The organism is Methylobacterium gnaphalii (assembly GCF_007992215.1).
Lineage (GTDB): Bacteria > Pseudomonadota > Alphaproteobacteria > Rhizobiales > Beijerinckiaceae > Methylobacterium > Methylobacterium gnaphalii.
Map to the genome: position 1 here is coordinate 1 of NZ_BJZV01000004.1, position 56,793 is coordinate 56,793.

Genomic DNA, 56,793 nt, shown 5'->3' on the forward strand with positions numbered 1-56,793 from the left:
CAATAGCGGCCGAAGGGGCTAGGCTGTGGCTGGGCTCAGGCTTTCCACGCTGGAGAGGCGTCAGGTCCGAGCACATCTGCTCGTCGTGGCCGTCGTTGCGCTCGTTCTCGTCTCGAGCCTTCACGTGTGGCTTCGCGAAGCCCTCTTCGACGCACGCTTCAAGCTGATCACTCGCCCAGCGTCCGGTTCGCTCGCTCTGATCGAGATCGACCCGAAATCGATCGACGCCATCGGCCATTGGCCCTGGCGTCGCAGGCTGCACGCGGATCTGGTGCGCAAGCTCGATCAGGCCGGTGTGGCCGACATTGCTTTCGATGTCGATTTCAGCGCGCCGTCCACGCCCGAGGATGATGAGGCGTTCAGCACAGCCCTCCAGGAGGCGGGCGGATCCGTCATACTCCCCGCTTTCCGGCAGCATTTCGAAGCCCAGGAAGCGGGCTCGACGATCCACATCAACCGCCCTCTCCCGAAGTTTGCGGAGAATTCCTGGCCTGCCCTGGTCGACATCCGCCCCGATCACGATGGGATTGCGCGCCGCTACACGTACGGTGATCGCGTTGATGGAGCTTTCATCCCGTCGATGGGCGCTCTCATGGCGGGCCGCCAGGACGAGAATGGGCGTGCCTACCGGATCGATTATGGCATCGTGCCCTCAACCGTACCGAGGGTTTCTTTCATCGATGTCCTGCAAGGCGTGCCGTCCACGTTGGGGGCTTTGCGGGGCAAGAAGGTTATCGTTGCCGGCACGGCTGCCGAGTTGGGCGATCGGCTGAATGTCCCGAACGGGGTGATCCTTCCCGGATCGTTCGTCCTCGCCCTGGCCGCGGAGTCCGTCCTTCAAGACCGAGCGCTCATGGCCGCCTCGGATGCCGTCTCGTTTGCCCTGGTCCTCGGTGTGATGCTGCTGATGGCCGTACTCTGGCAGCGATCCCGCGCCAGTCGTCGGATCGCAGCCCTTGCTGTTCTTGGGCTCGCCACGGAGGCGGGCGCGATCGCCCTTCAAGCGACATTTCCGATCGCGCTGGATACGTCGCTCGTCCTCTGTGCTTGCCTCGCCTACGCGCTCGCGGCCACGCTCGACGAGATCGATCTGAGGGGCATCCTCCGGCTCGTCGCGGAGAAGCGCTTCCAGAGACTCACGCTGTCCCTGAGTGACGGCATGGTCTGTCTCGACGGCGGGGGACGGATCACCTTCTGGAATCCCGCGGCATCGTCGATCTTCGGCTACGCCGAGAAGGACGGGATAGGACGCCGCTTCGACCTCCTACTGCAGCCGACGAGCCCTGCCGATCGCTTCGACCTCATGGCGATCCCACTCGACGATCTCCGTCAAGGGAAGGGCTACGTCGTCGAGCTGAAAGGTCGCCGCCAATCGGGCGATGTCTTCGATCTCGAATGCTCGCTGTCGGCGTGGGACACGCCCGGAGGTATCCAGTACGGGGCCATCCTGCGCGACATCTCGCTTCGCAAGCAGCAGCGTGAGCGCATCCGCTTCCTGGCGGAATGCGACGTGCTCACCGGCCTGCCGAACCGCAACACCCTTCTCTCGAGGCTCGCGGAGGCGATGGCGGAGCCGGCGACCCTCGTGCTGGTGGGCGTCAACCAGTTTGGCCAGATCAATCATCTTCGGGGCGCCTCCTTCGCCGACGCGCTCATCGTCGCCATCGGACGCCGGTTGACCGCACTCGTCGGTCCTGCCGACTTCACGGCGCGGCTCTCGGACGGCGAGTTCGCGATCATCGTTGCGCCGGAGAGAGCCGACCTCATCGGTGCCCGGATCATCGAGGACTTCAAGAAAGCGGCAGTGGCGACCGACAAGGGCCATTACCGTATCTCGGTGAGCATCGGGGCCGCGGAGTGCGCAACCGCGAGAGACAGCGACGAATGGCTCGGAAATGCGCAGTTCGCGCTGACGGCGGCCCGTGCAGCATCGAAGACCGAACCTGTGCCGTTCACGCTTCCGATGCGCCAGGCGATCGAGGTGCGAGAGGCGCTTGAAATCGAGCTGCGCCAAGCGCTCAGGCGCGGCGAGTTCGAGCTGTTCTACCAGCCCCAGATCGACCTGCGGTCCGCCCGCGTCATCGGAGCGGAGGCGCTGATCCGCTGGCGTCACCCGGAGCGCGGCTACGTCTCACCCGGTGAATTCATGCCGGTGGTCAACACGACCTCCCTCGCAGAAGAAGTTTCGGCCTGGGTGATGGAAACAGCCTTTCTGCAGACCGCGAAATGGTTTCGCGCTGGCCATCCCATCCGCGTCGGCATCAACCTCTCGCAGTGTCAGTTCGGAACCGGCGATTTGGTCTCTCAAGTCGACCGGCTGCTCGCGCGTCATGAGGTGCCGCCCCATCTCATCGAACTTGAGGTGACCGAAGACATCATTCTCGATAATGCAAACAATCCAACTCTGACATTGTCCGAATTGAGATCGCGGTCGATCAAGCTCGCATTCGATGATTTCGGCACCGGTTACGGCAGCTTGACGTATTTGAAGAAGTTTCCTCTCGATACGATCAAGATCGATCAGACATTCGTCCGAAATCTCTCGCCCGGCTCCGACGATGCCGCGATCGTCAGGACGACGATCGATCTGGGACATGCGCTCGGATTGTCGGTCATCGCGGAAGGTATCGAGGACGAAGCGGCCTGGCACTTCCTGCGGGACCTCGGCTGTGATGAGGGCCAGGGATACTTCTTCGGCCGGCCGATCCCGTCTGAGACGTTTGAGGCCACATTCTTGGCGTCCGGGACCGAGCACGCCGCCTAAGCAGCGCGGGCGCCATTCCTTAAGCACGGAGAGACGCCCGCTGCTCGGATCATTGGGGCGATCGCTGGCTCGGTTGCCGCACAGGCGCAAACCCGAGTTTGCTGGATGATCCCGGTTGATATTGCCGGATTATCCCGCTGTAAGTTGCTGATACGCCATCAAATTGTTGCGCATGCAACACGGCCTTTGGCATTCCAAAGTGGCAGGCCGCCCGGCATCGAATAACCAAGCTGAGCCATATTGCCGGTTCCGGGGCCTGCACGCATGAATGCGGTATCGGCCGCCGCAGAACGACATAACAGCGGCGCCGGGCCCCTGGGGGAAAGATCATGCGGACGCTGCGGTACAGCCTCGTTGCCTCTGCGGCCCTGCTGCCGATGATCGCGCAGGCGCAGCAGAGCGAGACGCTCGACGAGATCAGCGTTGTCGCGACCACCCCCGTCGGGGCGAGTTCCGGCATCGGCCGGGGCGGGGTCGTCGCGGCACCCCAGGCTGGCGCCGAACAGACCGTGCCGCCTGCGCTGCCGGCCGATACCCGCCTGCGCGGTGGTGCCCAGCCGCTCTACAAGATCCCGAGCACCGTCGAGAGCGTGACGGCCTCGGCCATCGAGCAAGATACCGGCACCTTCAACGCCGTGGCGACGCTTGCCCGCGTCACGCCGGGGCTCAACCTGTCCGACGCCCAGGGCAACAACAACCGCGTCGACGTGAACTATCGCGGTTTCCAGGCCTCTCCGGTCCAGGGCGTGCCGCAGGGGCTCGCGGTCTACCAGAACGGCGTGCGCATTAACGAAGCCTTCGGTGACGTGGTCAACTTCGACCTGATTCCACCCTCGGCGATCCAGCGTATCGACATCGTGTCGTCGAACCCGATCTTCGGCCTCAACGCGTTGGGTGGTGCCGTCAACATCCAGATGAAGAACGGCTTTACCTGGCAGGGCACGGAGATCACCGCCCTCGGCGGCTCCGACGGCCGGATCGCGGGCGGCCTGCAATACGGCAAGCAGGTCGGCGACTGGTCGTTCTACTTCAACGGCGACGGCTTGAACGACCGCGGCTGGCGCTACGACAGCCCGAGCACGATCGGACGCATCTACACGGATCTCGGCTACCGCAGCCAGGATTCCGAGTTCCACGTCATCGGCCAGTTCGCGCGAACGTTCTTCGGTGCGGCCTCTGCCACGCCGGTCGACTTCACACGCGTCGATCCGCGCGCGATCTTCACCAATCCGCAGACGACGACCCAGCAGGTTGGCACGCTGCAGGTCACGGGCCGCGTCGATATCTCGCCGACCTGGGATTTGTCCGGCAACGCCTATTTCCGGCGCTACAGCAACCAGTACATCGACGGGAACGACGCCGAGTTCGAGCGCTGCGGCAACCGATGCTCAACGCCCAACGCGATCCGCCTCGACGATGACGATTTCCCGGGCTTCACGCGTGACCAGCTTCGCTTGCGCGGGGCCAACGGGCAGCTGATCCCCTTCACCGCCGGGGTACCCTACGCCACCCTCGATACCACCAAGACCGAGGCCACCGGCTACGGTGGCTCGCTGCAGGCGGCCAATCGCGACCGCGTGTTCGGGTTCGGCAATTCCTTCGTCATCGGCGGCAGCATCGACGTCGCCGACTACTCGTTCAAGTCGTCCAGCACGCTCGGCGTGATCAACCCGAACGACCTCTCTGTCGGGACGGACCCCAACAATCCCTTTTACGGTTTCGTGGCCGGGCTCGGCACGCCGTTCCTGCGCACCGACGGCGCCGTCGGCTACGCGCCGAGCGCGGTCGTTGGTTCGAACCTCTACATGGGGCTCTACGCCACTGACACGTTCGACCTGACCGACCAGCTCTCGCTGACGGCAGGCGCACGCCTGAATTTCGCGCGCATCACGACACGGGATCTCACCGGCTTCTCGCCCGACGTGAACGGCGTTCACTACTTCACGAAGATCAACCCCGTTGCCGGTCTGACCTACCGCTTCCTTCCGGGTCTCTCGCTCTACGGCAGCTACTCGGAGTCGAACCGCGCGCCGACCCCGCTCGAACTGGCTTGCGCCAATCCCCTCCGGCCTTGCCTCCTGCCGAACTCGCTGGTCGCCGACCCGCCCCTGCAACAGGTGACCTCTCAGAACTACGAGGTGGGCATCCGCGGCACGATCCCGAACTTTTACGATGGAGGCGCGCTGTCCTATAAGGTCGGCGCCTTCCGCAACGACCTGGCCAACGACATCCTGCAGCTCGCTGTCCCCGGCAACGCGGCGCGCGGCTACTACGTCAATGTGCCGGCGACCCGGCGCGAGGGCATCGAGGTGTCGGGCGAGTATGCCCGCGGCGACCTCTCGATCTACGCGAACTACGCCTTGATCAACCCGACCTTCCAGTTCAGCGGGGAACTCTCCTCGCCGAACAATCCGCTATCCGATGACGGAGCGATCTTCGTCACGCCCGGCAAGCAGGTTCCGCTGATCCCGAACCACCAGTTCAAGGTCGGCTTCGACTATCAGGTACTGCCGGGCTGGCGTGTCGGGATGAACCTGCAGGCCTTCTCCTCGGCCTACTTCCGTGGCGATGAGTCGAACATCAATCGCAAGCTGCCAGCCTACTTCGTGCTCGGTCTCAACACGAGCTATCAGGTCAACAAGAACCTGCAGCTGTTCGGTCTCGTGACCAACCTGACGAACAACCGCTACGCCACCTTCGGCACGTTCGCAGAGACCGGCGCCGTGGCTGGGAACTACGTCATCAACGACCCGCGCTCGACGACATTCGCCCAACCCCTCTCCATCTACGGTGGCGTCCGCTACACCTTCGGAGACGAGCCTGCGCCGATGCAGGAGCCCATCATCCGCAAATACTAATGCGAACCTGTCTCGCGGGATGCTTGGCGGTGTGGGCGAACCCGATCAGGATCCTGATGCCTCAGGGCGGCGCTGAAGGCGAAGACCTCAGACGGTGCCGCTAAGCACGTCCGCTTTTTGTTTCCCGATGTTTGAGCAGCCATTCCGCATCCGGCCGGTGCCAGCCGCTCAATGGTCCGAAACCGAACGCCGTCGTGCTTTGGGACCGCCCTCGACAGGCCATCGCGACCGTCAGGGTTGCCATCGGCCGCGTAGTGTTGGCTTCGTGCCGGCCCGAACCCAGGCAGGTTGAACCGCATGAGCGTCGTCCGTCGATCCTAGTCGCGAATTCCCTGGTGCGGTTGATCCGCAAGGAGCGAGGCGCTTCGAGAATCGTCGAGGGCTACTTCACGCCGAAAGGCGAACGGATATCCTTCGTTCGTGTGGCCGGTCCGGAGTGCCATCTGTTCCTCGTCGTGAGAGGCGTGGACGGCCACAGCGATGAAGAGCTGACCGCGGTTCCCCCGACGCACGGCAACGCGCTGCTGGACGTCTGCGCGGGCAAGATCACGTTCGAGAGGACGGTGGTGCCGTTGGGGGGACGCGACGTGGCGATCGATCGCTTCGTCACACCGCCCGGCCTCGACACCGCATCTTTGATCTTCGCCGACAGCGATTCCGCGCAGACTTTCGTTCCGCCGGTCTGGTTCGGGCGCGAGGTCACCGGTGAAGCGGGTTTCGAGCCTGCTGCCGTGGCAATTGGCGGTGTGCCGGCCGGTGGCGAACTGACGCTGAACAATGCCGCGCTCGACGCCGTGCTCGACCTGCTCGAACCGAGGTTCGGCCTCGGAGCGCTGCGTCGGGCCGTAGGCGAACCGGGGTAGCTTTCGGCTCGGTCTGAACTGGATCGGTCGAAACGATCAACCGACCGGAGCCTCATGCACTGTTCTCCATCGCTCTGTGTGCTGGACGACAGCCAACGGCGTGGTCCGGCCGCGATACTTCAGTCGATCTGGCGTCGACCTAGCCTTTCGTCGGTTACGAACCGAAGCACGTGACGGACGCATCGATGTCGCGAGCCAGTCTGAAGCCTCGTTCAAGGACCAGCTGGCCGGCACGATCGGCGTCTCGAGCCTCGAGTGCTGCGATGATCGCGACGTAGGCATCTCGGAGATACTGCGGTGTCATCTCCCGGCGGAAGAACACATCGTGGATGCCGCGAAGATGAAGGAGCAGGTGGTCGAGCATCGCCAGGATCTCGCCGCTCTGGGCGAGGGTCGCGACATGGCGGCAGAACCGCCAACGAGCCTCGAAGTAGATCTCGAAGCTGGCTGGACGATCGCACTCGTAGAACGCGCTGAACTCGCCTCGTAGGGCTGCGAGCTGCTCGTCCGTCGCCTTTTCGCAGGTCAACCGGACCGCCATCGCCTCGAGAGCGGCGCAGGCGTGGATCATGTCGTTGATCTCGCTCTTGGGCTTCCGCACCACGAAGATGCCGCGTCGCCGCTCGGCGCGCACGAATCCCTGGTGCTCCAGAATGGTCAGAGCTTCACGGACCGGCGTGCGGCTGACGCCCAAGCGCTTGGAGAGCTGTCTCTCGTCCAGCCGAATCTCGTCAGGACGGTCGTAGATATCCAGATCGGTGATCGCGCTCTTCAGAGCCTTGTAGGCCAACGAGCGGAGGCTCGGCTCCACCGCGATCGGAGCCAGTCCGGCTGGGCCGCCTCGTGGCGCCCCCAGACCGGGAGCTGTCTCAAGATGGTGCGTCGCCCGCCCGGTCATTCCACATCTCCGAGCTAGGATTGCCCCGACTGTGATGCTTCGGCCTGCGCGAGCCGTTCTCGAAGCGCTTTCAGCTCAGCGAACCGCACCGTGACGTCGCGCATCACCGCGACCATGCCGGTCATCTTCCCCTGGTCATCCTTGAGGGGAACGATCGTGAACTCGAGCGAGATCTGCCGTCCGTCCTTACGGATCCCCGGGACCGAGAGCAGGGCGCCTTCACCGTAGCGGCTTTGCCCCGTCGCCATCGTCTTGTGATAGCCGTCCCAATGGCGCTTGCGCAGGCGCTCCGGCGTGATGATGTCGAGTGACTGGCCGATGGCCTCATTCTGCGAGTAGCCGAAAATGCGCTCGGCCCCCGGGTTCCAGATGCGGATGATGCCCTCGCTGTCGGAGGCCACCACGGCATCCGCGGCGGCGGCGACGATCGCATCGGCAACGAGACGTGCTTGGTCCATTCAGAAGCTCCTCGAGACGAGGCGCCGCTCTTCAACCGAGCGGCGCTTTCAGATCAGGCGGCCTGCCGCGTCTCCTCGATCAACTCGTCCGCTGGTCCGAAGAATTCGAACTTGATGCGCTCGGCGGGAATGCCTTGACGCAGGAGGCCGTTCACCAGGGCCCCGAGGAACGGCTTGGGCCCGCACAGGTAGTAGGTCGCGGCGTCCTGGGGCGTCTGTTCCACCAACCATTCTGCGGTGATGAGGCCTGCTTCGTCGAAGTGGATGCCGGGCCGATCCTGCGCTTCCGGCTCGGCATAGAACGTGCGGATGCGGATGTTCTCGTTGCTGCCGACGAGAGCTCTGACACGACCGCGCATCGCATGAACACGTCCGTTCAGGGCACCGTGAACGAACCAGGTTGGTCGATCAGGCTGCTCTCGGACGATCGCTTCCAGCATGCTCATCATCGGCGTAAGGCCGACACCGCCGCTGACGAGCACGACGGGCCCGTTCGACTTCGGATCGAGGAAGAAGTCTCCCGCCGGGGGCGCCACGCGCAGAACCGTTCCGATGGCGGCGTGATCGTGGAGCCAGTTCGAGACGATCCCCGCCGGCTCGTCTGCCCGGCCCTCGCGTTTGACGGTGATGCGATATCCGAAATCGTTGGGCGCGCACGAGATCGAATAGTTGCGCTTGAGAACCCCTCGTCCTGGCAGATCGAACAGGAATCCGAGGTACTGCCCCGGCTCATGGCGTAGAACCGGCTGCCCATCGACGGGAACGAGGGCGAAGGAGCGGATCGTCTCGCTCTCCTGTGTGATGCTCTCGATGGCGAAGTCGCGCCAGCCATTCCAACCACCTGGCTTTGCGGCAAGCTCCCGATAGATCGTCGCCTCACGCCCGATCAGAAGTTCTGCCAGGAACCAGTAAGCCTCTCCCCAAGCCGCGCAGATCTCCGGCGTCGCAGCCTCGCCGAGGATATCGCCGATGGCGCCGAGCAGCGCTTCAGCCACATGCGGGTAGTGCTCGGGCAGAATGTTCAGAGCGACATGCTTCTGCGCGATGCGCTCCACCGCGCCAGCGAGCGCGCCCAAATTGTCAATGTTGCGGGCATAAGCCAGCACAGCCTGGGCCAGTGCCTTGGGCTGCGAGCCCGTCTCGCCATGGTGGGACTGATTGAAGAGGTCCCGTATCTCGGCGTTCTGAAACAGCCGCTCGTACATGCGCTGCGTGATGTCCAACCCATGCGCCTCGAGCGCCGGAACAGTCGCCTTGATGAGGGTGATGGTGGCAGGAGCGAGCGGAGCGGGCATCAACGGGCCTTAAAAGATGCATCGATAATGCATCTTCTATTGAGCTGGCTGAAAAGGTGCAAACGAAATATACCTTATAGCGAAGGAAGTTTGATGCGCCTGACCCGCTACACCGACTACGCCTTGAGAACATTGATTTATTTGGGCCTGAACGAGCCGCGGTCGAGTTCGATCGCCGAGGTCGCGCAAGCCTATGGCATCTCCGAAAACCACCTGACGAAGGTCGTCCACCAGCTCGGAAAGCTCGGGCTCATCCGGACGACGCGAGGACGGGGTGGCGGTTTGCGCCTTGGAAAGCCGGCCGAGGACATCGTGATCGGCGCCGTCGTCCGTCAAACCGAGGATGATCTCGCCCTGGTGGAGTGCTTCGCCTCCGGAGCCTGCGCCATCACGGCGCCATGTCGTCTACGGAAGGCTCTGGGTGAAGCCTTGGCGGCCTTCCTGTCCGTGCTCGACGGCTACACCCTTGCTGATCTGCTCGGCGAAGGTGCCGGGGCGGAGATTGCAAGACTGCTGAGTCTTCCTCCTACGGCTGAGGTGCGGATCTAGCTTGGCCTATCCGAGCGAATTCCTCTCCGCTTGATCGAGACAGGCGTGTCCCAGGATGGAGGAAGGTTCTTCGCTCGCGGTGAGTACGAGCCTGCCACCGGCGATGCACCGGGTTCACAGTCGATGTGCGCGCTTCGCCGACCGTTTGGCTTTCCCCATCAGCCCCAAATGGCTGACGCCGAAACCCTCGGGGTATTTGAGGCCGTATCCCAGGCCACGGTCGAAGCCGATATGGGCTGCCCAGATGAGGCCGACATTCAGGAACGAGGTCGACTGCGCCAGAACCGCCCAGGTGATGCAGGCGAGCGGCAGAACATACCAGTGAACGAGGTTGTACGACGCCGCTCCCGTTCGGCGCCCAGCAAGGTAGCCAGCCATGCTCAGGTCGGGCAGGAAGAAGAGCGCGGCGAACAGCCACCAACTCCCGCCGTACCACGCGTAGCTCACCGAACTGGCGATCAGGACGGACAGACCTTCGAGTCGTAGAAGGATCTGCGGCCACCCGCTGACGATCCCGTTTTCCGCGCCAGCAAATGAGCGCGCTCGCAACACGTTCCTTGTCAAAACGGCTCTCCATCGTTGCAAGGTCGGGATCGGCTCAGCCGTCCGGCGGCTCGGTGAACGGTGTCGAGGTTGCAGAGCAGCATGACATCCCGTGAAAGCCCAGGGAGAACCGCTTCCATCGTCGCCCATTGGGCTGGCCGGTCCCACTGCGACGGAGCCGGGTCCGCGCCGGAAACCATCATCGGCGGGTCGGTCAGGTGCAAGGATCCGGTCAAATGCAGGCGTGGTCGCGATGCACGCCGTGGGCCAAGTGCGCGACCTCTGTAATCCAGATGCCGCCGGGCGCGCCGAGGGCTGGCTCGTCGGAGTCACCGACGACGCTCGGATCCGGCGCCGCGATAGATCGAGCTTCAGGCGCGAGTGGATACGAGGCAACGGGATAAGCGGGACGTGCCGCCCGAGTGTCACGGGGCGACACCGCTCCCTCGGGCCGAGCGAATGCTTCTGCCCGTGCAAGCTGGTCAGCAATCGCCGATGGCCGGCGAAACGCCTCGCCTTCGATCGCCACGCGGCCGACGGATGGGAACGGTGGCGTCGAAGGATTAGGGTTCAGTGGGACCGATCGGGCTCGTTACCGTCCGCATCGTGGGCATGGTGGCGATCACGCTCCCCACCGCCGCCAGAAATCTTCGAGGTCTGGCCGCTTGTCGTTTCACCTTCCCTCGGCCCTCGACCCTTGGTCGGATCAGGAAGGTCAGGACGCTGGTGGCTGCTACCGGGCCCGCCATGGTGACGGTCGGCTGCTGGGGTCTTTGAGGATGTACTCATCGATCCTGCTGAAGCCCTTTGTTGGTGGTGTTCACTTTGCTGTTGCCCTGTTGTCCGGTCTTGTCGGGATTCACGGGCGACGGCTCGGAGGTGTTCTTCGAGGCAACCTCGGCACTTCCAGGGCCCTTATCGGATCGGTTGGCAGGCGGGACCGGCGGCGGCTGTGTGGACATGGCAAACCCTTTCGATCTCCATGGCCAACCCCGCCCCTCAGCATCTGTTCCTGGGTCCGAGCTGGCAGGAGGGAGGGTCAAAGTCTCCAGCCGAAGGGTCGGCTCCCGCACATCGTTCCTTCGTAGATTGTCTCTCGACTTACCTGGCACCTCGCGCTTTCTAGAGGGGCATTGTGCGCTGCAACACATGCCGAACTGACCAGCGGGAAATTTGCCGGCTGCTCACAGTTCTCCCGGCTCCTTCTCTTTCAGGATGAGCAATGTCAAAGTTCGGTTTCGCAATCGCAGCAGCCCTCGCGTTGACCACACCTTCCGTGGCGCAGACCGCAATCCCTGCGGGGCAGTCGGCCGTCGTTCCCGGCTATGCGACGTCTACCGGTGTCATCATCGCCGGACAGAACAACACAGGTGGTGATGTCGATCTGACCATCCCGCGCGGTGCCACCGGTGCCGATACATATCAGTCGGACTCAGCCGCAGCCGGCAACTCGAACCAGCCTGAGCGGGCCGTGCCGCAAGGAAGCGGTGGTGGTGGCAGCAATTCGAACTGAGCGTTCGAAGCTCCAGATGAGCCCGTCCGGTTCGCCGCGGCGGGCTTTTTCTATGGTCCGTCGAACTAACAGCGCCGGAAGGAAGTTTCGTGTGTCCAGATGCGGAGGGATGCGTGTCAGACACCAACTCGATCACAGCCTCGTTTCCAACCCTCGAAGCGGCGCGGTCCGCTCGCAAACGGCTGGCTCGCGCGGGTTTCGCCCGCAACAGTATCGATATCGAGCGGCGCCGTGACGATTTCGAGGTCAGCATCAGGACGCGAGACGAGAACCGGCGCCGGGCCGAGGCCATCCTGCATCGGCAGTCCATGCCCCTGGATGTCGGCCAGGTTGCCGACGGCGCACGGAGCTTTGTCGAACGCAATCGCGGCTTGAGCATCGGTCTCGCAGCACTGGCGGGCTTCATGCTGTTTGGTCTCACGAACCGACGCTGACGCGAGATTGGGGAGTGGAACGGCGGCTGACGCTGCTCGTGTAGGCGACCCGATGGGCCGCGTTGCGTCTCAGTTATCTGGAACCGCAATTTGCCAGCCTTGTTTTCCAACAAGGCGCGCTTTGGCGCGCCGCGACATCCAAAAAGGATCACGACCATTCGGACGATCGAACTCACCCGCTCCTGACGGGCGATCTCCAGAGGACGCCGTCGCGAGCGCAGCCCTCACGGAGGATGTGCGATGACGATGGCGACCGATTTCATCTCGAGCCATGCCCACCCGCTGCCAAGGATCCGCAGGCTCGCCCTGTCCGATCTCAAGGCTGCGTTAATGGACGGCCTCGACGATTTCCGTGCGATGCCGACCCATGCGCTCTTCGTCGTCGTGATCTACCCGATCACCGGTCTGCTGATCGGTGCCGCGACCCTCAATGCCGAGCTGATTCCGTTGCTGTTCCCGCTGGCCTCCGGCTTCGCGTTGGTCGGCCCCTTCGCCGCGCTCGGTCTCTACGAGATGAGCCGACGTCGCGAACAGGGCCTCGATCCATCCTGGATGCATGCCTATGGAGCCCTGCAAACACCGTCGGCCGGCGCGATCCTGTCGGTTGGACTTCTCCTGGCCGCGATCTTACTCGCGTGGCTCGTCAGCGCGCTGGGGCTGCATTGGGCGCTCTTCGGAGACCGCGCCCACAGTTCGGTCTCCGCCTTCGCGCAGGAAGTGCTGACGACCGAGCGCGGCTGGACCATGATCATCGTCGGCAACCTTGCCGGTTTCGCCTTCTCGCTGCTCGCATTGGCGGTGAGTGTCATCTCGCTGCCGATGCTCGTGGACCGACACGTCGATGCACTCACCGCGGTGCGCACCTCGATGGCGGTCGTCCAGAAGAATCCCGACACGATGTTGGCCTGGGGCTTTATCGTAGCGGGGCTGCTCGTCATCGGGATGCTGCCGCTCTTCGTCGGGCTCGCCGTTGTCCTGCCGATCCTCGGCCATGCAACCTGGCACCTGTACCGACGCGCGGTGACTTGAGAGCCGCCATCCGCGGGGCTGAAATTCACACGTGATCGCAACAGCTTACCGTCGTGGCGAGACGGTACGGCGGCGGCGCGTTGCCCGTCATGGTGAGAGGTCAAGAGAGCCGAAACGAGGCGTCGGGTTCGGCAGAGGGCATCAGCCAGGATGGGAATGAGCTGCATCACAACCCGAGACGGTTGTGATGGCCTGCCAAACCCTGTCCGGGGCAGATCTGGGAACCCGGCCCATCCCTCCGTTTCCGGGAAGGTTCTCCAACGCTGACGTGTTCAGACGTTCGCGAGACGGCTGAAGGTATCGCTCAGCGTGAGGGCGAACAGGATCGATGCCCAGAACAGGCCGCAGACAGCGGCGAGCCGAACCAGCGCGCTGGCTTCATTGAGGCGCATGAAGAGCACTGCGACAAGCGTCGCCTGCGCCGCTGCGATCCCGAAATTGACCGCGACGGTCCAGCCACCGAACGGCCCGTAGGCAGCGAGCCAGCTCAGGCCCAGAAGTGCGATCAAGATCGCCCAGACGACGAGGCTCCGCAGCCAGATCGCTCGAGCCGGAGATTGCCGTTGCTCGCTCATCCGGCCCGTCCGGCGAGATAGAGGGCCGGATAGAGGAAGATCCAGACCACGTCGACGAAGCCCCAATACAGCAGGGCGATTTCGACCTGCGCGTTGCCGACGAGCCATTCGTGATCGCGAAGGCCTTTCCCGATCAGCCGTCCGACCAGGCCGATGCCGATCGAGAGGTGGATCGCGTGCACGCCCGTGGAGAGCCAGTAGAAGCCGAAGAACAGCTGCGCCGGTGCCTGTGCGAGCGCGAACCGTGGCCCGGGCACGAGGTGCTTCTCGATATCCTCACGATACTCCAGCCCCTTCACCACCAGGAAGGCGAGGCCGAGGGCAGCGGTCGCTGCGAGGCACCACAGCGTCAATCGGCGCAGGCCGTCGTGCTCTGCGGCCCGCGATGCGACGGAGGCGGTGAGGCCGCTGGTGAGAAGGATCGCCGTGTTCAGCGTGCCGTAGACGATGTTGGTCTCGCGGGCGGCCGCGGCGAAGGCGTCGGCGTGCTCGATCCGCATGGCGGCGTAGAGCAGGAAGATCGCGCCGAAGAACAGCACCTCGCTGGCGATGAACACCCAGATGCCGAAGGTCGCGCCGGAGCGCTGGAGCGCGAACGCTTTGGACTCGCTGAGCCCGAGTTCGTCCCAGGGCTCGCGGATCAGCTTCCCGACGGCACTCACGTCAGAGATCCCTGAGAGGGGACACGCGGCTGATCTTTGATCGGTGGGGTGCTTTCAGGGTGGTAGTTATAGGGCTGTGCCAGCACCTCCGGATTGCCGAAGAAATTCTGCCGCGGCGGCGGCGAGGTGGTTCGCCACTCGAGCCCGGACGCGTTCCAGGGATCGTTGGGCGCGCGGCTCCCGAAGAAGACCGACCAGGTCAGGTAACCCAGCGGCATCAGATAGGCGGCGGCGAGCACGGCTGCCCCCGCGGAGGAGAGCACGTTCCAGACCTGAAACTCCGGCGGGTAGACGTGGTAGCGCCGCGGCATGCCGAGGTAGCCGGCAATGAATTGCGGGAAGAAGGTCAGGTTGAAGCCGAAGAACATCAGGATCGCGGCGAAACGCGCCCAGGCTTCCGGATACATGCGTCCGGTGATCTTCGGCCACCAGAAGTGCAGACCGGCGAAGTAGGCCGAGACCGAGGCGCCGACCATGATGTAGTGGAAATGCGCAACGACAAAGTAGGTGTCCTGCACATGCACGTCGATCGGCACCGAGGCGAGGAAAAGCCCGGTTAGGCCGCCGACCGTGAACAGCCCGAGGAAGCCGAGCGCGTAGAGCATCGGCGACTCGAAGCCGATCTGGCCGCGATAGAGCGTGGCGGTCCAGTTGAAGACCTTGATGGCCGAGGGCACGGCCACGATGAAGGACAGGAAGGAGAAGACCAGCGCGGCGTAGGGCGACATCCCCGAGGTGAACATGTGATGGCCCCAGGTGAAGAAGCCGATCATCGCGATCGCCACGAGCGCGTAGACCATGAAGGAGTAGCCGAAGATGCGCCGCCGCGCGTAGCAGGTGATCACCTCCGAGATCACACCCATGGCTGGTAGAACCATGATGTAGACGGCCGGGTGCGAGTAGAACCAGAACAGGTGTTGGAACAGGATCGGGTCGCCGCCGCGGGCCGGATCGAAGATTGGCAGGCCGAAGCTGCGCTCGGCGACGACGAGCGTCAGTGTGACTGCGAGCACCGGCGTCGCCAACACGAAGATAAGGCTCGTCGTATACATCGCCCAGACGAAGAGCGGCAGCCGGAACCAGGTCATTCCGGGCGCGCGCAGGTAATGCACCGTCGCGATGAAGTTCACGCCGGTGGCGATGGTCGAGAAGCCAGAGACGAGCACGCCGAGAACGGCGAGCGTGACGAAGCTGTTGGAAAAGGTGGTCGAGTAGGGGACGTAGAAGGTCCAGCCGGTATCGATGCCTCCGGCCAGCACGGCCGCGAGCGTCAGCAGGCCGCCGCCGAGGTTGAGGTACCAGCTGACGAGATTGAGCTTTGGGAAGGCGAGGTCGCGCGCACCGATCATCAGCGGCAGCAGGAAATTGCCCATCGTCGTCGGAATCGACGGGATAAGGAAGAACCACACCATGACGATGCCGTGGAGCGAGAACAGCTTGTTGTAGGTGTCCGACCCGACGAGGTCGGCCTGCGGTGTGAACAGCTCCAGCCGCACGAGCGTCGCGGCGATGCCGCCGACGAAGAAGAAGAACGTGATCACGACGGCGTAGAGGATCGCGATGCGCTTGTGGTCGGTCGTCGCCAGCCAGGACAGCAGTGTGCGCCCGTCCGCGAGGTAGCTGGCCGGCAGCTCCAGCGGCAGCTCTCTCGGGTTCGCGAGTGTGGTGGCATCCGCCGTCGCGCCGCTGCTCATCGGGGCATTCTCCTCCGACATTTCATGGTCGCGGCGTCTGGGCGGGCGCGCCCGGCACCATGGCGGGGCTGCGAGGGCTCGCTGAGGACTGACCCGGCGCACAGATGTTCTGCGAGGGCTCGAGGCTCAACGACTGAATCAGGTCGAGCTTGTCGGTGCCGAGCCGGATGTAGGCGACGAGGCTCTGGATCTCGCCGTCCGTCAGAAGGCCTTCGTAGCTCGGCATGATCGGCTCGTAGCCGACGACCACGTCCCGCTTCGGCTGCAGAATCGAATCGCGCAGATAAGCCTCATCCACCGTAGCGGTGCGATTGCCTTCGAGCGGCACGGCCTGTCCCCAAATGCCGGCAAGCGAGGGCGCATGCACCTTCGAGCCGGCATCGTGGCAGCCCGAGCAGCCGCGCGCGGTGAACAGGCGCTCGCCGAGTTCGGCGAGGCCGTCGCGCTCGGGTTGCGCCGAGAGCCAGCGGGCATAGTCCTGCGGTTCCATCACGATCACCCGGCCGAGCATGCGGGAATGGTCGGTGCCGCAGAATTCGGTGCAGAGCAGATGAAAGCTGCCGGTCTTGGTCGCCTGAAACCAGGTTTCAGTCTGCTGGTAGGGCAGGGCATCGCGCTTCAGGCGGAAGGCCGGGATGTAGAAGGAATGGATCACGTCCTGCGAAGTCAGGATCAGTCGCACCGGCGCGCCCACCGGGACGTGCAGCTCGTTGATCTCGCGCGCACCGCTCGCGCTCTGCGTCTTCCACATCCACTGCTTGGCGACGACGTGAACCTCCATGGCGTCCTTGGGGGCCGAATAGGCGCCGATCTCGATGGAGGTCGCCCACCAGAAGATGAAGAGGAACACGAACAGGGTCGCGGCCGTCCAGCCGATCTCGAACTCGCTTGAAACCAGGCTCGGTAACTCACCGCGGTTGGCGCGCGAGCCGCGCCGGAAACGGATCGCGAAGGTGACGACCAGTCCGATGACGAGAGCGACGATTCCCGCGGAGATCAGGGTGAGGCCGGTGAAGATCATGTCGACCTTCGCCGCCTGAACCGACGCGGATTCCGGTTTGAGGAAGGCGGGGATGAGATTTCCCATCAGTGCGCCTCCTCGCCGGCCGTTGAAGCCGGCGTCCGCACGGCGCCCGGTTGAGCGTCGGGCGAGGCCACGGTGCCGGACGCGCCGCCACGGCTGCCGAGAGCAGGCACGATCTCGGGCTGAATCGGCGCTGCATAAGCGGCCTGCCCACGCTCGGACAGCCGCCGCATCGCTTCTTCGATGGGCATGCGGGCGATGCCCTTTTCCCGGTCCAGCCAGGCATAGCCGGCAAGGCGTGCGCGCTGATCCTTGAGAAAGGCTGCGAGGTCCGCTGCGGGGCTCTGCTGCAACCGTGGCGCCGGAAAGGTCCGTGGTGCGGTGAGGAGCGGGCTCGGCACCTCACTGCGATAGTAGTAGCGGATACCGGCGAGCGTCGCCGCGGTGAAAACAACGATGAACAACCCGGTCAGCAGTACCGGGCGCAGCGCGATCGAGGGCTCTTCGGCTCCCGGCGGCGCATGGCCGACGATATCGTCGTGCACTTGCGTATGGAGTTGGCCCCGCGCGGCGTCAGGCATGGCCGACACTCCGCGGGCGCCGGCCAAGAAGGTGCAGGTACAGGACCGACAAAAGTGCCAGCACGACGATGCAGAAGAGGCCGCAGAGCGCGGCCGCGCCCGCTCCTTCGCCATAGGCGGGGAGGACGATCCAGCAGAGATGAAGCGTCAGACCCATCAGGATCAGGCATCCGACGATCCGCAGCGCCGTAGGGCTTCGCCGCACGCCAGCGAAGAGCAGCATCGCGAATGGCAGGACGCCGCCGCCGAGCAGCGCGGCGATCAGAACGCCGGTCCAAAGACCATCGCCGCGCTTGAGGTACCATCCCGCCTTGGCGGGCAGATCGCCGTACCAGGCGACGATAAACGCCATCAGCGCCATGTAGAGGACCCCCAGAAGCGCCGCGAGCATGAGGTTGGCGAGATCGCTCGCGCTGCGTGCGTCGAGATCCGCTGGGCTGCCAAGCGCCGCGAAGGCGAGCGCGGCGAGTATCTGATGCAATGCGATCTCGGCCGCAAAGGCCGAGGAGTTGAAGCCTGGCTCGACGGACAGGATCCAGTCGACCGCGACGAGGCTGATCGTCAGCCCGTAGAAACTCAGGCCGAGGCCGGCTGCAAGTCTGCCGCAACGCCCCGTCAGGCAGAGCACCGCGAGCATCGACCAGCCGAGCAGGGTCACGCCGGCGCGCAACAGGAACAGGGGCGGGTTGAGGTAGAGCCGCAGCACGTCGGGCTTGGCCGCGCCCGTTCCGGCAGCCCAGGGATAATCGGCATCGAGGCCTGCTGCGACGCCGATGAAGGCGATCGCCGCAAGCGGCACCAGGGCCGTCGCCGGCTGCAGGACCGGTGCCAAGGTCTCGCCCCAGCGGCCACCGGTGAGCACGTGGATCATAACGAGCACGAGCGCTCCGATCGGCACCATGCCCCACACGATCCAGGCGACGAGCCAGCCGCGGGCGAGCGCCTCGGTCACGGCAGTTTCTCCGCCAGCCCCGGAACGTCGGCGACGTGCGCACCCTGCGAGAGCTGCAGGGCGCGGATATAGGCGGCGATCGCCCAGCGGTCGCGCGGCTCGACACGGGCGGCGTAGGCGTACATCACCCCATAACCCTTAGTGATGACGTCGACGAAGTAGGTGGCCGGTGCCGCGCGCAGCCGGTCCTCGTGGAATGATGGCGGTGGCGGGAAGCCACGCTGCACGATCATCCCGTCGCCGTGGCCGGTGTAGCCGTGGCAGGGCGTACAGATGGCCTCGTAACGCTGCCGACCGCGCTCCAGCAGTGCGGCGTCGACGGGCGGCGGATCGGCCAGCGCGGTTTCACGGGCGAGGGCGCTCTGCGAAACGGTACCGGCTGGAGGCGTGCGCGCTTCGGCATCGTCGGGGAAAAGCCGTGCCTTGCCGTAGGTCTCGTAGCGGTTCTGCCGATGCATCGAGGGGTCGTCGCAGGCACCGAGCGATAGCAGCAGGGGAATAGCGACGAGACGCATCATGCGTGCATCTCCGCCACGAGCCGCGCGCCGGCCTCCTCCAGCGTTCGACGGAGCGGCTCCGCCTCGCCCTTCGGCGCGACGAGCAGCATGAAGCGGTCCTGGCTGGCACGCTCGAATTGCGGCATGACGAAGAGCGGGTGGTGCAGAGCCGGCAGGCCACACGACCAGAGCATGGCCGCGAAGCCTGCGATCGCCGCGATGAGCACGCCGAACTCGACCGGCACCAGCAGGAAGACCTGCCAGGAATGCAGCGGGCGGCCGCCGGAATTGAGCGGGTAAGCGATCGCCGACGAGTACCATTGAAGCACATACATCGCGGCGGCCGATCCAAACCCCGCTACCGCCATCATCGGCCGCACAAGCCTGCGCCGCGGCTCGAAAGCCTCCGTCAGCGCCTCGATCGGGAAGGGCGTGTAGGCATCGAGCGCGCGGTGCCCCTCGGCGCGCGTCTGGCGCATCGCTGCGATCAGCGCCTCGGGCGTCTCGAACTCGGCGAGGAGCGGCGTGCTCATGCCGCCGCTCCCTCACGGTGGGCGAGCTGCCGGACCTCGTGCATCGAGACGATGGGAAGGATTCGCGCAAGGACGAGAAAGCCGAGCACGAAGAGCCCAAGCGGCGCGATGAGGATCACCACGTCGTAGAGACTGACGTGATAGGTCCGCCAAAGGCTGATCGCGTAGCCGTGCGAGAGCGTGTTCCAGACGATCAGGATGCGCTCCAGCCACATCCCGAGATTGATGACGATTGCGATGGCGGCGAGCAGCCAGAGGTTCAGTCGAACGGCTCGGAACCACAGCAGCTGTGGCACGAGGCAGTTGCAGAAGAGCAGGCTGAAGTAGAGCCAGCGGTAGTCGCCCGTGAAGAAGTAGCCGATCACCGTGCGGTCGGCATGCTCGCCGCCGTACCAGGCCATGAACCACTCGGTGGCGTAGGAGAAGGTCATGACGATCGAGGCGAAGAGCATCACTTTCGCCATCGCGTCGAAATGCGCGGGTGTGATCATCGATTGGAGGCTCAGGCCCCAACGGATCACGATCGCCAGCATCACGACCATCGCGAAGCCGGAATACATCGCGCCGACCACGAAGTAGGGAGGGAAGATCGATTCCTGCCAGCCCGGCATCAGGCTCGCCGCGAAATCGAGCCCGACGATCGAGTGGACCGAGCAGACGAGCGGCACCGCTAGCGCCGCCATCGTCTTGTGAAAGGTTTCGTAGACCGCCCAGTGCCGGGCCGAGCCGCGCCAGCCGAGCGCCAGCGCGCCGTAGACTACCTGGCCGGTGCGGGTCTGGGCCCGGTCGCGCATGGTCGCGAGATCGGGCAGGAGCCCGGTGAACCAAAAGATCAGCGAGAACAGGATGTAGCTTGCGATCGCCCAGAAATCCCAGACCAGAGCCGAGCGCCATTGCGGCCACAGCTCCATGGTGTTCGGATAGGGCGCGAGCCAGTAGGCATAGAGCGGACGCCCGAGATGAATGACCGGGAAGATGCCGGCGATCGCCGCAGCGAACAGCGTCATCGCCTCGGCGAACCGGTTGATCGAAGCCCGCCAGCCCTGACGGGTGAGCAGCAGCATCGACGAGATCAGCGTTCCGGCATTGCCGATGCCGATCCACCAGACGTAGTTGGCGATCGAGAAACCCCAGACGACGGTCGTGTTCACCCCGGACAGGCCGATACCGACGGTGAGCACCGCGCCGACCGCGATGAACGTCGCCAGCACGAGCGGCAGGATGCCGAGCAGAGCGATGAACCAGGCGCGGCCGGGGCCGCCTCTCTGGATCGGATCGGAGACCGCCGCCGAGATCTCAGCGTAGCCGAGGCGCTTCGGCGCGATCCATTTGTGATGCTGGCGGGCGCTCACGAGTGGTCCTCCGTAAGGTCCGGGCTCGGGCTGCGCAGGTCGGCGAGGTAGGTCGTACGTGGCCGCGTGTTGAGTTCCTCCAGTAGCGCGTAGTGGCGCCGGTCCTGCCGCATCGCGGCGATCGGATTTCCGGGTTTGGCGAGATCGCCGAATGTGATGGCCCGGGTTGGACAGGAGGATTGGCAGGCGGTGACGACATCGCCCATCGCGCGTCCGTCGCGCTCGGCGTTCTGCCGCTCGGTGGCGATGCGCTGCACGCAGTAGGTGCACTTTTCCATCACGCCGCGGGCGCGCACCGTGACGTTCGGATTGCGTTGGGCCGTGACGGATTCCGCGCCGAGATTGGCGTAGGGCTGCCCGTCCGCGTAGCCGAAGAAGTTGAACCGGCGGACTTTGTAAGGGCAGTTCGCCTGGCAGAAGCGCGTGCCAATGCAGCGGTTGTACACCTGCACGTTCAGCCCCTCCCCGTCATGCACCGAGGCTGCAACGGGGCAGACCGGCTCGCAGGGCGCGTGCTCGCAATGCATACAGGGGACGGGTTGGAAGCCAGCCTTCGGCGCCTCCGGCGTACCGTGGTCGTAGAGGTCGATGCGCAGCCAGTGCATCATCCGGCCACGCGCGATCTCTTCCGGTCCGACCACGGGTACGTTGTTCTCGGACTGGCAGGCGACGACGCAGGCATTGCACCCGATGCACGCGTTGGTGTCGATGACCATGGCCCAGGCATGGCCGTCGGCGTCGCCGGTCCAAGGCGCGAGCAGGCTCGGCCGGTCGCTGCCGATTCCCCGCGGCTCAGTCTCGCCGAGCTTGGCGAGGTCGATCTGGCGATAGAGCTTCTCGGTCTCCCCCTCGATCTGCACGTAATTCTGCGTGCGCAGGATGTCCTGGGTTCGCCCCGTCTTCGCGAGTTCGGCGCTCGGCAGGTGCCAGGGCGACCGCGTCGTGACGAGCCGGTAGGCGTCACTGCCCAATCCCGTGCCGACAGCTCCGGCTCGCGGACGGCCGTAGCCCAATGTCATCACACCGACGCCCTCGGCGACACCGGACTCGATGACGATCGGCACTTCGATCTCGCGAGACTCCACCTTCACAGTGACGACATCACCGGCCGCGAGACCGCGCCGCCTTGCCTCGTGCCGCGAGAGTGCGAGTGCGTTGCCCCAAACCTGCTTCGAGACGGGTTTGGGACATTCTTGGAGCCAAGCGTTGTTGGCGTAGCGTCCGTCCCACTGGCATGGGTCCGGCCGCACCTCGACAGTGAGGCCATTGGCCATTGGCCATGTCGGTAGCGCCGGTAGGCGCGGCTCGCCCGGATCGACACTCGGCGCGGCGCTGTCGGGGATCAACCCTTCATGCAGGCTGCGGCGCCACAGGCTCTCGAAGTCGCCGCGCTCCTTCCAGGCCTCGCGCCATGTGGCACGCACGAGGTCGTAGCCTGATACGGCCGGCTGGTTCGCGACCAGCGCCATGATCTCGTGGATCGAGCGCGACCTGTAGAGTGGCCGGATCAGGGGTTGGACGAGGCTTGCGGTGCCATCCGTAGCGCGGAGATCCGACCAGCTTTCCAGTTCGTGCGAGAGCGGCAGATGCCACTGCGTCGCCCCTGCCGTCTCATCGCCGTGAAGGCCCGCATGCACGCTGAAACCGGCGCGGCCGATACGTCGCGCCATGTCGAGGTCGGCTGGTGCGGTCGCAACCGGGTTGCAGCCGAGGATCGCGAGACAGACGACACTGCCGTCTTCGAGCGCGGCAGCGAGACTCGCGAGATCGGCCGGGACGCGCTCGCCGATCCGATCGGGCGGTGCGATGAAGCCGATGGGTGCCTTGAGCCGCGCATTGATCCAGTGGACCAGCGCGTGGAGCTCGGGCGCCAACGTGGGGCCGGCGAGCACCAGGGATCGCTCGGCTCGCGCGTTTAGGTCGGCGGCTGCAGCCTCGGCAAAACGCCGCGCGTCGGCATCGAGATCGGGTACAGGCAGGCTGGCGCCGAGTGCGTTGGCGACCGATGCCAGCACGGCGGCGAAGTTCCGCGGATGTAGTGCCCGGCGTTCGTCGGCCTTGATGCCGGTCAGAGTGAGCGCGGATTCCGCCACGTAGAGCCGGCCGAACCGCAAGGGGTCGCGGCGACGTTCGGCGAAGGCCGAGGCCAGACGGATCTGATCCGGTCCGTGGCCGAGTGGGTCGGCACCGACACAGAGATTCGTCTCAGCTCGGTCGAGCTGCGGAAGCGCGCGGAGAGGCTTGTCAAAGGCGAGTTCCGCACCGCGCCCGGCATTCGCCTCGTCGACCGGCTCGTGCACGTGCCAGATCGCCTCGGGCATGGCCTCGAGCAAGGCCTCGATCTGTCGCGCCAGGGTGGGCGAGGTCACTCGTCCGGTCAGCAGATGCAGGCCGCGCCCTTTCGCCCCGCGCGCCCTCGCGAGTGGCTGGCTGAGGGCGCGCTCAAAACTGTCCCAGGAAGCGATACCGTTCACGCGCTCGGTCACGGCGCGCGAACGGTCGGGATCATAGAGATCGAGCAAGGAGGCTTCCGCGAACACGTCGGTCGCGCCGCGGCTTGCGGGATGAAGCGGATTACCCTCGATCTTGATCGGCCGTCCGTCGACCGCGATGGCATGGACGCCGCGACCCCAGCCGGCGAGCGACAGCGTCGTCGCATAACGTTCTGGCACGCCGGGCAGCAGTTCCTCCGGCGCCTGCACATAGGGAATGATCTGCTCTCTGGGCTTGGAGCAGCCGCCCGCCGCCAGCGTAATCCCGGCTCCGAGCGTCCGGAGCGCATCGCGTCGGCTCAGCGGTGGCATATCGAACACTCGCTGAGCCGCTGGGGCGACGCGATATGGCGCTCCTTCGCCAATCGAGCGCCGACCTCCGCCTGGTTCTCGGGCGGCTGCCAATCCACATCGAACACCGCCTCATGCGGTCGTAGGGACGGCGCCGGGTTGCGATGGCAATCGAGGCACCAGCCCATGGTGAGCGGCGCGGCCTGCCGGATCAGCTTCATGGTCTGCACCGGTCCGTGGCAGGTCGTACAGCCGACGCCTTTGGCCACATGGACCGAATGGTTGAAGTAGACGTAGCCCGGCAGGTTATGCACCCGCTGCCACTCGATCGGGCGATCCTCGGCGAGGCTGGCGCGGACGGGCGCGAGCATCGGCGCGTTGGTCCAGATCTGCGAATGACAGCTCATGCAGGTCTGGGTCGGCGGAAGGCCGGCAAAGGCGGCCTTCTCAACCGAGGTATGGCAGTAGCGGCAATCGATGCCGAGACCGCCGACATGGTGCTCGTGGCTGAATGGCACGGGTTGCTCGCGCGTCACGTCCTGCGCTGTCGCGTAGGGAGAGTGCCACAGCGAATAGGCAAAGCCGACGGCGAGCACGGGCACGGTCGGGATCGCAAAGAGAACGATACGGGCGATCGTGTCGGCGCCCGGACGAAAGATCTGCACCATCCGCGCATGCGCATTCCGCGCGCCGGATTACCGGCCCTGCCCGGACAAGCCTGACAGGGCCGCGCCGGTTCAACGATGATGGAGAAATTCTAAGTCACGCAGTGACCGGGTTGCGAGATGACCACGCCAACGCAATCGGGTCCGCCGAGGGATCGTCGTGCCCGTCCTGGTTCTCTCCGGCGATAGCCTTGTCGGCACGGCCCTCAAGCTGTCGCGGCTTCGCCTAACGGCTGATGTTGGGCGGCTCAGTCGGAGTGTTCGGTTCGAGCCCGCTGACAGGGCTGGAACAGGCCATAGCGGTCTGATCGTCGACTACGTGGCATGGATGGCGGTAGGCCCCGCCCTGATCTCGCGGAGCCTGATGATCGCGTTGGGTGGTCAGGCCACGGAAGCTTGCTGCGCCGCTGGCCAAGCCGCGAGGATCTCCGAGGTTTCGGTCAGCTCGATCTGCTCGCCGAAGCGGCTGCCGTAGAGGGTCATCATCGCATCATGCGTCTCGTCTGCGGAGGAGCACAAGCCATCCGCGGCGAGGATGACCCTGTAGCCGCGATCAACGGCACCGAGCACCGAGGCCAAGACGCAGACATCCGTTTCGCCGCCCGTGACGATCAGCGTATCGATGTTCCAGTCTGCCAGCAGCATGTCGAGGTCCGGCTCCATCCAAGGCGAGTAGACACGCTTGTCGATGATACGAGCGGGCGGAACGAGGCCGGCGAGACTTGGGCATAGCTCCGTCATCTCTTCCCCAAGCGCATTGAGGGTCATGGACGGCCATTCCTCGTAATAGCGACGCCATGCCCCGCTGCATTCCGTGGGAGAACGTGCCGGAAGGAAGCGCGTAAAGATCGTCCGCCCAGGATGCGAGGTCGCGATGCGGGCGACGTTCGGCAGCACGCGCGACAGCCAAGGCGTATGCCAAGCGGTCTCTTCCGCGAACATTCGCTGTGCATCGACGCAGAGATGCGCGCACCGCTCATTCAGTGGGCCGAAGCGAAGGCCGAAAGGTTTACGCATGTTTCTCCCAAAGCGGTTCGGCTCGCCATGATGTCGGCAGCCGAGGCTGTCCTGCGCGACGATCAATCGGCTCGCCACCAGGCAAGCGCGAGAGATCGACGATGGGAAGCGCGCAGCCGAGGCGCGCGGCTCTGCTCATCGAGCCATCGTTGAAGAACCCGGCCATATCCGCCTACCGAGGCAACTGGACCTGTTCGCGGGACTGGTCGTGGGGGCTTTTTCGCTGATCTTGCGTGGGCTTCGTGCCCATGAAGACCGACACGAGCAGGACGATGCCAATCACGATGAAAGCCAGCAGGCCAACGAAGAGGCGGGGGATGCCGAAGACCAGCCTCCGTTGGCGGTTCATGTTTGATTTCGACGGCTCAGACACTGAAAGGGGAACTTTCGCGAGACTGGAGCTGGCGGGAAACGTCATCCGTCCCTCAGATCCAAAACGGATTGCATACTACCCGGGCTCGCTAAACCGACGTTGGAAGCCGTAGTTCAATCTCCGGACGTTGTCGCGCGATAGAAAATGATGATGTCGTGCCGCCGTGGATGGCGGGCGCAGCGTGGATGCCTGTTGAGCTCCTCGGGGCCGTGGTCGCGCTGCAGCGTGATCGTTCGTGCCGTGCGCGCGTGCGATGCCGGCAGCTGCCAGCTACACCCGATGCAGACAAGGGAGAATCAGTGGCATCCAGCTACTCAATAATCGCAAGTTTCCAGCCATCTCCGCGAGCAAGCTTGGCCGCTTGAGCGATAGCATGAATCAGTATCCACAAATCTATCTCTGGATAATTTTCGGAAAGTCTTTTTTTAGACCCAATTCGAGGCTCGGTTCGACTCGTTCATGAAGGAGTTCGGTAAATGAGTCTCGTACGACGCTTCCTCATCGCGCCCTCTCTGGTACGTCTAATCCGCAAAGAACGCGGCGGCTCGAAATGCACTGAGGGCTACTTCGCTCCTCATGCCGCGACTGTCTCGTTCGTCCGAATCGAAGGCGCCGACTGCCATCTCATCCTGGCGACCACCGATAAAGATCGGAGCACGACCGAGGAGAGGACTGACGTTCCGAGCACCCATGGTCATGCGCTGCTCGACGTCTGCAAAGGTAAGATCGTCTATGAGCGCACGACAGTCCCCATCGATGGCCAGGATGCGCTGATCGATCACTACGTCTCGCCAGCAGGTCCGGATGTCGTGAGCGTGGTCTTCACCGACGCCGCCGCGGCTCGGGCATTCAAGCAGCCGGCTTGGTTCGGTGCCGAGGTCTCAGGCGAAGCTGCATTCGAACCAACTGCCATAGCTATCAGCGGTGCGCCGGCTCAAAGGGAGACGACGCCGAGCAACGCAGCGCTCGATGCCGTCTTGGATCTCTTCGAGGTGGGTCAAGGCTATGTCGTCCTGAGGAAGCCGCGGATGGCTGCCTGAGCTGCTGCTTTGATATCTTCTGCCTCTATCTCAAGGAAATGCGACGCGGCCGAACATACCGAGCCGGCCGCGTCGCGCTCATCCCGCCGTCCGTTGATGGTGACCATCTCGTAGGAAGAGGCATTCCGACACGACGGATCTGCTGATGCTGCTCTGACTTAATCCACTGGGCCATGGAGGCGGGACGTCTGCGCACTTGGCCAAGTCCCCAGCTCGGTCGCGTAGATGCTGCTGTCTGAGACGCCTTTAAGCGCTCAGCAGATGCAGGCTGAAACGCTGGTCGTGGTCGAGCCAGATCCGTTCGCTGGTCCAGCCTCCGCGCTCGGCGAGGGCCCTGAACGCTGCCGGCTCATACTTATGGGATGTGTCGGTCCGGACGCTTTCGCCGGCCTCGAACCTGATTTCGGTACCATCCACGCGGTAGGTCTTTGCTTGCGAGGCGACAAGATGGGCCTCGACGCGGAAGGGATTACGCAGGATGCGAGCCTCGTGACGGAAATCGCTCAGATCGAAATCTGCACCGAGTTCACGATTCATGCGGTGCAGGATGTTGAGATGGAACGCCCGCATCAAGCCGCCACTACGACCGTAGGCCATTCGAAGCTGCATTTCATCGAGCGTCGGGTCGGCCCCGATCAGTAATCGGCTCGATCCGAGTGTGTCGCGCATACGTGCGAGCAACCCTTCGGCATCAGAGGGCGCGAAGTTGCCGATGCTTGAGCCGGGAAAGAAGCCAAGGACTGGCCCGTCCGAGCAAGACAGCGGCAGCCGGATCGGCTTGGCATAATCTGCACAGACTGGAGTCATGACGACGCTGGGATAATCCCCTGCGAGTCTTTGAACCGAGGCTTCCAGGTATTCGCGCGAAATGTCGACCGCCACATAGCGCGCGGGCCGGTCGAGCGCATCGAGCAGGCTGCGCACCTTCCGGCTCGCGCCACTGCCATACTCGACCACGGTAGCGCCCGGCCCGACGAGCGCCGCAACCTCGCGGATCGCTTCCGGCAGAAGTGCCGCCTCGCACCGTGTTGGATAATAGTCCGGTTCGTCGCAGATGCGGTCGAAGATGCGCGAGCCGGTCTCGTCCCAGAGAAACTTGCCTGGCAGTCCTTTCGGCATGCTCGTCAGGCCGGCGACGGCTTCGCGCCGGAACTCCTCACGCTCCATGTCGGACCCACTCATTGACGGTTCGTGTGCGTAGCGGTCTGCAAGAGGGGCGCTTGCGGTGCCTCGTGCCGATCCGTCGTTGTCTTGGGGCATGCGCGTACGGATCGATTCCTGAGAGTTTGCATTGACCGCCGCCCGAGACGGTTTCGGCACAAACTCATGGGATGGCAGGATGCTGCGACGGCGCCTATCGAATCGCGCCCCATCGCCCTGGCAACTTCGGCGAGTCCGGCCTGTTCCCAGCAGCATCTGCTGCGAAGCATCTTGGAAATCTTTGATCGTACGACGGGTTTCGCATCGGACGATGCGGAGCAGTCGATGGATGCCAATACGCCCAGGACAGGATCGAGGACCCGATCCGCGGCCGAACTGGCGCCGCGCGGATTGGTGCTCGGGGCGTTCATCACGATCGTCTTCATGGCGGCCAACATCTACATGGGCCTGAAGACGGGGATGACCTTCTCCTCTTCCATTCCCGCCGCGATGATCGCCATGGGTGCGCTCCGCCTGATGGGCGGTTCGGGTATCCTTGAGAACAACATCGTGCAGACGCAGGCATCCGCTGCAGGCACGCTCTGCAACGTCATCCTGGTCCTGCCCGGACTGGTGCTGATCGGCCATTGGCAAGGCTTCCCGTTCTGGCAGACGACGGCCGTCTGCGGCATCGGCGGCCTGCTCGGGGTAGCCTTCTCGATTCCGCTGCGGCGCGCGCTCGTCGTCGGCGCCGGACTGCCCTATCCGGAGGGCATCGCTGCTGCTGAAGTGCTGAAGGCAGGCCAGGAGAGCGGTGCGGGCAAGGGACTGCGCGACCTGCTCGGGGCGGCCGCCGTAGCTGGCATGGTCGGGCTCGCCACGACGGGGTTCAAGCTGCTCGCCGATGGTGTGCACGGCGCGATCGCTGCCGGAGGCGGTGTATTCCGGCTCGGGACAGGATTTTCGCTGGCGCTCATGGGCGTGGGCTACCTCGTCGGGATCGGCGCCTGCCTTGCGCTCCTCACCGGCGTCGTGATCGCCTGGGGCATTGCGGTGCCGGTGCTGACATGGCTGACGCCGGATGCGGGCGCTTCGGCTGAAGCGGCTGCCGAGGCGGTCTGGTCCGGGCAGGTCCGCCTGATCGGCGCAGGCATCATCGCGGTCGGCGGGCTCTGGACTGTCGGCTCGCTGGCGAAGCCGATCCTCGGCAGCATCCGTTCGGCACTCGCCTCGGCGGGCGGCGGCCTGCAGACGGACGAGCCGCGCGAAGAGCGCGACCTGCCGATCACCTGGGTCGGAGGCGCCGCGCTTGCCCTGTGCGTGCCGTTGGTGTGGCTGCTTGCGAGCTTCGCCTCTTCGGGTGACCTTGGCGGATGGCTGCCGGTGCTCGTGGCTGTCGCGAGCGCATTCGTCGTGCTGTTCGGTTTCCTGATGGCGGCCGCCTGCGGTTACCTCGCCGGCCTCCTCGGCTCGTCGTCGAGCCCGATCTCGGGAATCGGCGTGCTGACGACGATGACCACGGCCCTTCTGCTGCCGCTGCTGATCGGCACCTCGGCCGGAGCGGATGGGGACCGCTTCGTCACGGGGCTCGCACTCCTCCTCGCCGCCATCGTCGTCACCACCTCCTCGATCGCCAACGACAACCTGCAGGACCTCAAGACGGGCCAAGTCGTGAAGGCGACACCATGGCGCCAGCAGGTCGTCCTCGGCATCGGCGTTGCCATAGGATCGGTCGCCATCGCTCCGCTGCTGTCGCTGCTCTACGAAGCCTACGGCTTCGTCGATGCCCTGCCACGCGAGGGGATGGACAAGGCCAACGCGATGCCAGCCCCACAGGCGGCGCTGATGACGCAGATCGCAGGCGGCATCGTGCACGGGCAATTGCCGTGGACCATGGTGCTGATCGGCGCCGGTCTGGGTGCGGTCCTCGTATGGGTCGAGACGCGGCTCCGCAGGCGCGGGCTCACCTTTCCCGCCTTGACGGTCGGGATCGGCATGTATCTGCCGCTCGCGGTGGAGATGACGATCGCCATCGGCGGGGTGCTCGGCTGGCTCGCCGAACGGCGCTTGCGGCGGACGGCGCGCGGGCCGGACGCCGCCGAGGAGGCGGTCGGGTCGGCGCGTCGCCGAGGCGTCCTGCTCTCGTCCGGCTTCCTCGTCGGCGAGAGCTTCGTCGGTGTGCTGATCGCCAGTGCCGACCTGATTGCGGGACGCTCGTCCTCGCTTGCATTGGCCGGACCGGATTTTGCGTGGATCGCGAGCTGGCTCGGCCTCGGCGTGTTCGTGCTCGCGCTGATCATGTTCTACGTGCTCGTCTCCGACAGGAACGAGGCGACTGCGAAGGGGAGTGCCGGTTCGCGGGCGGGTTGATCGATCGTGGTGAGGGTTTCGGCCTGCGTGGCCGCCCTACGTTCGCGCGTCCATGCGGTGACGGTCCGATTTTCCGAGAAGCCGTGCGACGGCCTAGGCTGCTTCGATCGGGAGGCTTGCAAGCTTTTTGGCCAAGAGCGACAGGGTCGTGCGCATCTGGGCGAGCTCGATCTTGCGAGCGGTCACGATGGCGCGGAGCGCGGCTGCCGCCTCGTCGTCGATATTCGCGGCCAAGTCCGCATAGGCCGCTGCATCGCGCGCGAAGTCGTCCGAGACGACGATCTGCCGGGCAATCCGCAGCATGGCGGACACGATTTTGGTTCGTTCAGGCATGGGCGGCAGTCTCGGCGGGGAGGGGAATGCCATTGCCCTGCGCCAGGATGATCGGCAGCAACATAGTCTAGCGGCCTGGGCCAGTATTTGTCGCGCCGCAGCTCATCGATGCGTGCAAAATGCAGTTTTCGCGTTCGCGGACTTGTGTCTTCTGCCGCCAGGAATAAGGGTGATGCGATCTCCGTAGGCAGTGCGAGCCGGCGGCCTTGAAGGCATGGACGCCATGGCCCGTTTCTTCTTCGACATCCACGACGGCACCAACCTTTGCGACCCTGTCGGACGTGATCTCGAAGCCGGCGTCATCCTGCGCGCCGAAGCTCTGAAGGTCGTCACGAATCTCATGGCGGCCGAGGCGGAGGATGCCCGGGAAAGCACGCTCGTTCTCTCGGTGAGAGACGAGAGCGGCACTATCCCGTTGAAGGTTCGGATTGTGTGCCAGGTTGAAGAGTGCGAGCAGCCTCGCGATTGATCTCGATCAGCACCATGTCGAGCAGCGTATGCAGGCGGAAGCTTCCGCCCCTCCGCAACCGATCCCTCGCTTGCGCGATCAGTCGGCTGGCCGCAATCAAGTCTGTTTGATCCTCCGACATGAACCACTCCGCCGCATGGATGACCTCATGCAGGTTAGGGTATCGAACGAAGATATCCAGAGTAGTCGGACAGTTATGGCAGTGCACGCCATCACAAATTCGAGAAAGATGAACGGTGCACTATCGGACTGTTCCGCAACCGGCCTGCTCAGTCGAAAGCGACAGCTATCGCTGACTTCAGCATCGGATGAAGATTTCTGTGGTCCTGACGCCTGAGAGACCTCGCCACTCGCCTTGCGAGAGGCAGGCAAGATGGATGTCCGCCCTCGCAATCGGCGCCCTCGGCGCAGAGCCCGGCGAACGCGCGTAGCGTGCTCACCGGCTGACGACCTCTGGCTTCATCGGGGAGGGCGAGCCTATCGATGCCACCCGTGACGAGGAGGCGGCTGGCCTCGCTGCCAGGATCGCCGCCGGCCATGGCGTCGATCTCTGAGACCGTACGCGTTGTCTGGGATGGTTCCCGCCGCTTCGTGTCAGCGCATTCGGGGCGGAGACGAGAGCGTGCCGTGCCTTGACGGAAACCGTCAGAGCACTGAAAACATGAACGCTTCAGGGAGTTGCAGCAGGGTGCAGAAAGCCGTTGCCACTCTCCTGAGCCTACTCAGCCACGGCTCGTGACCCGGAGAGGCGCGACGGCGATAACGTATGCAACCATACAAAGTGGGGAGCGTTGCCCCTGTATCGTCGGTCATGCGGTCCAACGCGCTGACGGCTGGGAGAGACGCGCGCTCCCGCTTACAGGCTTGGAGCGCAGAGATGCCCTTCATTATTACCGGTACCAGTCTGTCTGGCCCACGGACCGCGACCCGTCTGTCGCCCGCCAGTGCGATCGTGCTGGCGATGAAGTGGGACGAAGAAGGTCTTCGCGATATTCAGATCGCGCCGCCTGACGCGGCGCCTCAGTGCTTCAGAGCCTTTCAGGCCCAGCTTCACGGAGCCTCGCGCTCCGGCGCATGGCGGCGCCAAAATCCGCCTGTTCCTCGCTGACGTCGTCGGGATGCGCGGCGCGCAGCCGGCGCAAGGCCTGATCAGCGCTCGGCATCGAGGAGCTGCAGCAGCTCGACGAGATGTGGGTCGAGCTGTTCCTCGATGATGGGATCGTAGAGCCGCTTCAACTGCTCGCCCAACCGGGCCCGCGTGCCCTCGTCGAGCTTCGGTGACAGGTCAAGGCTGGGCTCCGGTGCGCGCAGGGGACTTTCGCTGTTTGACATCGTCCCTAGATCGGGCTCGCCGAAGGCGCGGCAACGGGCTGGAGCGGTTACGCTAACATTTTTGCTGCTGGAGCACAGCGCGCGCGATCGGCCGCTCCTCGTCGGCGGCAACGACGTAGACCGGAATCCTGGCCGCGTCCTCGCTGATGCGCGTCTCGTTCGCGGCGTTGCGGGTCTCGTCGAGCGCGACCCCGGCCCAGGCGAGGCCCCGGCAGATGCCTGAGCGGATTACCGCGGAGCGCTCGCCGATGCCGGCGGTGAAGACCAGGGCGTCGAGCCCGCCGAGCGCCGCCATCAGCGAGCCGGCCTCGCGCACCACGCGATAGGCGAAGAGGTCGAGCGCCTCCCTGGCCCGCGGCTCGTCGCTGGCGAGCAGCGTGCGCGCGTCGTTGCTGATCCCGGAGACGCCGAGCAGGCCCGAGCGCCGGTTGAGGATCTCCGAGACCTCCGCCGGGGCCATGCCGCGCTGCTCGATCAGGTGGAGCACCAGCCCGGCATCGATGGCGCCGCAGCGCATGCCCATCATCAGGCCGTCCAGCGCCGTGAAGCCCATGGTCGTGGCGATGCTGCGGCCCTCATGCATGGCGCAGAGGCTGGCGCCGTGGCCGAGATGGCAGACGATGACTCGGCCCATGGCGGCCTCGCCCGCGATGCCGGGCAACACGTCGGCGACATGCTGGTAGGACAGGCCGTGGAAGCCGTAGCGGACGAGGCCCTGATCGGTGAGTTCGTGCGGGATCGCGAAGATCTGCGCGAGCCGCGGCATGCTGCGGTGGAAGGCGGTGTCGAAGCAGGCGACCTGCGGCAGACCGGGCCAGGCTTTCGCCACGGCCCTGATGGCGGCGAGGTTGTGCGGCTGGTGCGCGGGAGCGAGCGGGATCAGCTTGTCGAGGGCTGCCATCACCGCATCGTCGATGCCGACGGGCGCGGAGAAGTCCGGGCCACCATGGACGACACGGTGCCCGGCGGCCCGCAGGCTGAGACGATCCGAGCGGCGGATGCCATCGAGCAGCCAGCGCGTCGCCGCCTCATGGTTGCTCGTCTCGGGCAGCTCCACCCCGTCGAACAGGTGGGCCTCCGGGCCCTTGGCGCCGCCGAAACTCGCGCGGCTGCCGATTCCCTCGATGCCGCCGCGGCAGAGCGGCTCCAGCGTCCCCGCCCCGAAGAGCGCGAATTTCACGCTCGACGAGCCGGCATTGAGCACGAGGATGGCATCGTCCATGGGCGTCTCTCCGTGGTGAGGGCGCCCTGGGCGGGCGCTTATTGCAGGGTGACCGCGAGGGCATCCGCCGCCTCGCGCAGGGCCGGGACGCGCTCGGCCGCATTGGCGCGCGAGACGCGCACCACCGGTGCCTGCAGCGCCAGGGCGGCGAGGCAGTCGCGGCCGTTCCGGTCGAAGATCGGCACGGCCACGCAGAACAGGCCGGACAGGAATTCCTCGTCGTCGAAGGCGTAGCCGTCGCGCTTGATCCGGCCGAGTTCGTCCCGCAGCGCGTCCGTCTCGACGAGGGTGTTGGCGGTGTAGCGATTCAGCGAGAGCGTGCCGATCACCCGGTCGCGCTTGGCCGGCGGCATCATCGCCAGGAACAGCTTGCCGCTCGCGGAGGCGTGGGCCGGCACGCGCGAGCCCTTCTGGAAGGCGACGCGCAGTGGGGCCGCCGCCTCGACGCGGTCGAGATACATCACCTCGCTGCCCTCCAGCACCGTGAGGTTGCAGGATTCGCCGAGGTCGCGGACGACCCGCTCCAGGATCTGGTGGCGCTGGTTCGAGCCCGAATTGTTGGACAGGATCGCGAAGGCGAGGGCGGTCGCCCGCGAGGCCAGCTCGTAGCGGCGGCCGTCCGGCAGGCGCCGCAGCAGCTCGGCGCCCTCGAGCATGCTCAGCCAGCGGTGCAGCGTGGGTTTGGGAAGGTTCGCGGCCTCGGTCAGCTCGGCGAGCGTCGGCGCGTGATCCATCGCAGCGATGGTCTCGAGCAAGCTGAATGCCTTCAGCGCGGGGGAGGATTCGGCGACTTCGTCCATGGTCTCCAGCTTCATATTCCGAAATCCTGAATGAAAAAAGCAAAAAAACGAGATTTATGTTGCATGGAGCCGGAGGGCGGCGTTAGGTTCGGATCAATCGAGGATGCCGCACGCCCTGCGCGCCTCGCCCCGGTTCGGCCTGTGCGCGACGACGAAACGCCGCCGTCCGGGCCGACGAGACAACCAACAACAGCTTGGCCGAGCCAAGTGTGGGAGAGCGCGCCATGAGGATGACGACGGAAGAGGCCTTCATCAAAGTCCTGCAGATGCATGGGATCGAGCATGCCTTCGGCATCATCGGCTCGGCCATGATGCCGGTCTCGGACCTGTTTCCGAAGGCGGGCATCACCTTCTGGGACTGCGCGCACGAGAGCAACGCCGCGCTGATCGCCGACGGCTATTCCCGCGTCACCGGCAAGATGGCGATGGCGGTGGCCCAGAACGGCCCCGGCGTCACCGGCTTCGTCACCGCGATCAAGACCGCCTACTGGAACCACACGCCGATGCTGCTGGTGACGCCGCAGGCGGCCAACAAGACCATCGGCCAGGGCGGCTTCCAGGAAGTCGAGCAGATGGCCCTGTTCGAGGACATGGTTTGCTACCAGGAGGAGGTGCGCGATCCGAGCCGCGTCGCCGAGGTACTGAACCGGGTGATCGAGAAGGCCTGGCGCGGCTGCGCCCCGGCACAGATCAATATCCCGCGCGATTACTGGACCCATGTCATCGACGTCGAGCTGCCGCAGATCGTCAGGCTCGAGCGGCCGACCGGCGGCAAGAACGCCATCGCCGATGCGGCCGAACTGCTCTCGAACGCGAAGTTCCCGGTGATCCTGAACGGCGCCGGCGTCGTCATCGGCAACGCGATCCCCGAATCCGTCGCCCTGGCCGAGCGCCTCGATGCGCCGGTCTGTTGCGGCTACCAGCACAACGACTCGTTCCCCGGCTCGCACCCGCTCGCCGTCGGCCCGCTCGGCTATAACGGCTCGAAGGCGGCGATGGAGCTGATCGCCAAGGCCGACGTCGTGCTGGCGCTCGGCACCCGTCTCAACCCGTTCTCGACCCTGCCGGGCTACGGCATCGATTACTGGCCGAAGAACGCCAAGATCATCCAGGTCGACATCAATTCCGACCGGATCGGGCTCACGAAAAAGATCTCTGTCGGCATCTGCGGCGATGCCAAGCACGTCGCGCGGGAACTCCTCGAACAGCTCTCGGCGAGCGCCGGCAATGCCGGCCGCGAGGAGCGGCAATCCCTGATCCACCGCACCAAGTCGGCCTGGGCGCAGGCCCTGTCCTCGATCGACCACGAGGAGGACGACGAGGGCACGAGCTGGAACGTCGAGGCCCGCGCGCGCGAAGCCGAGAAGATGTCGCCGCGTCAGGCCTGGCGCGCCATCCAGGCCGGCATGCCGCGCGGCGCGATCATGTCGACCGACATCGGCAACAACTGCGCCATCGGCAACGCCTACCCCACCTTCGAGCAGAGCCGCAAATACCTGGCGCCGGGCATGTTCGGTCCCTGTGGCTACGCCTTCCCCTCGATCATCGGGGCCAAGATCGGCAGCCCGGACACGCCGGTCTTCGGCTTCGCGGGGGACGGCGCCTTCGGCATCTCGATGAACGAGATGACCTCCATCGGCCGCGACGAGTGGCCGGCGATCACCATGGTGATCTTCCGCAACTTCCAGTGGGGGGCCGAGAAGCGCAACACGACCCTCTGGTACGACAACAACTTCGTCGGCACCGAGCTCGACCCGAAGCTGAGCTACGCCAAGATCGCCGAGGGCTGCGGCTTCAAGGGCGTGCGCGTCGAGACGCAGCGCGCGCTGACGGAAGCGATCCAGCAGGCGGGCGAGGCCCAGGCGCAGGGCGTGACCACCTTCATCGAGGTAATGCTGAACCAGGAACTCGGCGAGCCCTTCCGCCGCGACGCCATGAAGAAGCCGGTGGTTGTCGCCGGCATCGACAAGGCGGACATGCAGCCGCAGCGGCCGGCCTGAGGTCGGCCCTAGGTCGACGCTGACGCGCCTCCAGGATGCACCATCCGGGAGGCTTTTTCCTGATCGGCGGCCGCGTCGGCCAGAAGCCCGGCGACGAAGTCGAGGAAGGCGCGGGTCTTCGCCGGCGCGAAGTGGCGAGAGGGCAGAACCGCGTGGAGCGGAAAGGTCTCGTCGCCCCAGTCGGGGAACAGGTTCACGAGGCGGCCCGCGGCGAGATGATCGGCGATGCCGATCCCGAGCATCTGCGCGATGCCGACCCCCGCGAGGCAGGCTTCGAGCATCGTTCCGATCTCGCCGATGGTCAGCGGTCCCCCCACCGGGACCGGAACGACCTCTCCCTCCCGGTGGAATTCCCACTCGAAGGGCCGGCCACTCGCCGGATCCCGGAACATGATGCAGGCATGGGCCGTCAGGTCGCTGGGCTGAGCTGGGCGACCGCGGCGGCCGAGATAGGCGGGTGAGGCCACCGTCAGCACGTGGGTGTCGAGCAGCTTGCGCGAGACCGTCGAGGCCGCCGTTGGCGTTCCGAAGCGCAGGCCGAGATCGATCCCGTCCGAGACGAGGTCTCCGATGGACTGGCGCGTCGTCAGTTCGACCGACAGCCCAGGATGGGCCGCGAGGAAATCGGGGAGCCTCGGTGCGATGATCGTGCGCCCGAGGAAGGCATCGACATCGACCCGCAGTCGCCCGCGGATGGCAGCCGATGCGCCGGCCGCCTCGGTGGCCGCTTCCTCGATGCCAGCGAGGAGAGGCGCGACCCGCTCGTAGAACCGCGCCCCTTCATCCGTCAGGCGCAGCGAGCGCGTCGTTCGGTCGAGAAGCCGGATGCCGATGCGCGCCTCCAGCCGCGAGACGGCGCGGCTGACACCGGAATCCGACATGCCGAGCGTTTCGGCGGCGCGAACGAAGCTGCCGCTGTCGATCACGGCGCTCAAGACGCCGACGCCGGAGAGAAGACGCGTGTCGAAGCCTGTGCCCATTCCGGCGCTCCTGTCAGGAATGATCTGACAAAGCCGCACTTAATGTCGGACTGGCCGGCAGCGATACTCCCTGCCGGACATTCAGGTGGATGGGGAGATCGCGATGTACGCGGTGATGGGAGTCACGGGCCAGGTCGGAGGCAAGGTGGCCGAGCGCCTCGTGGCCACCGCGCAGCCCGTTCGAGCCGTCGTGCGCGATGTGCGCAAGGCGGCTGCATGGGCGGAAAGAGGCTGCGAGGTCGCGACTGCCGACATTACCGATGCGGCGGCCCTCGCGCGGGCCTTCGCCGGATGCGCCGGCGTGTTCATCGTCATCCCGCCGCTCTTCGACCCGGCGCCGGGCTTCCCCGAGATCCGCGCGATCGCAGCGGCGCTGGCGGAGGCGCTCCGCGAGGCGCGTCCGGGCAAGGCGGTCATGCTCTCGACCATCGGCGCCCAGGCCACCGAGCCGAACCTCCTCAGCCAGCTCGGGATCGCCGAGGCGGCGCTCTCCGCACTGCCCATCCCCATCGCGTTCCTGCGCGCGGCCTGGTTCGTGGAGAACGCGGCCGGCGATGTGCAGGCCGCCAGGGAGACAGGCGTGATCGCGAGCTACCTGCAGCCGCTCGACAAGCCGGTGCCGATGGTGGCGATCGCCGATATCGGGCATCTCGGTGCGGATCTACTGGGCCAGAGCTGGACTGGCCGGCGGATCGTCGAGCTGGAGGGGCCGAGCCGGATCACGCCGAACCAACTCGCAGCAGCCTTCGCCGCTCGGCTCGGTCGCCCGGTGCGCGCACAGGCCGTGGCGCGGTCCGAGTGGGAGTCGCGCTTCGCGGCGGCCGGCGCGAGGAACCCGGAACCGCGCGCGCGCATGATCGACGGGTTCAACGAGGGCTGGATCGAATTCGAGGCCGGCGAGAGCGGCTCGCTGAAGGGCAGGACGGGCGTCGACGAGGTCGTTGCGGGCCTCGTCGCGCGGGGTTGATGCGCGCCCCGTGCCGATCCGAGCGTGCGGGCTGAGCCGCACGCCCGGCGGGGTCAGTACGTCGCCGCCAGATAATCGGCGATCTTCTTGGCGTCGGCGTCCTCGATCGGGGCGCCGTAGACCTTGATCATCTTGGTGACCTCCGCCGTCCAGAAGGCGTGGCCCTTCTTGGCGGGCTGCATCGCGATGTAGTCCGGCGAGTGGCAGGTCAGGCAATGGGACTCGGCCACCTCGACGCCGGGGCCGGGACGGAGTTTCGCCGTGTCCTCCGGCAGATCGTAGGTCACGGGCTTGGCACCGGCCGCGCCGATGCCGATGCCAATGCCGCACAGGGTGATGCCGGCGAGGCCGAGCCGTTTTCCTGATCGTGTCATGGTCAACCCTCCCTCAGCCAGCCGTGACGCGGGTCGTCTCGACGACGTTGCGCATGTAGCCGGCCGGATTCCACAGGGCCTCCAGCGGCTGCGACTGGCCGACCCTGTTCATGGCGCGAACGCGCAGCTTGTGCTCGCCGGCCGGCAGCGTGAGGCTCGCTTCCCAGCCGCGGAAGGCGTAGCGGCCCTGGTCCTTGCCGAGCCGGGCCACCGTCCAGCTGCGTCCGTCGTCGCCGGAGACGAGCACGTCGGTGATGCCGTAGCCGCCGTCGAAGGCGATGCCGCGCAGCGCCGTCTCCCCGGGCTTCACCCGGCCGCCATCCTGCACGTTCGTGATGAAGGAGCGCACCGTGAAGCGGTTGATCGGCACCGTGGCCGTCGGCGCCTTGCCGGGCTCCGTGCAGGCGCAAGGGTTGGACGGGATGCGATAGGCCGTCTTCATCCAGAAGTTCTCGAGCGTGGTGTCGAGCACCGTGATCGCGCTGAGATGCTTCAGCCAGTAGGTGCCGTAATAGCCGGGCACGATCAGGCGGAGCGGAAAGCCGTTGAGGAAGGGCAGGTCCTCGCCGTTCATGGAATAGGCGAGCATCACCTCGCCGTCGCGGGCATGGTCGATGTCGAGCGCCTTGGCGAAGTCGGGGGTGGTTTCGAGAACGGGTCCGTCGAGTCCCTCGAACATCACCTGCCGGGCGCCGGCCTGGATTCCCGCCTGTTCGAGGACGGCTTTGAGCGGAACGCCCTTCCAGCGGGCGCAGCCCATGGCGCCGTTGGCGAGCTGTCCGCCGGCCACGCGCGGCTCGAAGAAGCCGCGGGAATTGCCGGAGCACTGGTTCACCGCCGTCAGTTCGACGGGATCGAGCTTCTTGATGTCGGCGAGCGACAGGCTCAGCGGCTTGTCGACCTTGCCCTTGATCTCGAGGCGGTAGGTGTCGGGGTCGATCTCATTCGGCAGGCCGGCGAGATGGTAGCGCACGAAGAAGGCATCGTTCGGCGTGATCGTGCCCTCGTCGAAGACCGCGAACGGCGTCTCCAGCTGCGGCGGCCGGCTCGTCGTCTGGATGAGGGGACGCTTGCCGGGATAGGCGACGAGCGGGCGCTCGCCATTGCCGAAGGGCAAGGTCACCCGATCGCTCGGCGCGGCGCTCGCGCGACTGCCGAAGGCGGCACTCGCGAGCAAGGCAGAGCCAGCGCCGCGAAGGACATCGCGTCGTTGCAACATCGTTTCCTCCTTATCGGTCGGTCCCTTCCCGGGGCCGCCGTTTCGTTGGCTGGGCTTCGTCAGCCGAGCCGAAGCAGGTGGATCAGCCCGAGGCTGATCAAGAGGAGCAGGACGAGCGAGAGCGTCACCGCCGCGGTGACGCGGCCGCCGACGCGGCCGATCACGCGCACGTCGACGCCGAGGCCGAGCGCCGCCATCGAGACGACGGTGAGATAGCCGGCGACCTTCGTGATCGGGCCGACGGCGATATCGGGCACGAGGCCGAGGGACCGGCAAGCCGCGAGGATCAGGAAGCCGAGGATGAACCACGGCACCAGCTTGAACGGGTCGAACTTGCGGGGCTTGGCCGGATCGGCCTGGGTGCCGCTGAAGCGCGGGGCGAGCAGCGACAGGCCGACCACGACCGGGCCGAGCATCAGCACGCGCACGAGCTTCACCAGGGTGCCGATCTGGGTCGCCACGAGGCCCGCCGGCACGGTGGCAGCGAGCACCTGCGGCACCGCGTAGACGGTCAGCCCGGCAAGGATGCCGTACTGGCCCGCGCCGAGGCCGAGCAGCGGAATCAGCAGCGGCAGGCCGAGCACCATCAGCACGCCGAGGATCGCCGTGAAGGAGATCGAGGAGGCGATGTCGTCGCTCGACGCGCCGATGACCGGGGCCACGGCAGCGATGGCCGAGTTGCCGCAGATCGAGTTGCCGCAGGCGATCAGGAGCGACATCCGCACGGCGAGGCCGAGCATGCGGCTGATCGTGAAGCTCGCCACGATCGTCACGATCACGGTGCCGACGATGGCGGCGAGCAGCAGCGGGCCGGAGGCGACGATCGCCGCGAAGCTGATCGAGGCGCCGAGCAGCATCACCGCCACTTCGAGAAGCTGCTTGGCGCTGAAGGCGATGCCCGACCGCCAGACCGGGCTCGGCTGCCAGAAGGTGCGGATCGCCATGCCGAGCAGGATCGCGATGACCAGCGCCTCGATATAGGGATGCTCGAAAGCACTCTCCTCGGCATGCTGCAGGCCGATCGAGACGAGCGTCACCGCGATACAGAGGAGGATGCCCGGCGCCAGAGAGGTCAGGCGCGCGAGGACCGGGTTCGTCTTGGGCGGCGTCACGAAGCGGTTTTCCTGCAGCATCGTCATTCCTCGATGCCTATTTCTGGCATCGCCGAGCTACGCTCTCATAGCAATTTGTTGTTCAGCGGCGGCAATTTTCGAGAACAATATTCCCTTATTGTTCCATATTGTAGAACGTTCTTCAGGTTGGCTGCGTGCGGCTCCAACGCCCCGTCCGCTCCGGCTCGGACAGAGCGCCGAGGCGCTCCTGCCGCCCGATCCAGAGGGCGGAGGCAGCGCTGACGAGACCGGCGAAGGCGCAATAGGCGCAGACCAGCCAGGGCTTGTCGGCGCCGGAATATTGCAGGAGCGCAGTGGCGATGATCGGCGTCAGGCCGCTCGCGAAGATCCCGGAGAATTGGTAGACGAAGGAGATACCGGTGTAGCGCACCCGCGCCGGAAACAGCTCCGAGAAGAGGGCTGCCTCCGGTCCGTAGACGGTGGCGTAGAGGATGCCGAAGGGCACGATCAGCGCGAGCCAGATCATGCCCATGCTGCCGCCGCTGTTGAGGAAGATCCAGAAGGCGGGAAAGGCCGACAGGCCCGTCAGCAGCGAGCCCCAGGCATAGACCCGCGTGCGGCCGAGGCGGTCGGAGAGCCAGCCGGCCAGCGGGATCGTCGCGCAGAGCAGCAGGGCCGCGGCGGTGACGCCGAGCAGCGCCTCGGTGCGCGGCAGCTTCACCGTGCCGGTGAGATAGCCGATCGAGAACACCGCGAAGATATTGAAGAAGACGCCGTCGATGGTGCGGGCGCCCATGCCGGCGAGTACGTTGCCGGGATAGTCCCGCATCATCGCGACGAACGGGATCGCGGCCTCGGAGTTCGCCTTCTTCACCTCCGCGAATTCCGGCGTCTCCATGACGTTGAGCCGGATATAGGCGCCGACCGCGACGAGCACGGCGCTGAGCAGGAAGGCGAGACGCCAGCCCCAGGCCAGGAACCGCTCTTCCGTGAGCCCGTAGGACAGCGCCGCGACCACACCGGAAGCGATGCAGAGCCCCAGCGCGAGTCCGATCTGCGGGATGCTGGCATAGAGCCCGCGCTTCTCGGGCGGCGCGTATTCGAAGGCCATCAGCACGGCCCCGCCCCATTCGCCACCGAGCCCGATGCCCTGGATGATGCGCAAGAAGAGCAGCAGCAGCGGCGCGGCGATGCCGATCTGGGCGTAGGTCGGCACCAGCCCGATCAGGAAGGTTGCCACGCCCATTAGCATCAGCGTGATCACGAGCATGCTCTTGCGGCCGATCCGGTCGCCGAAATGCCCGAAGATCACGCCGCCGAGCGGGCGCGTCACGAAGCCGACGGCAAAGGTCGAATAGGCGAGCAGCGTCGAGACGAACGGGTCGCTCGCCGGGAAATAGAGCTTGTTCAGGACGATGCCGGCCACGACCCCGTAGAGGAAGAAGTCGTACCACTCGATCGTCGCGCCGATCAGCGAGGCGGTGACGACGCGGCCGAGGCCACCCCGCGTCTTGCTCTGGCCCTCGCTCATGCCGGGCTCCCTGCTCTGACCGGCGCGGCGACCGGGCGCGGCGTCGCGGCAGCGGTCCGAACCGGCGCCGATCCGGCGCGGGTGTCGGCCAGGATCATCTCGGAGGCTTTTTCCGCGATCATCACCACCGGGGCGCTGGTATTGCCGGAGATCAGCGTCGGCATGATCGAGCAGTCGACGACCCGCAGGCCGCCGATGCCGTGGACGCGCAGGCGCGCGTCGGTCACCGCCATCGGGTCCGAGCCCATCTTGCAGGTGCCGGAGGGGTGGAAGATCGTGGCGCCCGAGGCGCGGGCGAAGTCGAGGAGCGCCTCGTCACCCTCGACCGCGCGGCCGGGCTTGACCTCCTCGGTGAGGAGCGCGCGCAGCGGCCCCGTCGCGGCGAGGCGTCGGGCGAACTTCATGCCCTCGACGGTGCAGCGGCGGTCGGTCTCGGTGGCGAGGTAGTTGGCCCGCATCACGGGCGCCTCGAACGGGTCGGCGTTGCGCAAGGTGACCGTCCCCCGCGATTCCGGCCGGAGCTGGCAGACCGAGAAGGTGCAGCCGGACCAGGGATGCGGTGCGCCGCCGGCCATGTCGGCCGAGAGCGTGGCGAAGTGGAACTGCACGTCCGGCGTGCCCAGCCCCGGCATCACCCGCGTGAACAGGCCGCCCTGGTTGATGCCCACGGCCAGCGGTCCGCTGCGGGTCAAGAGCCATTGCAGGCCGATCCGCGCCTTGCCGACGATGGAGCTGAGGTCGTCATTGGTGGTGATGGGCCTGGCCACCTTGTACATCAGCCGAATCTGCAGGTGGTCCTGCAGGTTCTCGCCGACGCCGGGCAGCTCTTTCGCCACCGCGATCCCGTGCCGCTGCAGCTCGGCGGCCGGGCCGATGCCGGACAACATGAGAAGCTGCGGGCTCTGCAGGGCGCCGGCGGCGAGGATGACCTCTCTCGCGGCACGCGCCTCGGTGATCCGGCCGTTCTGCCGATAGCGGATGCCGACGGCGCGGCCGTTTTCGAGGATCAGACCCGTGGCCTGCGCCTCCGTCTCGACGCGCAGGTTCGAGCGCCCTTCGGCCGGTCGCAGATAGGCAACGGCGGAGCTGCAGCGCCAGCCCTTGCGGGTGAAGAGCTGGTAGTAGCCGACACCCTCCTGGTCGCCGGCATTGAAATCGGTGGTGCGCTTGACGCCGAGCTCGCCTGCACCCGCGATGATGGCCTCGATCAGCTCGTGCTTGTGCTCGATATCCGAACACCAGAGTGGCCCGTCAGCGCCATGGGCAGGCCCGGCCCCCCTCGTGTTGTGCTCGGACTTGATGAAGTACGGGAGAAGATCCTTCCACGACCAGCCGGCATTCCCGAGCTCGGCCCAGTGGTCGTAATCCTCGGGCTGCCCGCGGACGTAGATGAGGCCGTTGATCGAAGACGAGCCGCCGAGGGTGCGGCCGCGCGGCCAATAGATTCGCCGATCCTTCATGGTCGGCTCAGGCTCGGTGAAGAACCCCCAGTTGAGGGTCTTGTGGAACATCGTCTTCCCGTAGCCGATGGGAAGATGGATCCAGGGCGAGCGGTCGCGCGGGCCTGCCTCCAGCATCAGCACGCGGTGCACGCCGTCTGCCGTCAGGCGGTTCGCCAGGACGCATCCCGCAGTTCCGCCGCCGACGATGATGAAGTCGAAGGGGGCGATCTCCACCGACTGCGCCTCCTCGATGACATTTCCTCGCAATCGTCCGTTTCGAGATCTCAGGTCTCGAATTTCGAAACGATATGTTCGATTAAATGAGGAAAACGGCGAGGTGTCAATGTCGACGGGCAGGTCCGCCGATCATAGAGGGCCATTGCCGGCTTCCCAGGAGCCGGAGAGAGGCGGACGGTGATTCGGCAAAGGGGAGCAGGACCGCGTCAGCCGCTCGGAAGGGGTCGGCAGGCGTCAGGACACTCCGCCAAGCCCTCTGTCGCGTTCCGTGGCCGCTGCACCCGTCCGGACGTCGTCGCGCCAAGCCGGAGAGCGTCGCTCGAGACCGCCGTCAGTTTCCCGGGAACGCGAACAGCCCGGTGGCCCGCTCGTACTTGGCCGTCTCGGTGATGTGCCACTTGATGCCAGCCACGACGCGGTGAAGCGAGAGGCCCTCGCGCGGAAGCTGGATCCCCGGCTGCTTCGCCTGCAAATGCGCCACGCTGGCGGCGAGGTAGAGAGCCGCAGCGAAGGGGAGGATCTGGCGAAGGCGCTCGGTCGGGGACATGATTGGCAAGACTGCTTGCTGCGATGCAAACAAACTAATCGAGCGGATATTGCATCGCAATAATCAGATTGCTGCCGGGACAGCATGGGAGCTTTGTCGTCTACGCCTGCCTGCTGCCTACCGCGGAAGATTCCCGACCTCGGCGATCATGTATTCCGCGAGATGCTCGGCGGCCGCCGCGATGCCGCTCGGCTTGCGCTGCAGCACGATCTCGAGATCGGGCATGTCGGGCAGCCCCTCGTTCCGGCCGAGGCGGCGCACCAGCGGCCCGACCGCGCAGAGGGGAAAGGCCGAGACGGCGAGCCCTGCATAGACCGCCGCCTGGAGCCCGGCGATGCTGTCGCTGACCGCGGCGATGGTCCAGGGCCGGCCGATCTGGCCGAGGGCGTCGAGGGCGTGCTGCCGGTAGACGCTTCCCGCCGGCAGCAGCGCCAACGGCAGGGCACCCTGCGGTGCGACCGGATAATCGCGCGCGGAGACCCAGACCAGCGGCTCCTGGCGGACGATGGTGCCGCTGCCGAATTCCGGCTGCCGGGTCATCAGGGCGATGTCGATCTCTTCCCGCTGGAGCGCCGCGTGGAGATTGACGCTGCGCGAGCAGCGCAGCTCGATCTCGATCTGCGGGTAGGCGCGCGAGAAGCCGCTGAGCACGGCAGGGAGCAGGAAGGCCGCGTAGAGATCCGGCACGCCGAGCCGGACATGGCCGGCGACGTCCGGCGCGTCGAAGCGCTCGCGGATCTCGTCGTTCAGGCCGAGTAGGGTGCGGGCGTAGCCGAGCAGCATCTCCCCGTCCCGCGTCAGGGTGAGATGGCGGCGGTCCCCCCCGAACAGCGACTTGCCGAGCGCCTTTTCGAGCCGATGCATCTGGTGGGTGATGGCCGGCTGGGTGCGGCCAACCTGCTTGCCGGCCAGCGTTATACTGCCGGTTTCCACCACCGCGACGAAGGTTCTGAGCAGCGGAATCTCGAGATCCGGAATCATATCGATCAATTTTCTGAATGATCTCGATGAAGAGAATAAATTTCTCCGATGCAAACGCAATCGCTAGGGTGATTTTGAAGGGACGGCCAGCCACGATTCAGGGGCGATCAACGACCCCGGACGGGCCGCCGCTTCATAGGTGAGGAACGCTCAACGGATGTCGGGGACCCGTCCCGCCCTCGCGCGATGCTGCGCGACGGCCGGCCGCCTCTCTCCGAGATCAGTCAGGAGGGCAGAATGCTCAGGCTTGTCCGTTTCAAAGCCACTGATCGCGTCTTGCTGATCATCTGCCTGATGTACCTGGTCACCTATATCGACCGGGTGAACATCGGCACCGCCGCCCCCGCCATGCAGAAGGAGCTGGGGCTCACGAATTTCGAACTCGGCCTCGCCTTCTCGGCCTTCGCCTACCCCTATGCCTTCTTCCAGATTGCCGGCGGCTGGCTCGGCGATCGCCTCGGACCGCGCAAGACGCTGCTGATCTGCGGCGCGATCTGGTCGGCAGCCACGGTGGCGATCGGCTTCGTCGAGGGCGCGATGTCCCTCATCGTCGCCCGCTTCATCCTCGGCATCGGCGAAGGCTCGGCCTTCCCCACCGCCACCCGCGCGCTGGCCAACTGGATGCCGGCGGACAAGCGCGGCTTCGCCCAGGGCATCACCCACGCCGCCGCCCGCCTCGGCAACGCCCTGACGCCGCCGATCATCGCCTTGCTGATCGTAGCGCTCTCCTGGCGCGACAGCTTCTGGATCATCGGCGTGATCAGCTTCGCCTGGGTCGGCCTCTGGTTCTGGTATTTCCGGGACGACCCGCGCGCCCACAAGCACATCACCGAGGAAGAACTCTCCGTCCTTCCCAAGATGAAGATCGCCAGCGAGCGCAAGGCCGTGCCGTGGGGGCGCCTGCTCAAGCGGATGATGCCGGTGACGGCGACCGACTTCTGCTACGGCTGGACGCTCTGGCTGTTCCTCAACTGGATCCCCTCCTATTTCCTCCACGAGTACCATCTCGACATCAAGAAATCGGCGATCTTCGCCTCGGGCGTCTTCTTCGCCGGCGTCGTCGGCGACACGGTCGGCGGCATGGTCAGCGACCACATCCTGCGCAGGACCGGCAGCGTCTCGAAGGCCCGCGTCAGCGTGATCGTGGTCGGCTTCCTCGGTGCCTTCGCCTTCATGCTGCCGGTACTGTTCGTGCACGACCTCGTCACCATCGCGCTCTGCCTGTCCGGTGCGTTCTTCTTCGCCGAGCTGATCGTCGCGCCGATCTGGGCCGTGCCGATGGACATCGCACCCCAGCATTCGGGCACGGCCTCCGGCTTCATGAATTTCGGCTTCGGCCTCGCCGGCATGATCTCGCCGGTGGTGTTCGGCGCTGTGATCGACGCGACAGGACGCTGGGACCTGCCCTTCATCGCCTCCCTCGGCCTGCTCCTCCTCGGTGCCGTGCTCGCCCTGTTCATGCGGCCCGACGACATGTTCGTCGACGATGTCGAGCCTGCGCGTCCGGCCGTGAACGCTTCGGTGGCGGTCAGGCCCAGCGCCTGACCGCAGACCTCCCAACTTCCCTCGCCTCATCCTTCTCGACAGCAGCGTAAGGAAAGCCGCCGCATGTCCGTCGTCAGCCTCAAAGTCCCCGATCGGCAGGAGCCGGTCCCCGTCCCCCCGAGTGCGGTCGAGCCGGGTCCCGTCGACGCCGTGATGCTCAAGGCCCGAGCGGCCCAGCGCGCATTCGCCCATGTCGACCAGGAGACGGCCGACGCCGCCGTCCGGGCACTGGCCTGGGCGCTCTACCAGCCCGACCACGCCCGCGAGCTCGCCGAACTGGCGGTGGCGGATACCGGCCTCGGCAACGTCGCCGACAAGATCCGCAAGAAGCAGCGCAAGACCTTCGGGACGCTGCGCGATCTGCTGCGCTCACCCTCCGTCGGCGTGATCGAGCGCGACGAGGCCAAGGGGCTCGTCAAATACGCCAAGCCCATGGGCGTGATCGGCGCGGTGACGCCCTCGACCAATCCCGGCGCGACGCCGGTCAACAAGGCGATGATGGCCGTGAAGGGCCGCAACGCCATCGTCATCGCCCCGTCGCCGCTCGGCTACCGCACCACCGCGCGCATCGTCGACCTGATGCGCGAAGAACTCGCCAAGATCGGGCTGCCGCAGGACCTCGTGCAGATCCTGCCTTCCCCGGTGACCAAGGACTCCACCGAGGCCCTGATGAAGGCCTGCGACCTCGTCGTGGTGACAGGCTCGCAGGACAATGTCCGCCGCGCCTATTCGAGCGGGACGCCGGCCATCGGCGTCGGCGCCGGCAACGTGCCGGTGATCATCGACGAGACCGCCGACCTCAACGCGGCCGCCGAGAAGATCCGCGAGTCGAAGATCTTCGACAACGCCACCTCGTGCTCGTCGGAGAACGCCGTCGTCATCGTCGACGCGGTCTACGACAAGGCCATCGCTGCCCTGGAGCGGGCCGGTGCCTATCTCTGCACGCCGGAGGAGAAGCAGCGTGTCGTCGAGCGGCTCTGGGTCAAGGGCAAGCTCAGCCGCGACCTCATCGCCCGCGACGCCGATATCCTGGCCCGGGCCTTCGAGCTCCCGAAGGAGGCCGAGGGCAAGGCGTTCTTCCTCGTGGAAGAGACCGGCGTCGGGAAGGCCTATCCGCTCTCCGGCGAGAAGCTGGCCCTGGTCCTCACCGTCTACCGCGCCAGCGATTTCAAGGCCGCCAAGGCGCGGGTCGACGAGATCCTGAACCATCAGGGCAAGGGCCATTCCTGCGGCCTGCACACCACGAACATGGACCGGGCCCGCGAGCTCGCCGAGGATCTCGAGGTGGTGCGCGTGCTCGTGAACTTCGCCCACACTTTCGGCAATGGCGGCGGCTTCAATTCGGGGCTCGGCTTCACGCTCAGCATGGGCTGCGGCTCCTGGCAGAAGAACTCGATCTCCGAGAACCTGAGCTACCGGCACATGCTCAACATCACCCATCTCGTCACGCCGATCCCTGAGGACAAACCCACCGAGCTCGAACTGTTCGGCCCGCACTGGAAGCGGATCGGACACGAGGAGGCCGCACGATGAACTTTCTCGAACACGTCGCGAAGGCGCGGGTGCTCGCGCCCGCCGGCATCCCGGTGCCGCGCTCGGTCCATTGTCGCACGGCCGAAGAGGCCGCGCTGGCCTTCGAGGAGCTCGGGCCCTGCATGGTCAAGGCTCAGGTACCCACCGGCAAGCGCGGCAAGGCCGGCGGCATCAAGCCGGCGAACTCGGCCGCCGAGGCCCGGAGCGTTGCCGAGCGCATCCTCTCCATGAGCATCGACGGCCATGCCGTCGGCTCGGTGCTGCTCGAGGAGCAGGCCCGGATCACCCGCGAGTTCTACGCGGCGATCCTGACCGACTTCGCCAGCCGGCGCCCGCTGGTGCTGTTCTCCACCGAGGGCGGCATGGATATCGAGGAGGTCGCCGCCACGCGTCCCGACGCGCTGCGCCGGCATCTCGTCGATATCGACAAGGGTTTCGACGAAGCTGCCGCGCTCGCGATGCTGTCGGGGCTCGACCTCGGCGGCACCGACGGGAAGGTCGCCGAGATTCTCGCGGCGCTCTACGCCACGAGCGGCAAGACGGATGCGGAGCTGATCGAGATCAACCCGCTCGCCGTCCTCGCCGACGGCCGGGTCGTGGCGCTGGACTGCAAGCTGACCCTGGACGATTCCGCGGGGTTCCGGCAGCCGGAGCTGTCACTTGAGGCGGCCGAGGAGCCGATGACCGATCTCGAACGCCAGGGCGCCGAGAACGGCCTGAAATTCATCCAGCTCGATGGCAATGTCGGCGTGCTCGCCAACGGCGCCGGGCTGACCATGACGACCATGGACGTCATCGCCCATTGCGGTGGCCGGCCGGCGAACTTCCTGGAGATCGGCGGCGAGGCCTACACCAAGTCGGAAGCGGCGCTGAAGCTCGTCCTGTCCAATCCGGGCGTGAAGAGCCTCGTCGTCAATTTCTGCGGCGCCTTCGCCCGTACCGACGTGATGGCCGAGGGGGTCGTCACGGCCTGGAAGCGGTTGAACCCGAGCATTCCGGTCTTCTTCTCGATCCATGGGACCGGCGAGGACGAGGCCGTGCGCCTCGTGCGCGAAGGACTCGGCCAGGAGCCCTTCGACCTGATGGAGGATGCGGTCCAGGCCGCCGTGAACGCAGCAAGCGGAGAGGCCGCCCGATGATCATCTACCGCCAGTCCGCCCGCGTGCTCGTCCAGGGCATCACCGGCAAGCAGGGCACCTTCTGGACCGAGAAGATGATGGAGTGCGGCACGCAGGTCGTGGCCGGGGTCAATCCGAAGCGCGCCGGCGAGACCCATCTCGGTGTGCCGGTCTATGCCTCGGCCAAGGCCGCGATGGCGCAGACGCCCTTCGACGTCGCCGTGATGTTCATCCCGCCGGCCATGGCGCGCGACGCCGCCATCGACGCGATCGAGGCCGGCGCCAAGACCGTGGTGATCCTCACAGAGCACATCCCGGCCCGCGACGTGATGGCGATCCACTACGCGGCGGCAACCCACCACACCCGCATCATCGGGCCGAATACGGCGGGCATCGTCACGCCGGGCGAGGGCTTTGTCGGCATCATGCCGGGGCACAATGGAAACATCTTCCAGCCGGGCGAGGTCGGCGTGATCTCGCGCTCGGGCAGCCTCGGCACGCTGATCTGCCTCAACCTGACCCGGGCCGGCATCGGCCAGTCGGCCTTCCTCGGCATCGGCGGCGACCCGATGATCGGCACCACGACGCGGGATGCCCTCAAGGCGCTCGACGAGGATGCCCGCACCCGTGCCGTGGTGCTCGTCGGCGAGATCGGCGGGGCCATGGAAGAGGCGGCGGCGGAATATGCCTCCGGCATGTCGAAGCCGGTGGTGTCCTTCATCGCCGGCCGCGCCTCGCCGCCCGGCAAGAAGATGGGCCATGCCGGCGCGATCGTGTCCGGCACCATGGGCAGCTACGAGGGCAAGCGCCGGGCTCTCGAAGCTGCGGGCGTCGCCGTCGCCGACACGCCGTCCGAGATCCCCGGCCTGCTCGAAGCCGGTCTCGGCGGCAGCCTGACCCACTCGGCGGCGATCGCGCTCCGCGCCTGAGCCGCCCAGAACGAAAGCGCCGCGGGCCTGCCAGCCCGCAGCGCTTTCGGATTCTCAGGAGTCGAGGCCTACGCGCCGACGACGGTCTTGAGGTGGCCGATCAGCGAGGCGACGCTGCCGAACTTCTCCGCGAAATCCGGATCGAAATAGGCGGCGCGCGCCGCAACGATGACCACGACCATCGCCCAGAACAAGCCGACGCCGGAGCGCAGCGCGATCCGCGAAGCGGTGCTGGAACGGGGCTGGTCGGCGTCGAGTGCCACCGGCTCACCGAAGGGGTCGAATTGGATCGGACGCATGGCGGCCACGAAGGTTCGGGAACTGAACTGTAGGTCGTGGCAGCATAGCCCCGAAGCAATGGTGGCGTTTTCCGAATTTCACCTGTAGCGGGGAGAGTCCTTCTCCCCTCAAAATTCGGGAGAGAAGAATCCTCTCAACTAAGCCGCGGCGCCTTGAGGCCCTGGTGACGTTGCTGTGTCGGCAGCGCCGATACCGTCACGACGGATCGCGGCGCGAGATCGACGAGCCGACGATCGAGACGGCCGCCGCGGCGAGGCCGAACCCGATTGCACCGGCCATGACGGCGACAGGGTGAAGGCTCGCACGGGTATAGGCGCTCGTTCGCATGGCATAGAGCGGCTGCGTCCCGTGCGTCTCGCCGGCCTCCGTTGCCGCGTGGAGCGCGCCTTCCGGGCGACGTGGCGGCTTCGCCCGTTTCTGCAGAGCGATGATCGCCGGCGCGAGGAGGTCGAAGGCGCCCGGCGCAAACTCCTTCATTGCCACCAGTGCCTTGCCGCTGCCGCCAACGAAGATGTCCCGCTGGGGACGAACGGCGGCGTGCAGGATCGCCTCGGCGACCACCTCCGGCCGATAGATCGGCGGCGGCAGGGTCGGTTCGCGGTCCATGTAGTTTCGCGCCCGCTCGGGCAGCGGGGTGTCGATCGAGGTCGGCTTGATCAGCGTCACGGAGACCGGAGCCCCCTCGTCCCGTAGCTCCATGCGCAGGGCATCGGTGAAGCCCTTCACCGCGTGTTTGCTCGCGGCGTACATGCCCTGGAACGGGAAGGCGAGGTCCGACGCGACGCTGCCGACATTGATCAATGTGCCGCCCCGCCGCCGCAGATGCTCGACGGCGACGAGCGATCCGAAGACAGTGCCCCAGAGGTTGGTCTGCAGCAGGCGCGCGTGGTCCTCGTCGGAGATCTCGCGCAGGCGCCCGTAGATCGTGAGCCCGGCAACGTTCACCCAGGTGTCGAAGCCGCCGAACGTCGCGATCGCGGCGTCGGCCACGGCCTGGACGTCCTCGCGGCGGCCGACATCGGCGACGACATCGAGCGCCTGCCCGCCGGCACGCTCGATCTCGGCGCGGGCCTCGGCCAGCGCGTCGCGGCTTCGTGCCGCGAGCACCACGCGGGCCCCTCGGGCCGCCGCCATTCGTGCGGTCGTCAACCCGATGCCGGACGAGGCACCGGTGATGACGATGACCTGCTTGGAGAGGGGCTTGCGGCGGCTCACCGGTCGGCCTTCTCGCCCGCGACGGTCAGCTCGACGTAGCGGCGCGTGGTCGGGACGACGAGGTCGCGCACCACCTGCGCCATGGCCTCTTCCTCCTTCAGGGATTGCTGGAGCCCCGTGAGGTTGCCTTGTCCCGCAGCTTCGCCAATGGCGAGCAGCGAGGTGTAGGCGGCGATCTCGAAGTTCTCGAAGGCGTGGTTGGCGTAGGCGTTCTTCAGGATCTCGTCCTGCGCCGGCGTATGGCCCAGTGCCATCATGTTGCCGACGAAGCCGAGGAAGCCCTCCTTGATGGCCGAGGGGCTCTCGGCGAGCCCTTGCAGGGCTTCCTCCAGACGGTCGCGCTGTCCATGCGTCTCCGCGATATGGCGGCGCAGCGCGTCCTCCATCTCCGGATAGTTCTTCAGCCGCTCGACCTGCCGTTCCATGATCTGCAGCGCCTGCAATTCCAGCGCGTGCGTGTTCTTCAGCGCGGTAACGTAGATCTCGCGCGTGTCGATCGCCATGCTCTGCTCCTGTCGATGAATGGGGATGGCCCGGGGGCCGGTCCTGGATAGACCCCGCAGGCCTCGCCCAGGTTCCCAGTTCGGGATTCGCCTGGCCGCGGCGCAGGCGCGCATGGCACCGGGGCTCCGCCTTCGCCCGTTGATCGGAGGTGTCCTAGGATTGGCCGGCGAGCTCCCGGGCCATGTCGACGACCGCATCGACATCCGCGTGGTGAAGCATGTGGCCGAGGCCTCGCAGCCACCGAAGACGGGCTCCGGGGATCAGCGAGGCGGCGAGGCGCCCGTGCAGGTAGGGGTTGGTGACGATGTCCGACCCGCCGCACAGGATGCCGACGGGCATGCGGCAGCCGGCATAGGATGCGGCGCTCCGGGTCAGGTCGCTCCAGAGCAGGTTCGCATTCTCGCCATCCGCGACAAGCCGGCTCGGCCGGCTGGCGAGCGCGAAGGGAAACTCGGCGGCGAAGCGGGCCGGCATGGCCTGCGGCAGGAACATCGCGCGCCAGAGCAGGGGCAGCAGCGCCGCATCCGTGCCGGCCGAGAACCGGGACAGGACGTCGCCGATCACCGGCATGGCGCGGGGACCGAACAGCAGCTGCTCCAGGCGAAGCTCCGGGAAGCAGATCGGCGAGATCGCGACCGCCGCGGCGGTCTCCTCCGGGTAGGCCATGCCGTGGGCCAGAACCACGGCGCCCCCGAAGGAATGGCCGACGAGGACCGGCCGGACCAGGCCGAGGCGGCGCGCGACGTCGCGGAGAATCTCGGCCTGACGCCACAGCGACGCGTCGGAGAGCCGGGCATGTTCGCTCATCCCGTGGCCCGGCCGGTCGATCGCCACGACGTGGAAGTGCCGCGACAGCGCCGCCATCGGCCCCAGCCACATGTCCTCGAGCGTCATCAGCGCGCCGTGGACGAGGATCAGGGCGGGACCGGATCCTGCCTCGACATAGGCGATCCGCGGCCCGTCGGGCAGGTCGAGGAACTGCCGGCGCAGGCCTTCACCAGCGGGAGGCATGGGGAAAGCCGGCGTATCGCCCGTGGGGGCGACCGGCAGGTCGAGAGAGGCCATGGGGTGCGAACGAACCTTCGTTGAGAGAACCTCGGGAGGGGATCGTCGGACGCGCTCGGGATTGGCGGCCATCCAGGGCCTCAGCGGCTCTGCCGGCTGAGCACGTCGATCCGATACGCCTCGGCGCGCGCTTGAGCCTCGATCCGCAGGTAGGCACGGGACGCCGCGATGAACAGCTCGGCCGCTTCATCGCCCGTCAGGGGGTAGTGCGTCTCGCCCGTCCAATGCACGAGCACGACGCTGCCGCCGTCGCGAAGGCTGCCCCGCACCCGCTCGGCCAGGCGTTCCACGTCGCCGCGATCGAGATAGTAGACGACCTCGGACAGCAGGATCAGGTCGAAGGCGCCCTCGGCCCAGTCGTTCGGGACCTGTCCGAGCCTCAGGTCGACATGGGCGTGGTCCCGGCAGCGCTCGCGCGCCCGCTCCAGGGCGGCTGCCGCGACGTCGAGGCCGACGAGCGTCTCGCAGCGCCCGGCAAGCTGGTGTGTGAGCACGCCGATCGAGCAGCCCACCTCCAGCGCACGCGCGTAGCGGTCCTGCGGCAGGGCAGCGAGGGTCGCGGCGTATTTCTCGCGCTCGTAGTCGCTGGTCTCGAACCGCCAGGGGTCGGGATCGGCGGCGTAGCGCTCGTCGAAATAGCTCGGCGGCAGGGTCGTCGCGTGCCGGGTCACGGGCCATTCTCCAGGGCGTGTCCGAGGGTGGCGCGACGCGAGCGGTCATCGTCACGCCAGGTGGGGATGGCAGGGCGATCAGGCATGGCCGGCGCCGTCCGCGGGGCTTGGCAGCAGAGCGGCCGAGGCCGGCTCGGGCCTTTGCAGGGCGGCTCGCAGGCGCGAGCATCGGCGCAGGGCCATCAGCAGGGCCTCGGCGAGGCGGATCTGCCCAGGGAGCTGGCTGGGTCGAAGCGGCCGGTAGGCGAGGTGGGGGCTGGTGCATTCCACGGCGGCGAGGATGAGGCCGAGGCTGCCGCCCCGTGCGATGACGGTCGCCGCCTCGCTGCCGATGCCGAGCCACGGAGCCCAGAGCCGCGTCCGACCGATCCGTCCGCTGGCATGGAGACCGCGCAGCCTTCGCCGCCAGGCGAAGCGGAACAGGGCGCGCGGCAGTGGCTCGAGCCGGGGATCGCAGGGACTGTCCGGCATCGCGCAGCGCAGCCTCATCGTATCGGCGGCCCCGCCGGGCGCGCGCCCTTCGAGACGTCCCGAGGTCACGACCGAGACCCCCGGCTCGTGACGGACCCGCGCATCGCTGCCAAGCAGCGAGGAGACGAAGGCGCGGTCCTCGCCGACCGCGAGGGCGGGCATGCCGCCGACCTGCCGATAGGTCGCGAGGCGAACCGCGAGCGTCGCCCCGGAGGTGGTCCAGTGCCGCGGCCACGGATCGTGCGGCAACGGGTCGATCCAGGCCTCCAGCTCGACGAGGAGCGCCTCATAGGCGCCCTCCCGCTGCCCGCGGGCATGGAGCGCATCCGGCAGCCGCACCGCGTCGTCGGAGTCGAGGGTGATCTGGCCCGCTACGGCGTCAATGCCCTCGGCGATGATGGCGAGGTTGCGTGCGACCCAATCGGGGGGCACCCGCGTGTCGGCATCCGTCGTCAGCAGGACGCCGTCGGCCGCTCCTGCCTCTTCGAGCCAGGCCGCCGCCGCCTCCATGGCCTCGCGCCGGGCCCAGCCGGCATTGGCCCCGGCAAATGTCCGCTCGACGACCCGAACCGGGATCCCCAGCCCATTGCGCAGGGATGCGACCACCTGCCCGGTCCCGTCCGTACAGTTGTTCAGGAACAGAAGGGCGCCGAGCCCGCTTGCCCCCAGACCTTCCTGGCCGCTCACCGATTTGAGGCAGCCTTCGATCCGCTCGACTTCGTTGAAGATCGGAATCGCAACGATGGCCCTCAATGGTCGTGTGACCACGTCCGTGGCCCGGACATTTTTGCTGTGTTTACGCTCAACGCGACGAACTCCGGCTTGCCGGTAGTTCGAGGGGTCGTCCGGCCTGCACATAATGGCGTCGGCGGGCCACCCGTTCATTTCGCATGCCGATTTCGCCGCTCCCACAGTGACGCACCCGACAGCACGGCATGCACGCCGTCAGCCTCGGTGCCCTGACTTCGCACCGGCGAACGCCAGGGACAGTTTCGAGCCCCTTTCCTTAGTGTCGGCTCTTACCAACAGGATCGGGCCCGGCCTCGCCTTGGCTCGCGCCGCGCTGCCGGCCCAATCCTTCATGGCTCGATAAGCGTAGCCGGATATGATGGGCCGATGATCCGGTCGATCCTCAGCCTCGGCATTCTGTCCGTCCTCGCCGGCGCTGCCGTGATGGTGAAGGCCGCCGAGGTGCCCACCCTGGCGACGGTCACGGGAACCTGCGAGCGGCTGGTGATCGCGGGGCAGGACGTCACCGGGCAGTGCACGGGTTCGCTGCTGAACACGAGCTACGCCACCGGGCGCGTCGGGTTCTACTTCGTCACCGGCGATGGGGGCGCGCTGACCTTTACGGGGCTCGGCAGCGCGCAGGTCAAGCTGGACCCGGATACCGCCGTGCAGCCGGTCGACGGGGTGATCTTCGGCTTCAAGGGGCAGTACGACCGCGTCAAGGCGGTCGGGATGTGCCGGTTC

The 56,793-nt window shown here is 66.2% G+C and carries 53 protein-coding genes (1 of these 53 only partly in view); 17 read left to right on the forward strand and 36 right to left on the reverse strand.

All coding sequences use genetic code 11. From position 1 onward, the window contains the following. Positions 1–124: 124 nt before the first annotated feature. The 3 genes from MGN01_RS04360 (at position 125) to MGN01_RS04370 (ending at position 6,485) form a co-directional block, all read left to right on the forward strand. A complete protein-coding gene (locus tag MGN01_RS04360; RefSeq protein WP_170245833.1) occupies positions 125–2,764 on the forward strand; it encodes an EAL domain-containing protein in 2,640 nt (879 codons plus the stop codon). A 329-nt stretch (positions 2,765–3,093) separates the two neighbouring features. Beyond that, positions 3,094–5,622 carry a TonB-dependent receptor gene (locus MGN01_RS04365; RefSeq protein WP_147045377.1) on the forward strand — a complete coding sequence of 843 codons (2,529 nt, stop codon included), beginning with the start codon at positions 3,094–3,096 and terminating at the stop codon, positions 5,620–5,622. 335 nt (positions 5,623–5,957) lie between these two features. Further along, positions 5,958–6,485 (forward strand): CYTH domain-containing protein, encoded by a 528-nt coding sequence (locus tag MGN01_RS04370; protein ID WP_147045378.1) that lies wholly within the window; start codon positions 5,958–5,960, stop codon positions 6,483–6,485. 154 nt (positions 6,486–6,639) lie between these two features. On the opposite strand, the gene MGN01_RS04375 is transcribed toward MGN01_RS04370, so the two are convergent. The 3 genes from MGN01_RS04375 to hmpA are packed head-to-tail and all read right to left on the reverse strand — an operon-like array spanning position 6,640 to position 9,136. Continuing rightward, on the reverse strand, positions 6,640–7,383 hold the full coding sequence (locus MGN01_RS04375; protein ID WP_147045379.1) for a GntR family transcriptional regulator: 744 nt from the start codon (positions 7,381–7,383) through the stop codon (positions 6,640–6,642). 14 nt (positions 7,384–7,397) lie between these two features. Continuing rightward, a complete protein-coding gene (locus tag MGN01_RS04380) occupies positions 7,398–7,841 on the reverse strand; it encodes a PAS domain-containing protein (RefSeq protein WP_147045380.1) in 444 nt (147 codons plus the stop codon). A gap of 53 nt (positions 7,842–7,894) precedes the next feature. Next, positions 7,895–9,136: an NO-inducible flavohemoprotein gene (hmpA, locus tag MGN01_RS04385; RefSeq protein WP_147045381.1), complete on the reverse strand. Its 1,242-nt coding sequence runs from the start codon at positions 9,134–9,136 to the stop codon at positions 7,895–7,897. Between the two features lie 93 nt (positions 9,137–9,229). Here hmpA and MGN01_RS04390 point away from each other — a divergent pair, with 93 nt between their 5' ends. Continuing rightward, positions 9,230–9,685 (forward strand): Rrf2 family transcriptional regulator, encoded by a 456-nt coding sequence (locus MGN01_RS04390; protein ID WP_147045382.1) that lies wholly within the window; start codon positions 9,230–9,232, stop codon positions 9,683–9,685. A 114-nt stretch (positions 9,686–9,799) separates the two neighbouring features. Here MGN01_RS04390 and MGN01_RS04395 read toward each other — a convergent pair whose 3' ends face one another. Then, positions 9,800–10,249 (reverse strand): DUF4260 domain-containing protein, encoded by a 450-nt coding sequence (locus MGN01_RS04395; RefSeq protein WP_238257793.1) that lies wholly within the window; start codon positions 10,247–10,249, stop codon positions 9,800–9,802. A gap of 1,201 nt (positions 10,250–11,450) precedes the next feature. Here MGN01_RS04395 and MGN01_RS04405 point away from each other — a divergent pair. From MGN01_RS04405 to MGN01_RS04415, 3 genes are all read left to right on the forward strand, one after another. After that, a complete protein-coding gene (locus MGN01_RS04405) occupies positions 11,451–11,741 on the forward strand; it encodes a hypothetical protein (RefSeq protein ID WP_147045385.1) in 291 nt (96 codons plus the stop codon). A gap of 113 nt (positions 11,742–11,854) precedes the next feature. Further along, positions 11,855–12,175 (forward strand): hypothetical protein, encoded by a 321-nt coding sequence (locus MGN01_RS04410; RefSeq protein ID WP_147045386.1) that lies wholly within the window; start codon positions 11,855–11,857, stop codon positions 12,173–12,175. Between the two features lie 240 nt (positions 12,176–12,415). Beyond that, positions 12,416–13,204, forward strand: a complete 789-nt coding sequence (locus tag MGN01_RS04415; protein ID WP_147045387.1) for a DUF2189 domain-containing protein — start codon at positions 12,416–12,418, stop codon at positions 13,202–13,204. A gap of 272 nt (positions 13,205–13,476) precedes the next feature. Here MGN01_RS04415 and MGN01_RS04420 read toward each other — a convergent pair whose 3' ends face one another. The 13 genes from MGN01_RS04420 to MGN01_RS04480 form a co-directional block, all read right to left on the reverse strand. Beyond that, positions 13,477–13,779 carry a cytochrome C oxidase subunit IV family protein gene (locus MGN01_RS04420; RefSeq protein WP_147045388.1) on the reverse strand — a complete coding sequence of 101 codons (303 nt, stop codon included), beginning with the start codon at positions 13,777–13,779 and terminating at the stop codon, positions 13,477–13,479. Then, positions 13,776–14,450: a cytochrome c oxidase subunit 3 gene (locus MGN01_RS04425; RefSeq protein ID WP_147045389.1), complete on the reverse strand. Its 675-nt coding sequence runs from the start codon at positions 14,448–14,450 to the stop codon at positions 13,776–13,778. Before MGN01_RS04425 ends, MGN01_RS04420 begins: the two co-directional genes overlap by 4 nt. Then, the gene (ctaD, locus tag MGN01_RS04430) at positions 14,438–16,135 is read right to left on the reverse strand and encodes a cytochrome c oxidase subunit I (protein ID WP_147045390.1); all 1,698 of its coding nucleotides are present in this window, start codon (positions 16,133–16,135) and stop codon (positions 14,438–14,440) included. The genes MGN01_RS04425 and ctaD overlap by 13 nt, the downstream gene beginning before the upstream one ends. Before the next feature lie 22 nt (positions 16,136–16,157). Further along, positions 16,158–17,225 carry a cytochrome c oxidase subunit II gene (gene coxB / locus MGN01_RS04435; RefSeq protein WP_147045391.1) on the reverse strand — a complete coding sequence of 356 codons (1,068 nt, stop codon included), beginning with the start codon at positions 17,223–17,225 and terminating at the stop codon, positions 16,158–16,160. Then, positions 17,222–17,740, reverse strand: a complete 519-nt coding sequence (locus MGN01_RS04440) for a hypothetical protein (RefSeq protein WP_147045392.1) — start codon at positions 17,738–17,740, stop codon at positions 17,222–17,224. Before MGN01_RS04440 ends, coxB begins: the two co-directional genes overlap by 4 nt. Further along, the gene (locus MGN01_RS04445) at positions 17,733–18,692 is read right to left on the reverse strand and encodes a hypothetical protein (RefSeq protein ID WP_147045393.1); all 960 of its coding nucleotides are present in this window, start codon (positions 18,690–18,692) and stop codon (positions 17,733–17,735) included. The genes MGN01_RS04440 and MGN01_RS04445 overlap by 8 nt, the downstream gene beginning before the upstream one ends. Further along, positions 18,689–19,210 (reverse strand): c-type cytochrome, encoded by a 522-nt coding sequence (locus MGN01_RS04450; protein ID WP_147045394.1) that lies wholly within the window; start codon positions 19,208–19,210, stop codon positions 18,689–18,691. The genes MGN01_RS04445 and MGN01_RS04450 overlap by 4 nt, the downstream gene beginning before the upstream one ends. Continuing rightward, a complete protein-coding gene (locus MGN01_RS04455) occupies positions 19,207–19,722 on the reverse strand; it encodes a DUF3341 domain-containing protein (RefSeq protein ID WP_147045395.1) in 516 nt (171 codons plus the stop codon). Before MGN01_RS04455 ends, MGN01_RS04450 begins: the two co-directional genes overlap by 4 nt. Then, a complete protein-coding gene (nrfD, locus tag MGN01_RS04460; protein ID WP_147045396.1) occupies positions 19,719–21,074 on the reverse strand; it encodes an NrfD/PsrC family molybdoenzyme membrane anchor subunit in 1,356 nt (451 codons plus the stop codon). The genes MGN01_RS04455 and nrfD overlap by 4 nt, the downstream gene beginning before the upstream one ends. After that, a complete protein-coding gene (locus MGN01_RS04465) occupies positions 21,071–23,878 on the reverse strand; it encodes a 4Fe-4S dicluster domain-containing protein (RefSeq protein WP_147045397.1) in 2,808 nt (935 codons plus the stop codon). The genes nrfD and MGN01_RS04465 overlap by 4 nt, the downstream gene beginning before the upstream one ends. Further along, positions 23,866–24,525: a cytochrome c3 family protein gene (locus MGN01_RS04470; protein ID WP_147045398.1), complete on the reverse strand. Its 660-nt coding sequence runs from the start codon at positions 24,523–24,525 to the stop codon at positions 23,866–23,868. The genes MGN01_RS04465 and MGN01_RS04470 overlap by 13 nt, the downstream gene beginning before the upstream one ends. Positions 24,526–24,903: 378 nt before the next feature. Next, on the reverse strand, positions 24,904–25,539 hold the full coding sequence (locus MGN01_RS04475; protein ID WP_147045399.1) for a cysteine hydrolase family protein: 636 nt from the start codon (positions 25,537–25,539) through the stop codon (positions 24,904–24,906). 172 nt (positions 25,540–25,711) lie between these two features. Continuing rightward, entirely contained in the window at positions 25,712–25,957 is a 246-nt protein-coding gene (locus tag MGN01_RS04480) for a hypothetical protein (RefSeq protein ID WP_147045400.1), read from the reverse strand. 431 nt (positions 25,958–26,388) lie between these two features. Here MGN01_RS04480 and MGN01_RS04485 point away from each other — a divergent pair, with 431 nt between their 5' ends. Next, positions 26,389–26,952 carry a CYTH domain-containing protein gene (locus MGN01_RS04485; RefSeq protein WP_147045401.1) on the forward strand — a complete coding sequence of 188 codons (564 nt, stop codon included), beginning with the start codon at positions 26,389–26,391 and terminating at the stop codon, positions 26,950–26,952. A 246-nt stretch (positions 26,953–27,198) separates the two neighbouring features. Here MGN01_RS04485 and egtD read toward each other — a convergent pair whose 3' ends face one another. Beyond that, on the reverse strand, positions 27,199–28,119 hold the full coding sequence (gene egtD, locus MGN01_RS04490) for an L-histidine N(alpha)-methyltransferase (protein ID WP_373319163.1): 921 nt from the start codon (positions 28,117–28,119) through the stop codon (positions 27,199–27,201). Positions 28,120–28,437: 318 nt separating this feature from the next. Between egtD and MGN01_RS04495 the strand changes: the two genes are divergently transcribed. After that, complete coding sequence (locus MGN01_RS04495; RefSeq protein ID WP_147045402.1) at positions 28,438–30,462, forward strand: OPT family oligopeptide transporter; 2,025 nt, start codon at positions 28,438–28,440, stop codon at positions 30,460–30,462. Positions 30,463–30,555: 93 nt separating this feature from the next. Here the strand turns inward: MGN01_RS04495 and MGN01_RS04500 are convergent, their stop codons facing one another. Beyond that, positions 30,556–30,795 carry a hypothetical protein gene (locus MGN01_RS04500; protein WP_147045403.1) on the reverse strand — a complete coding sequence of 80 codons (240 nt, stop codon included), beginning with the start codon at positions 30,793–30,795 and terminating at the stop codon, positions 30,556–30,558. A gap of 223 nt (positions 30,796–31,018) precedes the next feature. Here MGN01_RS04500 and MGN01_RS04505 point away from each other — a divergent pair, with 223 nt between their 5' ends. Continuing rightward, on the forward strand, positions 31,019–31,264 hold the full coding sequence (locus MGN01_RS04505; RefSeq protein ID WP_147045404.1) for a DUF6894 family protein: 246 nt from the start codon (positions 31,019–31,021) through the stop codon (positions 31,262–31,264). A gap of 1,149 nt (positions 31,265–32,413) precedes the next feature. On the opposite strand, the gene MGN01_RS04510 is transcribed toward MGN01_RS04505, so the two are convergent. Genes MGN01_RS04510 through MGN01_RS04520 form a run of 3 tightly spaced genes read right to left on the reverse strand, consistent with a single transcriptional unit; the run spans position 32,414 to position 34,633 of the window. After that, positions 32,414–32,596 carry a hypothetical protein gene (locus MGN01_RS04510; protein ID WP_147045405.1) on the reverse strand — a complete coding sequence of 61 codons (183 nt, stop codon included), beginning with the start codon at positions 32,594–32,596 and terminating at the stop codon, positions 32,414–32,416. Between the two features lie 52 nt (positions 32,597–32,648). Continuing rightward, positions 32,649–33,818 (reverse strand): acetate/propionate family kinase, encoded by a 1,170-nt coding sequence (locus MGN01_RS04515; protein ID WP_147045406.1) that lies wholly within the window; start codon positions 33,816–33,818, stop codon positions 32,649–32,651. Positions 33,819–33,856: 38 nt separating this feature from the next. Then, on the reverse strand, positions 33,857–34,633 hold the full coding sequence (locus MGN01_RS04520) for an IclR family transcriptional regulator (RefSeq protein WP_147045407.1): 777 nt from the start codon (positions 34,631–34,633) through the stop codon (positions 33,857–33,859). Positions 34,634–34,842: 209 nt separating this feature from the next. Here MGN01_RS04520 and xsc point away from each other — a divergent pair, with 209 nt between their 5' ends. Beyond that, a complete protein-coding gene (gene xsc, locus MGN01_RS04525) occupies positions 34,843–36,618 on the forward strand; it encodes a sulfoacetaldehyde acetyltransferase (protein WP_147045408.1) in 1,776 nt (591 codons plus the stop codon). Positions 36,619–36,626: 8 nt separating this feature from the next. On the opposite strand, the gene MGN01_RS04530 is transcribed toward xsc, so the two are convergent. After that, a complete protein-coding gene (locus tag MGN01_RS04530; RefSeq protein ID WP_147045409.1) occupies positions 36,627–37,598 on the reverse strand; it encodes a LysR family transcriptional regulator in 972 nt (323 codons plus the stop codon). Positions 37,599–37,701: 103 nt separating this feature from the next. Between MGN01_RS04530 and MGN01_RS04535 the strand changes: the two genes are divergently transcribed. Then, the gene (locus tag MGN01_RS04535; RefSeq protein WP_147045628.1) at positions 37,702–38,565 is read left to right on the forward strand and encodes an NmrA family NAD(P)-binding protein; all 864 of its coding nucleotides are present in this window, start codon (positions 37,702–37,704) and stop codon (positions 38,563–38,565) included. Between the two features lie 53 nt (positions 38,566–38,618). On the opposite strand, the gene sorB is transcribed toward MGN01_RS04535, so the two are convergent. The 7 genes from sorB to MGN01_RS04570 all read right to left on the reverse strand — a co-directional run bounded on the left by sorB (position 38,619) and on the right by MGN01_RS04570 (position 45,969). Then, a complete protein-coding gene (sorB, locus tag MGN01_RS04540; RefSeq protein WP_170245835.1) occupies positions 38,619–38,939 on the reverse strand; it encodes a SorB family sulfite dehydrogenase c-type cytochrome subunit in 321 nt (106 codons plus the stop codon). A gap of 13 nt (positions 38,940–38,952) precedes the next feature. Beyond that, a complete protein-coding gene (gene sorA / locus MGN01_RS04545) occupies positions 38,953–40,158 on the reverse strand; it encodes a SorA family sulfite dehydrogenase catalytic subunit (protein WP_147045410.1) in 1,206 nt (401 codons plus the stop codon). A 59-nt stretch (positions 40,159–40,217) separates the two neighbouring features. Then, positions 40,218–41,288, reverse strand: a complete 1,071-nt coding sequence (locus MGN01_RS04550) for a YeiH family protein (protein ID WP_373319164.1) — start codon at positions 41,286–41,288, stop codon at positions 40,218–40,220. A 124-nt stretch (positions 41,289–41,412) separates the two neighbouring features. Then, positions 41,413–42,762 (reverse strand): MFS transporter, encoded by a 1,350-nt coding sequence (locus tag MGN01_RS04555; protein WP_147045412.1) that lies wholly within the window; start codon positions 42,760–42,762, stop codon positions 41,413–41,415. Continuing rightward, positions 42,759–44,438, reverse strand: coding sequence for a GMC family oxidoreductase (locus MGN01_RS04560; RefSeq protein ID WP_147045413.1), 1,680 nt, complete (start codon positions 44,436–44,438; stop codon positions 42,759–42,761). The genes MGN01_RS04555 and MGN01_RS04560 overlap by 4 nt, the downstream gene beginning before the upstream one ends. Before the next feature lie 334 nt (positions 44,439–44,772). Then, positions 44,773–44,988, reverse strand: coding sequence for a hypothetical protein (locus MGN01_RS04565; RefSeq protein WP_147045414.1), 216 nt, complete (start codon positions 44,986–44,988; stop codon positions 44,773–44,775). Positions 44,989–45,105: 117 nt separating this feature from the next. Continuing rightward, positions 45,106–45,969 (reverse strand): LysR substrate-binding domain-containing protein, encoded by an 864-nt coding sequence (locus MGN01_RS04570; protein ID WP_147045415.1) that lies wholly within the window; start codon positions 45,967–45,969, stop codon positions 45,106–45,108. 237 nt (positions 45,970–46,206) lie between these two features. Here MGN01_RS04570 and MGN01_RS04575 point away from each other — a divergent pair, with 237 nt between their 5' ends. The 4 genes from MGN01_RS04575 to sucD all read left to right on the forward strand — a co-directional run bounded on the left by MGN01_RS04575 (position 46,207) and on the right by sucD (position 51,094). Further along, positions 46,207–47,514: an MFS transporter gene (locus tag MGN01_RS04575; protein WP_147045416.1), complete on the forward strand. Its 1,308-nt coding sequence runs from the start codon at positions 46,207–46,209 to the stop codon at positions 47,512–47,514. Positions 47,515–47,577: 63 nt separating this feature from the next. After that, positions 47,578–49,047 (forward strand): acylating sulfoacetaldehyde dehydrogenase, encoded by a 1,470-nt coding sequence (sauS, locus tag MGN01_RS04580; protein WP_147045417.1) that lies wholly within the window; start codon positions 47,578–47,580, stop codon positions 49,045–49,047. Continuing rightward, positions 49,044–50,186 carry a succinate--CoA ligase subunit beta gene (locus MGN01_RS04585; protein ID WP_147045418.1) on the forward strand — a complete coding sequence of 381 codons (1,143 nt, stop codon included), beginning with the start codon at positions 49,044–49,046 and terminating at the stop codon, positions 50,184–50,186. The genes sauS and MGN01_RS04585 overlap by 4 nt, the downstream gene beginning before the upstream one ends. After that, entirely contained in the window at positions 50,183–51,094 is a 912-nt protein-coding gene (gene sucD / locus MGN01_RS04590; RefSeq protein WP_174804552.1) for a succinate--CoA ligase subunit alpha, read from the forward strand. Before MGN01_RS04585 ends, sucD begins: the two co-directional genes overlap by 4 nt. Before the next feature lie 68 nt (positions 51,095–51,162). On the opposite strand, the gene MGN01_RS04595 is transcribed toward sucD, so the two are convergent. The 6 genes from MGN01_RS04595 to MGN01_RS04620 form a co-directional block, all read right to left on the reverse strand. After that, on the reverse strand, positions 51,163–51,393 hold the full coding sequence (locus tag MGN01_RS04595; protein ID WP_147045419.1) for a hypothetical protein: 231 nt from the start codon (positions 51,391–51,393) through the stop codon (positions 51,163–51,165). A gap of 196 nt (positions 51,394–51,589) precedes the next feature. After that, positions 51,590–52,609 (reverse strand): SDR family oxidoreductase, encoded by a 1,020-nt coding sequence (locus tag MGN01_RS04600; RefSeq protein WP_147045420.1) that lies wholly within the window; start codon positions 52,607–52,609, stop codon positions 51,590–51,592. Beyond that, complete coding sequence (locus tag MGN01_RS04605; protein WP_147045421.1) at positions 52,606–53,112, reverse strand: ferritin-like domain-containing protein; 507 nt, start codon at positions 53,110–53,112, stop codon at positions 52,606–52,608. Before MGN01_RS04605 ends, MGN01_RS04600 begins: the two co-directional genes overlap by 4 nt. A 154-nt stretch (positions 53,113–53,266) precedes the next feature. After that, positions 53,267–54,178 (reverse strand): alpha/beta fold hydrolase, encoded by a 912-nt coding sequence (locus MGN01_RS04610; RefSeq protein ID WP_238257794.1) that lies wholly within the window; start codon positions 54,176–54,178, stop codon positions 53,267–53,269. A gap of 80 nt (positions 54,179–54,258) precedes the next feature. Further along, a complete protein-coding gene (locus MGN01_RS04615; protein WP_147045422.1) occupies positions 54,259–54,849 on the reverse strand; it encodes a class I SAM-dependent DNA methyltransferase in 591 nt (196 codons plus the stop codon). A gap of 78 nt (positions 54,850–54,927) precedes the next feature. Next, positions 54,928–56,073: a glycosyltransferase gene (locus MGN01_RS04620; RefSeq protein ID WP_238257795.1), complete on the reverse strand. Its 1,146-nt coding sequence runs from the start codon at positions 56,071–56,073 to the stop codon at positions 54,928–54,930. 363 nt (positions 56,074–56,436) lie between these two features. On the opposite strand from MGN01_RS04620, the gene MGN01_RS04625 reads away from it, so the two are divergent. Continuing rightward, positions 56,437–56,793 carry the 5' portion of a hypothetical protein gene (locus tag MGN01_RS04625; RefSeq protein WP_147045423.1) on the forward strand. It continues 114 nt past the right edge of the window, so the window shows 357 of its 471 coding nt (coding positions 1–357); its start codon is at positions 56,437–56,439; the stop codon falls past the right edge of the window.

Bases quoted from the DNA above. Each gene is read 5' to 3' on its own strand.
- MGN01_RS04480 (WP_147045400.1), bottom strand. From the start codon at position 25,957: ATGACGTTTCCCGCCAGCTCCAGTCTCGCGAAAGTTCCCCTTTCAGTG.
- MGN01_RS04585 (WP_147045418.1), top strand. From the start codon at position 49,044: ATGAACTTTCTCGAACACGTCGCGAAGGCGCGGGTGCTCGCGCCCGCC.
- MGN01_RS04565 (WP_147045414.1), bottom strand. From the start codon at position 44,988: ATGTCCCCGACCGAGCGCCTTCGCCAGATCCTCCCCTTCGCTGCGGCT.
- MGN01_RS04420 (WP_147045388.1), bottom strand. From the start codon at position 13,779: ATGAGCGAGCAACGGCAATCTCCGGCTCGAGCGATCTGGCTGCGGAGC.
- MGN01_RS04495 (WP_147045402.1), top strand. From the start codon at position 28,438: ATGGATGCCAATACGCCCAGGACAGGATCGAGGACCCGATCCGCGGCC.
- MGN01_RS04390 (WP_147045382.1), top strand. From the start codon at position 9,230: ATGCGCCTGACCCGCTACACCGACTACGCCTTGAGAACATTGATTTAT.
- MGN01_RS04465 (WP_147045397.1), bottom strand. From the start codon at position 23,878: ATGCCACCGCTGAGCCGACGCGATGCGCTCCGGACGCTCGGAGCCGGG.
- MGN01_RS04535 (WP_147045628.1), top strand. From the start codon at position 37,702: ATGTACGCGGTGATGGGAGTCACGGGCCAGGTCGGAGGCAAGGTGGCC.
- sucD (WP_174804552.1), top strand. From the start codon at position 50,183: ATGATCATCTACCGCCAGTCCGCCCGCGTGCTCGTCCAGGGCATCACC.
- MGN01_RS04455 (WP_147045395.1), bottom strand. From the start codon at position 19,722: ATGAGCACGCCGCTCCTCGCCGAGTTCGAGACGCCCGAGGCGCTGATC.
- sauS (WP_147045417.1), top strand. From the start codon at position 47,578: ATGTCCGTCGTCAGCCTCAAAGTCCCCGATCGGCAGGAGCCGGTCCCC.
- hmpA (WP_147045381.1), bottom strand. From the start codon at position 9,136: ATGCCCGCTCCGCTCGCTCCTGCCACCATCACCCTCATCAAGGCGACT.
- MGN01_RS04500 (WP_147045403.1), bottom strand. From the start codon at position 30,795: ATGCCTGAACGAACCAAAATCGTGTCCGCCATGCTGCGGATTGCCCGG.
- MGN01_RS04515 (WP_147045406.1), bottom strand. From the start codon at position 33,818: ATGGACGATGCCATCCTCGTGCTCAATGCCGGCTCGTCGAGCGTGAAA.
- MGN01_RS04605 (WP_147045421.1), bottom strand. From the start codon at position 53,112: ATGGCGATCGACACGCGCGAGATCTACGTTACCGCGCTGAAGAACACG.
- xsc (WP_147045408.1), top strand. From the start codon at position 34,843: ATGAGGATGACGACGGAAGAGGCCTTCATCAAAGTCCTGCAGATGCAT.
- MGN01_RS04380 (WP_147045380.1), bottom strand. From the start codon at position 7,841: ATGGACCAAGCACGTCTCGTTGCCGATGCGATCGTCGCCGCCGCCGCG.
- MGN01_RS04610 (WP_238257794.1), bottom strand. From the start codon at position 54,178: ATGGCCTCTCTCGACCTGCCGGTCGCCCCCACGGGCGATACGCCGGCT.
- MGN01_RS04570 (WP_147045415.1), bottom strand. From the start codon at position 45,969: ATGATTCCGGATCTCGAGATTCCGCTGCTCAGAACCTTCGTCGCGGTG.
- sorB (WP_170245835.1), bottom strand. From the start codon at position 38,939: ATGACACGATCAGGAAAACGGCTCGGCCTCGCCGGCATCACCCTGTGC.
- MGN01_RS04365 (WP_147045377.1), top strand. From the start codon at position 3,094: ATGCGGACGCTGCGGTACAGCCTCGTTGCCTCTGCGGCCCTGCTGCCG.
- MGN01_RS04510 (WP_147045405.1), bottom strand. From the start codon at position 32,596: ATGTCAAACAGCGAAAGTCCCCTGCGCGCACCGGAGCCCAGCCTTGAC.
- MGN01_RS04375 (WP_147045379.1), bottom strand. From the start codon at position 7,383: ATGACCGGGCGGGCGACGCACCATCTTGAGACAGCTCCCGGTCTGGGG.
- MGN01_RS04595 (WP_147045419.1), bottom strand. From the start codon at position 51,393: ATGCGTCCGATCCAATTCGACCCCTTCGGTGAGCCGGTGGCACTCGAC.
- egtD (WP_373319163.1), bottom strand. From the start codon at position 28,119: ATGGAGCGTGAGGAGTTCCGGCGCGAAGCCGTCGCCGGCCTGACGAGC.
- MGN01_RS04415 (WP_147045387.1), top strand. From the start codon at position 12,416: ATGACGATGGCGACCGATTTCATCTCGAGCCATGCCCACCCGCTGCCA.
- MGN01_RS04470 (WP_147045398.1), bottom strand. From the start codon at position 24,525: ATGGTGCAGATCTTTCGTCCGGGCGCCGACACGATCGCCCGTATCGTT.
- MGN01_RS04485 (WP_147045401.1), top strand. From the start codon at position 26,389: ATGAGTCTCGTACGACGCTTCCTCATCGCGCCCTCTCTGGTACGTCTA.
- MGN01_RS04505 (WP_147045404.1), top strand. From the start codon at position 31,019: ATGGCCCGTTTCTTCTTCGACATCCACGACGGCACCAACCTTTGCGAC.
- MGN01_RS04530 (WP_147045409.1), bottom strand. From the start codon at position 37,598: ATGGGCACAGGCTTCGACACGCGTCTTCTCTCCGGCGTCGGCGTCTTG.
- sorA (WP_147045410.1), bottom strand. From the start codon at position 40,158: ATGTTGCAACGACGCGATGTCCTTCGCGGCGCTGGCTCTGCCTTGCTC.
- MGN01_RS04575 (WP_147045416.1), top strand. From the start codon at position 46,207: ATGCTCAGGCTTGTCCGTTTCAAAGCCACTGATCGCGTCTTGCTGATC.
- MGN01_RS04555 (WP_147045412.1), bottom strand. From the start codon at position 42,762: ATGAGCGAGGGCCAGAGCAAGACGCGGGGTGGCCTCGGCCGCGTCGTC.
- MGN01_RS04405 (WP_147045385.1), top strand. From the start codon at position 11,451: ATGTCAAAGTTCGGTTTCGCAATCGCAGCAGCCCTCGCGTTGACCACA.
- MGN01_RS04475 (WP_147045399.1), bottom strand. From the start codon at position 25,539: ATGCGTAAACCTTTCGGCCTTCGCTTCGGCCCACTGAATGAGCGGTGC.
- MGN01_RS04520 (WP_147045407.1), bottom strand. From the start codon at position 34,633: ATGAAGCTGGAGACCATGGACGAAGTCGCCGAATCCTCCCCCGCGCTG.
- ctaD (WP_147045390.1), bottom strand. From the start codon at position 16,135: ATGAGCAGCGGCGCGACGGCGGATGCCACCACACTCGCGAACCCGAGA.
- MGN01_RS04440 (WP_147045392.1), bottom strand. From the start codon at position 17,740: ATGCCTGACGCCGCGCGGGGCCAACTCCATACGCAAGTGCACGACGAT.
- MGN01_RS04450 (WP_147045394.1), bottom strand. From the start codon at position 19,210: ATGATGCGTCTCGTCGCTATTCCCCTGCTGCTATCGCTCGGTGCCTGC.